The following is a 57,671-nucleotide window of genomic DNA, read 5'->3' as shown; positions in this document are numbered from 1 at the left end:
GCGACCTCTCCAACTCCTACACCCAGATCCCGGCGATCAAGGCGATGGTCGCCTACCGCCACGGCGCAGCACTCTGGACCCGGACGCGCCCGCCGCTGGTGGGCCTGACCCCCGCCGAACTGGACGATCTGAAACACCGGTTGACCGCCATCGGTGCCAGCGTGAAGGACTTTGCCGCATGACCGACCTCTTTCGCCCCTTGCGTATCCATCAGCCCCGCCGGGTGGAGTTCGGCACCGGCACGGCGGCCGAAGTCGGGGCCTGGGCCAGGGCCGAAGGCTTCCAGCGCGTCCTTGTGCTGACGCAGCGCTCGATGGCCGGGCGCGTGGCAGCGCTTGACCTGCCAGGGGCGGTGTCGGTGTTCGACGGAGTGCAGCCGGAACCCGATACCGACAATCTGGCGCTGGCGCTGGAGGCTGCGAAAGCCGCCGCGCCCGATCTTGTGGTCGGCTTCGGTGGCGGGTCGGTGATGGATCTGGCAAAGCTGGTGACGGTCTTGCGCGGTCCGCAGGTGCTGGCCGAGATCATCGGCCCGAACAGGGTGGCCAGGCGGCAGAACGCACTGGCGCTGGTGCCGACAACCGCCGGAACCGGGTCCGAGGCGGGTATTCGGGCGCTGGTGACAGACGCCGCGACCGGCATGAAGGTGGCGGTCGAAAGCCCGCACCTTCTGGCCGACATGGTGGCGATGGACCCCGGGCTGACCAAGACCCTGCCGCCCGCCGTGACCGCCGCCACCGGCATCGACGCGATGGCGCATTGCGTGGAGGCTTTCACAAACCGCAAGTCGCACCCCCTGATCGACAGCTATGCCGTGATGGGGATCGAGCTTGTCGCCCGCCATCTTCCCCGGGCCGTCGCCGATGGCGCGGATGCCGAGGCACGGGCCGGGCTGTTGCTGGCGGCCTATTACGGCGGCATCTGCCTTGGGCCGGTCAATACCGCCGCAGGGCATGCGCTGGCCTATCCCCTTGGCACGCGGCTGAAGCTGCCGCATGGGCTGGCAAATGCGATCATCTTTCCGCATGTGCTGGCCTTCAACGCCCCGGTTGTGCCGGAAAAGACCGCCCGGATCGCAGGGATGCTGGGTTTGCAGGGTGACCTGCTGACGGCCGCAAGCGCCTGGTGTGCGCGGCTTGGCGTGACGATGCGGCTGCGCGACAATGGCGCCACCGAAGCGCAGCTTGCAGGGTGGGCGGTCGAGGCCCATGCCATCCGCCGCCTGATGGACAACAACCCGCGCGACATGTCGGTCACAGAGGTCGAGGCGATCTATCGCGCGGCTTTCTAGCGCCCCGGATCAGCGCGCCGAAAGATCGAGAAGCCGACCCTCGAACAGGCGATCGCGTGAGCCTGTGACATGGCTCAGCATCGTCTCGCGCGCGGCTTCGGCCTGCCCGGTGCGGATCGCGTCGAAGATGGCGTTATGTTCGTCCAGCACATGATCCAGACCGCCGCGCACCGATTGCAGCGACAGGCCATGGAACTTCATCCCGACAGCGATGTGGTCCTTCAGCGCCCGCATCGACGTTTCAAAATACTGATTGTTCGACGCCGAGGTGATGGCAAGGTGAAATCCGAAATCCGCATCCTCGCGGTGGCTGCGACGTTGGGTGGCATCCCGCAAGAAGCCCAGAAACTTGGCGATCTCGGCCAGTTGCCCCTCGCTGTGGCGGGTGGCGGCCAGGGCAGCGGCGGCAGGCTCGATGGTCAGGCGGAATTCATAGCAGCGTTGCAGGTCGGCAATGGTTTCAACAGGCTGAAAAGCCAGGGACTTCGGCTCGCCCGGAGCGGCGACATAGCTGCCCGACCCCTGACGCGAGATCACCAGCCCCTCGCCACGCAGGCGCTTGAGCGCGGCGCGGATCACCGGGCGCGAGACGTCGAACTGCCGGGCAAGGTCGTTTTCTCCCGGAAGGCGCGCGCCGTCCGGATACTGGCCGTCGATGATGGCCCGGCGCACGCGGTCATGCACGACATCGGCCAGCAACATCGAGCGCGGGGCCGATACAAGGGGCGGGTCGCTGGGGTCAAGCGATGAGGAACCTGTCAGAGGCATGGTTGTCCTTCCTTGCGGTGCGCTGCTTGCCACAACGCCAGAAGCGTGTCTGGCGGCCCGAAGCCACCCGATTTCGTAATAAGCGCAGGAAACCCGGGGCAGTCGAGCGCCTCGCACAGCGGCAGTCCGGGCAGCACCTCACCACGGACGCGCAGCACTCCGACGCCAGCCGCCCGAAGCAGCGCGGCCGCAGTCTCGCCGCCGCATGCAACCAGCGTCGTCAGGCCCCCGACAAGGTCAAGGACACCCTCGGCAAGTCGGGACGACACCTGCGAGGACGCAGCGCCCTGCCCCTGTGTCGCAACGACAAGCAAGTCGGAAAACCCAAGTCGGTCAGGAACGACACCATCGGGGGCCGAAAGGCACAAAAGGTCGCCCTTTCTTGCCAGCAAGTCCACCTGGGCAAGCGTGATCGGGTCGCGCGAGCCGATACAGTAGCCGACCGGTCCCGCAGGCATCGCAGCCACGCCCCCCCCTCGCCCGGGGAAAGACTGGCGGGCCAAGGCCCCCGCAAGGCCACGCGCCCCGACAAGAAGCGTACCCGGCACTGCGGCCTGAACCATGGCATCCAGATCGGCCCCGGTGCGGGCATCCGGCCGGATGACACTTATGTCGCCCGGCAGATCCAGATCAACCGGAATGGGCGCGCCGACACCCTCGCCCTGAAGGCAACCATCAATCACGATCCGGCCAAGATCGGGGATGGCAGGGCAGACCAGAACCCGGGTCGCGCCCGTTACCCCGATCACGCCCAGAACCTCGGCCGAGATCTGCCCTTTCATGCGGGAGTCGATCTTTTTCATCCAGACCGTGTTCGGGCCAGCGTGCGGCTCCAGAGCGCGGGTTGCGGCCTCAGCACGGTTGTGCGCGGTCTCCGGGTCAAGCTCCCGGGTACCAATGTTGACTGACAAGACCTGAGGTTGCTGCGCAAGGGCTTGTGACAGGCTGCCAGCCGAGGTTGCGACCAGGCAATCCATGCCAAGACCCGCAAACGGCGCCACAGAATCCAGGGCTCCGGTCAGGTCGTCCGCGATGATAAAGGTCGCCAGACGAGGCATGATTCCTCCTTGGGCCAAGCTATATGCAGGACATGTAAAGCTGCAATGCATTTGTTACTTGAAGCCAATGGTGTCCCGCCTTGGTCTTGCGGCTCCGCCAGCGGCACCGGCCTTGCGAAAGCGTCGCTTCTGACAGTTCTGGGGGGGCAGCTTCCCCTTGCCCCCTGATACACCATTCGCTTGCCCTCCAGGGATTGACATGATTTGGATCGTTCCATAACAGTATTTGGAACGATCTAAATCGGGGGAATCATGCGCTGGGCATTGGTAGGGGCAAGCACGATCGCGGCGGAACATGTGATTGGCGCGCTTCGGGCTGCGGGCGAAGATGTGGCCCTTGTGCAAAGCTCTACGGTCGCCCGCGCAAGCGAGTTTGCCAAGGCACAGGGGATTGCGGGATATGCCACCGACCTTGGCGCCATCCTTTCCGATGAAGGGATCGGCGCGGTCTACATCTCGTCTACCAATGAAAAGCACCACGCCCAGGCTTTGGCAGCGATCGCGGCAGGCAAGCACGTCTTGTGCGAAAAACCCTTGGCGATGACGGTCGCCGAAGCCAGCGAAATGGTCGCTGCGGCCAAGGCAAGGGGCCTGGTCTTTGCCACCAACCACCACCTGCGCTGTTCGGGCAGCCACCGTGCCGTGCGAGGGCTGATCGCCAGCGGGCAGATCGGGCGGGTCTTGTCGCTGCGACTTTTCCACGCGGTGCATCTGCCGGGCCATTTGCAGGGCTGGCGGATCGACAATCCGGGCGCGGGGGGCGGGGTGATCCCCGACATCACCGTGCACGACGCCGACGTGGCACGGTTCCTGCTGGGCGAAGACCCGGTGTCGGTGGTGGCCGAGATGGTATCTTCCGGCATGGGTCAGGGGGTGGAAGACAGCGTGATGTCGGTCTGGACCATGCCGTCAGGCGCGATGGTGATGGCGCATGAAAGTTTCACGCATCCTTTCGCCGGGTCGGGGCTGGAGGTGCATGGCACCGAAGGCTCGATCTTCGCGACAGGTGTGATGACGCAGCGGCCGGTGGGCGAGATTGTCTTGATGGGAGACAAGGGGCGTGAGGTTGTCCCCTACCCCACCCACAATCTTTACGCCCAGGCGGTGACGGATTTCCTGTCAGCGGTCGCGGGCAAGGGCCGACCGGCGGCGGATGGGCGCGATGGGGTGGCCTCTCTGGCCGTGGCCTTGGCCGTGCGGACGGCGGCGCGGACAGGCGTTCGGCAAGCGGTGGATTACGGGGTGGCGGCATGACCAAGCTGGTTTCCCCTGCCGAGGCTGTGGCGCGCATCACGGATGGGGCGGTGGTCACAGTGTCCTCATCCTCGGCGCTTGGCTGCCCGGATCTGGTGCTGAAGGCGCTGGGGGAACGCTTCCGGGACACTGGCCATCCGCGCGGGCTGACCACGCTGCACCCGATTGCGGCGGGCGACATGTACGGGGTCAAGGGCATCGACTGGATTGCTCAGGACGGTCTTCTGGCGCGGGTGCTGGCGGGGTCTTATCCGTCGGGCAGTTCCAACCTGCCGATGCCGGAAATCTGGAAGATGGTGGTCGAGGACCGGGTGGCCGCCTATAACGTGCCATCGGGCATCATGTTCGACATGCACCGCGAGGCGGCGGCGCGGCGGCCGGGGGTCTTGACCAGGATCGGCCTCCAGACCTTTGTCGATCCGGTCCGCGAGGGTTGCGCGATGAACGATCGGGCCGCCGCTGACCCCATCGTATCACGGGTGGAATTTGGCGGCGAGACATGGCTGCATTTTCCCAACATCTGCCCCGATGTCTGCATCCTGCGCGCCACCACGGCCGATGAACGCGGCAACCTGACCTATGAGCATGAGGGCGCCTATCTGGGTGGCCTCGAGCAGGCGATTGCCACGCGCAATAACGGCGGGGTGGTGATTGCGCAGGTATCGCGCGTGACGGCCAAGGGGTCTTTGCGCCCGCATGATGTGCGGGTGCCGGGGCATCTGGTTGACCTGATCGTTCTGGACCCCGACCAGAAGCAGACCTGCGAGACGGTTTATGATCCGGCAATCTCGGGCCAGATCATGCGGCCTTGGTCAAGCTTTCATCTGGCTGAACATGGGGTCGAAAAGGTCATCGCACGCCGCGCCGCGATGGAGCTGCGGGCCGGGATGACGGCGAACCTTGGCTTCGGGATTTCGGCAATGGTGCCTCGCATCCTGCTGGAAGAAGGCCACCCCGAGGCCGTGACATGGGCCATCGAACAGGGGGCCGTGGGCGGCATGCCGCTGACCGGCTTTGCCTTTGGCTGTGCGTCCAATGCCGATGCCTTCGTGCCAAGCCCGCAGCAGTTTATCTATTTTCAGGGCGCAGGCTTTGACATGGCTTTCCTGTCCTTCATGGAGGTCGATGTTGAAGGCAACGTCAATGTCTCCAAGCTGGGAAAGAAGCCTTATCTGACAGCGGGTTGCGGCGGGTTTGTCGATATCACCGCCCATGCGCGCAAGATCGTGTTTTCTGGCTGGTTCGAGGCGGGGGCAGCGGTCGAATTGACCGCAGGCGGCTTGCGGGTGGCAAGCCCCGGCAAGTTCGCCAAGATGGTTGAGGCGGTGGAGCATGTCACCTTTTCCGGCGCCCGCGCGCGCGAACAGGGGCAAGAGGTGCTTTATGTGACGGAGCGCTGCGTGATCCGGCTGACGGAAAAGGGCCTTGTGGCGACCGAAATCATGCCGGGGATTGATCCGGGTCGTGATATCGTGGCGGCCTCGGGCGGGCGGGTGTCGGTGGCGGAAAACGCTGTAGTCATGCCGCTATCCTTGCTGTCGGAAGGCCCGATGGGGTGGCAGCCATGAGCGGGGTTCGTCTGCATATTGCTGGGGGCGTGGCCGAAATCAGGCTCGACAATCCGGCCAAGCTGAACTGCTTCACGGTGGAGATGCTGGCGCAGATGGCCGGGCATCTGGACCTTGTCGAGGGGCGCACAGAGGTGCGGGCGGTGGTGGTGACGGGCGAAGGCGACCGTGCCTTCTGTTCGGGTGCCGATATCAACGCCTGGGGCGATCTGCCCCCGGTGGAGTTCGCCCGCAATTGGGTGCGGGGCGGGCATCGGCTGTTCGACCGGCTGGCGCGGTTGGGCAAGCCGACGATTGCGGCGTTGAATGGCCATGCCTTCGGGGGCGGGCTGGAACTGGCAGCGGCCTGCGACATCCGGGTGATGGCGCCGGGGGCGACGCTTGCCCTGCCCGAGGCTGGCGTGGGCATCGTGCCGGGCTGGTCGGGAACGCAGCGGCTGGCGCGGTTGCTGCCCGAAGGGGTGGTCAAGGAGATGGCCCTTTTCGGGCGGCGGATCGGGGCCGACCGGGCGCTGGCCTGCGGCTTTGTGGCCGAGGTGGCGGTGGATGCCCGCACGGCGGCCCATGCGATTGCGGGCGGCGTGGCAGTGCTTTCGCCTCGGGCTGTGGAGGTCACCAAGGCAATGATCCATGCCGGGCTGGACGAGGACAGTGCCGCGATGATCGAGGCGCTGGGGTCGGCGGCGATTGCCGCAAGCCCGGACAAGGCCGAGGGTGTCGCCGCCTTCCGCGCCAAGCGCAAACCAGAATTTCCGGGAAACTGATGATGACTGACATGACGGTAATCCCCTCTATCGGTGCGGCGCTTCCTGCGGCGCCGTTCCACGCCCGCCACCTGATCGGCGGCGTCTGGATGGACAGCGCCGATGGAGCGGTCAGCGAGCGGATTTCGCCCTCGCACGGCGTGGTGGTCAGCCGCGCGGCGAAGGGTGGCGCGCCCGAGGCCGAGGCCGCGATTGCGGCGGCGCGGGCGGCCTTTGACGACGGGCGTTGGAGCGGACTGCCGGGCAAGGCGCGGGCGGCGGTGCTGCTTCGTGTGGCCGATCTGATCGAGGCCAATGTGGAGCGGATGGCGCTGCTGGAAACTCTGGAAAGTGGCAAGCCGATCAGCCAATCGCGCGGTGAGGTTGGCGGGGCGGCGGACCTTTGGCGCTATGCGGCCAGCCTTGCGCGGGGGGTGACGGGGGAAAGCCACAACGCGCTTGGGGGCGATATTCTGGCGGTCACTCTCAAAGAACCGATTGGCGTGGTCTCGATCATCACGCCGTGGAATTTTCCGTTCTGGATCCTGAGCCAGAAGCTGCCCTTTGCCCTTGCGGCGGGGTGCTGTTGCGTTGTGAAGCCGTCGGAGCTGACACCCTCGACCACCGTCATTCTGGGCGAGTTGCTGGCCAAGGCCGGGATGCCGGATGGCGTGGTCAACATCGTTCTCGGCTATGGCCAGCCGGTCGGTGCGGTTCTGGCGGCTGACCCAAGGGTGGATATGGTGACCTTCACCGGGTCAACCGGCGTAGGTCGGGCGATTGCGGCGGCGGCAAGCGGCACGCTGAAGAAGGTAGCGCTGGAACTGGGGGGCAAGAACCCTCAGGTCATTTTCCCCGATGCCGATCTGGAGAGTGCGGCGGATGCGGTGGTGTTCGGCGTCTATTTCAACGTCGGCCAGTGCTGCAACTCCAGCAGCCGGATCATCGTGCATGCGGACATTGCCGAGGCATTTACCGCCAAGGTGGTCGCGCTGTCGCGCAAGGTGGGTTTTGGCGATCCCTTGGACCCGGAAACACAGGTGGGCGCGATTGTTACGCCCGAGCATGGGGCGAAGATTGACGGTTATGTTACTGCGGCAAAGGCCGCAGGCGCAAAGGTCGTGCTGGGCGGTGCTGCGCTAAGCGTCCCCGGCCTTGGGGCGCAGTTCTATCAACCGACCGTGGTGACGGGGGTGACCCCCGACATGGCAATTGCGCGGGACGAGGTGTTTGGCCCGGTCCTGACGGTGCTGACCTTCCGCACGCTGGAGGAGGCTCTGGGGCTGGTCAATGACGCCGACTATGGCCTGAGCGCAGGGGTGTGGAGCGAGAATGTCCATACCTGCCTTGCCTTTGCGCGCGGGGCGCAGGCCGGGACGGTCTGGACGAATACCTGGATGGACGGCTTCCCCGAGGTGACCTTCGGGGGCGTCAAGCAATCGGGCCTTGGCCGCGAAATCGGGCGGCAGGGGCTGGAGGAGTTTCTGGAAACCAAATCGCTGGTGATGCGGATCGGCCGCACGCGGGCGATGTGGGTGAAGACGGCCTGACCCCTGACCGGGGCGGGAATGAATGACGACGCAAACCTTAGGGAGGATCTCATGCGTGGTATTGTAGGACGGAAGATGACGATGGTCGCGGCGCTGATGGCCACGACCGGAATGGCCGCCGCTGAAGACGTGGAAGTGCTGCACTGGTGGACCTCGGGCGGCGAGGCTGCTGCCCTGAACGTGCTGAAGGACGACCTTGGCACCAAGTCGATCGGCTGGGTCGACATGCCGGTGGCCGGTGGCGGCGGTGAGGCGGCAATGACCGCTCTGCGCGCCCGGGTCACCGCTGGCAACCCGCCGACGGCCGTGCAGATGCTGGGTTTCGACATCCTTGACTGGGCCGGCGAAGGTGCCTTGGGCGACCTGACCGACGTGGCGGCCGCCGAAGGCTGGGATGCCGTGGTGCCGGTGGCATTGCAGGGCTTCTCGAAATACGACGGCAAGTGGATTGCGGCGCCGGTGAATGTCCACTCCACCAACTGGGTCTGGATCAACAAGGCCGCGCTGGATGCAACCGGCCTTGGCGAGCCGACGACCTGGGAAGAACTGGTCGCCATCCTCGATGCAATGCAGGCCGCCGGGATCACCCCCTTGGCGCATGGCGGGCAGGCCTGGCAGGACGCGACGGTGTTTGATGCGGTTGTCCTCGGCCTTGGCACCGACTTCTACAAGGCCGCCTTCATCGACCTCGACCCTGAGGCGCTTGGCGGCGCGCAGATGGCCGAGGCCTTCGACCGGCTGATCAAGCTCAGCTCTTATGTCGACGAGAACTTCTCGGGCCGCGACTGGAACCTGGCCTCGTCCATGGTGATCAATGGCGAGGCGGGCATGCAGATGATGGGCGACTGGGCCAAGGGTGAGTTCGTGAATGCCGGCAAGGTTCCGGGCGCGGATTTCGTCTGCATCCGCTTCCCCGGCACGCAGGGTGCGGTCACCTTCAACTCCGACCAGTTCGCGATGTTCGGTGTGTCGGGTGAAGGCGCGGTTGCGGCGCAGGGGGCGATGGCCTCGGCGATCATGAACCCGGTGTTCCAGTCGGCGTTCAACGTGGTCAAGGGCTCGGCCCCGGCGCGGACGGACGTGCCGAACGATGCCTTTGACGATTGCGGCAAGAAGGCCATGGCCGACCTTGCGGCGGCCAACGACAGCGGCACGCTCTTCGGGTCGATGGCGCATGGCCATGCCGCCCCGGCCTCGGTCAAGAACGCGACCTATGACGTGATCACGGCGGCCTTCAACGGCGAATATGCCGATGGGACGGCAGCAGCAGCGGCTTTGGCCGACGCGGTTGCAGCTGCGCAGTAACCGTCAACTGGGGGGGCGGCCACGGTCGCCCCTCGCACCAAATTCCTTGAGTAAGGAATTTGTCAAAATCCTTGCTCAAGGATTTTGGCCGCCTGGACCCACGGGAGAACAAACATGGCCACTGACGCCGATTTCCGCACGCGCCTGCAAGACTGGCTGCCGCGCCTTGTGCTTGCACCGTCCTTCGCGGTGACGTTGCTTTTTGTCTACGGCTTCATCCTGTTCACCATCGTGCTGTCCTTCACCGGGTCAAAGATGCTGCCCCGCTTCACCTGGGTGGGGTTCGAGAACTACGAAAAGCTCTTTGCCCTGCCCGCCTGGAACACCGCGATCACCAATATCGCGATCTTTGCCAGCCTTTACATCGTCATATGCACCGTGATCGGCCTGATGCTGGCGATCTTCCTTGACCAGAAGATCCGGGGCGAGGGGATGCTGCGGCCGATCTACCTTTACCCGATGGCGCTGTCGTTCATTGTCACCGGGACGGCGTGGAAGTGGTTCCTTGACCCCGGCATCGGCTTGCAGAACATCATGCGGCAATGGGGGTGGGAAAGTTTCAGCTTCACCTGGATCAAGGACAGCGACATGGCGATCTATACGATCGTGCTGGCGGCTGTCTGGCAGACATCCGGTTTCGTGATGGCGATGTTTCTGGCGGGCCTGCGCGGGATCGACAACGAAATCCTGAAGGCGGCCCAGATCGACGGCGCGTCGAACTGGCAGCTTTACCGGCGGATCGTGATCCCGCTTCTGCGCCCCGCGTTCCTGTCGGCCTTCGTCATCCTGAGCCACCTTGCCATCAAGTCCTATGACCTTGTGGTTGCCCTGACCGGGGGCGGGCCGGGACGCGCGACGGAAATGCCCGCGACCTTCATGTATTCCTACACGTTCACGCGAAACCAGATGGGCATCGGCGCCTCTAGCGCCGTGATCATGCTGATGACCATCGCCGCCATCATGGTCCCCTACCTTTATGCCGAGCTGAAGGAGAAGAAGGCATGAGCGCCGCTTCGCAAGACACCGCTGTCAGCACGGGCCGCGTGACAAGGGCGTTCCTTTACCTCGTGCTGCTGCTGTTCGCCCTGTTCTATCTGTTGCCGCTTTACGTCATGGGCATCAATTCGGTGAAGCCCCTGGCCGAGATCACCGGCGGCAACATGATGGCCCTGCCCTCCACATGGACGCTGGACCCATGGCGCTCTGCCTGGTCCACCGCGCAGATCGGGGTCGAGCCTACGGGGCTGAAGCCCTACTTCCTCAACTCCATACTCATGGTGGTGCCTGCTGTTGTGATCTCGACCATTGTCGGGGCGCTGAACGGCTATGTGCTGACGAAATGGCGGTTCCGGGGCGATACCTGGGTCTTCGGGCTGATGCTGTTTTCCTGCTTCATCCCGTTCCAGATCGTGCTGATCCCGATGGCGGTGGTCCTGGGCAAGCTGGGGTTGGCGGGGTCGGTCTCGGGGCTGGTGCTGGTGCATGTGGTCTACGGGATCGGGTTCACCACGCTTTATTTCCGCAACTACTATGCCAGCTTTCCGACAGAACTGGTGCGGGCCGCAATGATCGACGGGGCGGGGTTCTTCCGCATCTTCTGGCGCATCCTGTTGCCCGTTTCCGGCCCGATCGCTGTCGTCAGCGTGATCTGGCAGTTCACCAATATCTGGAACGACTTCCTGTTCGGAGTCTCGTTCGGCGGCACCTCGCAGCCGATGACCGTGGCCTTGAACAACCTCGTCCAGTCCTCGACCGGCGTGAAGGAGTACAACGTCCACTTCGCGGGCGCGATCCTTGCCGCCCTTCCCACCCTGATCGTCTACATCGTCGCAGGCCGCTACTTCGTGCGCGGGCTGATGGCGGGCAGCGTGAAGGGCTAAGCCGACTGCCGGGCGGCTGGCACCGCCCGACAGTCTTGTTCAACCCAAAGCCCAGCAAAGCACGACAAAGGGCGAACGACTGGAAGGAACGACGAAATGAGGCGATTGTCCATATCGACAACGATGGCACTGATGCTTTCAACCGGGGCGGTTCTGGCCGAACCCTCGGTTGAGGTGATGCACTTCTGGACCTCGGGAGGCGAGGCTGCGGCCCTTGGCGCGGTGCGCGACAAGGTGGTCGCGGGCGGCGTGGCCTGGGCAGATGCACCCATTGCGGGCGGGGGAGGCGACGCCGCCAAGACCGCCTTGCAGGCCCGGATCGCCAGCGGCAACCCGCCGGCGGCGATGCTGATGCTGGGGCAGAACATCCTTGATTGGGCGGCCGAGGGGATGCTGGGCAATGTCGATGCGCTGGCAGCCCGGGAGGGTTGGGACGCGGCTCTGCCGCAGGCGGTGCAGGACTTCACCAAAGTCGATGGCCACTATGTCAGCGTGCCGACCAACGTTCACCGGACCGACATGATCTGGGCGTCCAAAGCCGCCTTTGACAAGATCGGCGCCCCCTATCCGACAACGTGGGAAGACCTGAACGCGCTGGCGCCAAGGTTCCTTGAGGCCGGGATCATCCCGCTGGCCCATGGCGGGCAGGCCTGGCAAGAGGCCTACATGTTCGAGGCCGTGGCGCTGGGGGTCGGCGGGGCCGAGCTCTACCGCAAGGCCTTGATCGAGCTGGACGATGCCACCCTGCGCGGGCCGGACATGGTCAAGGTCTTCGACCAGATGGCCGCCCTGCGCGGCATGGTGGATGACAACTTCTCCGGTCGTGACTGGAACCTTGCCAGCGCCATGGTGATCAACGGCGAGGCCGCGATGCAGATCATGGGCGACTGGGCGAAGGGCGAATTCACCAATGCCGGAAAGAGCCCCGGCGACGATTACGCCTGCATCCCGGTGCCAAAGTCGGCGGGGGATGGCTTCGTCTATCTCGTCAACTCGCTGTCGCTCTTCACGCAGGAAGACCCCGACATGATCAAGGGCCAGGAGGTACTGGCCAGTGCGATCATGGACCCTGAAGTTCAAGTGGCGTTCAACCTTGCCAAGGGCGCGATCCCGGCGCGGACGGACATAGACCTTGCGGCGATGGATGCCTGCGCTCAGGCCACCAGTGCAGCGCTTGCCACCAACGATGCGGGCGGGACGGCGGTGCCGACTTTTGCCGGCACCCACGCCGCAAATGCCTCGGTAGTGGGGGCGGCCACCGACGCGGTCACCACCTTCTTCAACTCGGACATGAGCGCCTCGGATGGTGCGACGGCCTTGGCTGACGCCATCGCGGCGGCCAAGTGATGCACCGGCCCCGCGCGACACACCTCCCGCCGCGCGGGGCCACATTGACCAAACCAAAAGACCGGAGCTGACCGATGGGCTTTCTCGATATCCGCAACGTCACCAAATCCTACGGGTCCGTGCAGGTCTTGCACCGCGTCGATGTGGCGGTGGAGGAAGGCGAGTTCCTTGTTCTTGTCGGCCCGTCCGGCTGCGGGAAATCCACGCTTCTCAACATGATCGCCGGGCTGGAGGTGATAACGGGTGGAGAGATCGCCATCAAGGGCCGGGTGATCAACGGGGTGCATCCGTCAAAGCGCAATATCGCGATGGTGTTCCAGTCTTACGCCTTGTATCCCAACATGACCGTTGGCCAGAACATGACCTTTGGCCTTGAAATGCACGGCGTGCCAAAGCCGGAACGCGATGTGGCGCTGGCGCGGGTGGCCAAGCTTTTGCAGATCGACCACCTTCTCGACCGCAAGCCCGGGCAGCTTTCGGGCGGCCAGCGGCAGCGGGTGGCGATGGGGCGGGCCTTGGTCAGGAACCCCGATGTGTTCCTGTTTGACGAGCCCCTGTCGAACCTTGACGCCAAGCTGCGCGTCGACATGCGCACGGAAATCAAGAAGCTGCACCAGACGCTGAAGACCACCATCGTCTATGTGACCCATGACCAGATCGAGGCGATGACCCTGTCCACCCGGATCGCGGTGATGAACAAGGGCCATGTCCAGCAGCTTGGCACTCCGAAGGAAATCTACGACACCCCGGCCAATGTCTTCGTGGCGACCTTCATGGGCAGCCCGGCGATGAACATCGTGCCGGCAACGGTGGTGATGGCAGGCGGTGTCCCCCATGCCGCCGTAGCCGATGCCGATGGCGCGGTGCGGCATCTGCGGTTCAGTCAGGCAAACCTTGGCGCTTGGGCGGGCATGCCGATCCTGCTGGGTATCCGGCCCGAAGCGATGACAGACCCCGAAGGCGCGGACCGCAAGTCGGGCAACATCGTCGCCTTTCCAAACCGGGTCGGCGTGACCGAGCCTGCGGGATCGGATACCTTCGTGACAATGCAGCTTTGCGGCAAGGATATTGTCGCGCGGATGCGGGCGGATGCAGAGGTCGCCCCCGGGCAGGTCTTTGACTTCGCGGTGAACATGGAAAAGGCTGTCGCCTTCGACCCCGCTACCGAGGAACGGATCGCGCCCTGATGCAGCCTGATGTTCTCATTATCGGGTCGGGCATGGGCGGGGCCACCCTCGCTGCGGCCCTTGCGCCCTCGGGTCGGCGGATCGTGATCCTTGAACGGGGTGAGCATTTGCCGGACACCGCCGAGGCGCGCGACCCCGATGCCATCTTCCGGCGCGGGCATTTCAGGCCGCCCGAGATGTGGCATGACGGTGAAGGCCGCCCGTTCAACCCCGGCAACTATGCTTTTGTCGGCGGCAATACCAAGTTCTACGGTGCGGTCCTTTTGCGCTACCGGGCCGAGGATTTCGCGCCCTTGCGCCACATTGGCGGGGTCACTCCGGGCTGGCCCATCGGATATGACACGCTGGAGCCGTGGTATAGCCGCGCCGAACAGCTTTACCGCGTGCGGGGTGATGTGGCGGGCGACCCGTCAGAGCCGCCCCACTCTGCCCCCTACCCGTTCCCGCCTGTGCCGGATGAGCCCGATATCGGCGCCCTGCGCCGGGCCTTCGCGGCGCAAGGGCTTCATGCCAGCGCCCTGCCCCTGGGCGTGGACCTTGACGCATGGCTGGCCCGCGCGCCCACCACATGGGACGCCTTTCCCGATACGACCGGTGCCAAGTCCGACGCCGAAAGCTGTGGGCTGGCCGAAGCCTTGCGCCATCCCAATGTCACGCTGCTGACCGGAACCAGGGTCGTGCGCCTTTTGTCCGAAGGCCGCCGGGTCACGGGGGTGGAGGTTGAACGAGCCGGCCAGCGCGAGGTGATGACCGCGCCCGTGGTCTGCCTTTGTGCCGGGGCGGTGATGTCGGCGGCGCTTTTGCTGGCGTCGGCCAATGGCGACCATCCAGGGGGGCTGGCCAACCGGTCCGATCAGGTGGGGCGGAACTTCATGAACCACAACCTGACGGGGATGGTGGCATGGAACCCCTTGCGCCGGAACCGGACGGTTTACGAAAAGACCATACAGGTCAATGATTTCTACCTGACCGGCGGGCCGCAAGGCGAACCCTTGGGCAATATCCAGATGCTGGGCCGGATCACCGGGCCGATCCTGGCCGGAGAGGCCGGGCTGCCCCTGTGGCTGGCGCGGCATGTGGCGGACCACTCGATACACATCATGGCCATGTCGGAAGACCTGCCCGACCCGGATAGTCGGGTGATGTGGAAAAACGGCGGGGTGGTGCTGGACTGGCGCAAGACCAACGTCAAGGCGCATGAGTTGCTGGTCAAACGGCTGACCCGCGCAATGCGCAAGGCAGGCTGGCCGATCGTAATGTCGCGGGGGTTTCCGAAGTCAAAGCCCAGCCACCAATGCGGCACCAACCGGATGGGCGCGGACCCCGCGGTCTCGGTGGTGGATGCAAACCTGCGCGCGCATGATCTGGATAACCTCTACATCATCGATGCCTCCGTCCTGCCGACCTCTGCCGCCGTGAACCCCTCGCTGACCATTGCCGCCCTTGCGCTGCGGGCGGGCGACCATATCGCAAAGGCCATGCCATGACTGCCCCCCTTGCCACCACCCCACTTGCCCTGATCACCGGAGGCCAGCAGGGCATCGGCCTTGGCATCGCCCGAACGCTTGCGGCGGCTGGCTGGCGGCTGGCACTGGTGTCACGATCGGCGCCTGAGGATGGCAGCGTCGCGGCGGCATTGGCCGAGCTTGGACCGGGCGCGCGCTATTTCCGGCACGATCTGGCGGATGTCGGGCGGATTCCCATACTGCTCGATACCGTCGAAAAGGCGATGGGGCCGATTACCGCCCTGGTGCAGAACGCGGGCGTCGCGGCCCGGGTGCGCGGCGACATGCTGGAGATCAGTCCTGAGAATTTCGACTGGATCATGGGCATCAACCTGCGCGGTGCGTTCTTTCTGGCGCAGGCGGTGGCCAAGGCCATGCTTGACGCCCCCGCTGATCACTACCGGTCGATCACCTTCATCACCTCGGTTTCGGCGCAGATGGCCAGCCCGGAACGGGCGGACTACTGCATATCGAAGGCCGCCGCCGCAATGGCTGCGCAGACGCTGGCCTTGCGGCTGGCACCGCACGGGATCGGCGTGTTCGAACTGCGCCCCGGCATCATCGAGACCGGCATGACGGCGGGCGTGAAGGACAAATACACCGCCCGGATCGAGGGCGGGCTGGTGCCTGCCGGGCGCTGGGGACAACCCGAAGATATCGGTCGTGCAGTCCTGCCACTGGTCACGGGGCAGATGAGCTTTGCCACCGGGGCGGTGATCCCCGTCGATGGCGGGCTGTCGATTGAAAGGCTTTGACGAAATGACCGAGGGTTATGATTTCATCATCATCGGCGGCGGCTCGGCGGGTTGCGTGCTGGCGGCGCGGCTGTCGGAAGACCCCACCGCCCGTGTCCTGCTGCTGGAGGCCGGGGGGCGCGACCGCCACCCGTTCTATCACCTGCCCGCCGGTTTCGCGAAGATGACCAAGGGCATCGGCAGCTGGGGCTGGCAGACCGTGCCGCAGCGCCACATGAACGGGATGGTGATCCGTTATACCCAAGCCAAGGTCATCGGCGGCGGGTCATCCATCAACGCGCAGATCTACACGCGCGGCAACGCGCAGGACTATGACGAATGGCGGCAACTGGGCTGTCCCGGCTGGTCCTATGAGGATGTCCTGCCCTGGTTCCGCAAGGCTGAAGATAACGACACCTTTGACAACCGCTACCACGGCAAGGGCGGCCCCTTGGGCGTCAGCCAGCCCCGCGCGCCCCTGCCGATCTGCGAGGCCTGGTTTGCCGCCGCCGCCGAAATGGGCATCCCCCGCAACATGGACATGACGGGCGAGGTGCAGGACGGCGTCGGCTACTACCAGTTGACCCAGCGGAACTACCGCCGCTCCTCCACCTCGATCGCCTACCTTGGGCAGGCGCGGGGGCGGGCGAACCTCACGGTGCGGACCGGGGCGCAGGTCTTGCGGATCGTGGTGGAACAGGGCCGCGCCGTCGGGGTCGAAACGCCCGATGGCGTGATCCGGGCGGGCGAGGTGATCCTGTCGTCCGGCGCCATCGGCTCCCCCCGCCTCTTGCAACTCTCCGGCATCGGCCCGGCGGATCATCTGCGTAGCCTCGGCATCCCGGTGGTGCTGGACCAGCCCGGCGTGGGGTCAAACCTGCAAGACCATCTGGACCTGTTCGTGATCGCCGAATGCACCGGCCCGCATACCTATGACCGCTTCGCCAAGCCGCATCTCTCGGCCCTCGCCGGGCTGCAATACCTGCTGACGCGGCGTGGCCCCGTCGCCTCCTCGCTCTTTGAAACCGGTGGCTTCTGGTACGCCGACCCTGATGCCCGCAGCCCGGATATCCAGTTCCACCTTGGACTCGGGTCCGGGATCGAGGCTGGGGTGGCCGCCATGCCGCAAGGCGGGGTCACGCTAAACTCCGCCTACCTCCGCCCAAGGTCGCGGGGGACGGTGCGGCTGGCAAGTGCCGACCCGAAGGCCGCCCCCCTGATCGACCCGAACTACTGGGCAGACCCGCATGACCGGGACATGTCGATCCGCGGGCTGAAACTCGCACGGGAAATGATGCGCCAAGCGGCCTTGAAACCCTATGTTCTCGCCGAACGGTTGCCGGGGCCGGATGTGCGGACGGATCAGGACTATTTCGACTACGCCTGCAAGCATTCGAAAACCGACCACCACCCGGCAGGCACCTGCCGGATGGGCAGCGACGCCGCCGCCGTGGTGGACCCGCAGCTTCGCTTCAACGGGATCGCTGGTCTGCGGGTGGCCGATGCCTCGATCATGCCGCGCGTGGTGTCGTCGAACACCAACGCGGCCACCATCATGATTGCCGAAAAAGCCGCTGACATGATCCGCAAAGGAACCGCCACATGATCCGCCATATCGTCCTTATGAAAGCCCGCCCCGGCGTGACCGAGGCCGAGATTGCCGCGATCTTCGCCGATCTGGCGGCGATCAAGGCCAAACTGCCCGGCATCCTCGCCATCCACGCCGGCCGCAGCGAAAGCCCCGAACAGATGGAGCGCGGCTACATGCACGGCTTCACCGTGGACTTTGCCGATTGGGCATCACTGGCCGCCTATCAGGACCACCCCGACCACAAACGCGTCGGCGCAGCACTGGTGGCGGCAGCCGAAGGCGGACTTGACGGCCTTCTGGTCTTCGATCTGCCAACCGGATCCCCCCGATGATCGCCGCCTCCCGTCCCTTGCTCTTTTCGCAAATACTCTCTGGGGGTTTGGGGGGCGAAGCGCCCCCATTACCCGAGCCGATTGCGCGCCTTTCGCGCGCAGAGGCGAGACAAAAGGCTTGCGCGCCAGCGCTCCATTCCACACCTGCGCCAACAACCGGACATCGCCCATGCTGATCCTGCCCACCGAAGACGCCCGCCTTGAACCCTACCGCCTGACCGGCACGCCGCTTCAGCCCCGCGCACCGCGCATCCCCCTAACCCGCACCGCCTTTGCCGCCGCCCATGTGGTCAGTGACCCCTTGCGCGAACGCAGCCCATGGGACGGCCGCCCGGCGGTGGATTGGGACGCGACCCTGGCCTTCCGGACCCAGCTCTGGGATCAAGGGCTCCACCTTGCCGAAGCGATGGACACCGCCCAGCGCGGGATGGGGGTGGATTGGGCCACCGCGCTTGAACTGATTCAGCGCACCATGGTTGCCGCCAAGACCCACCCGATGCGCCCGCGCGTGGCTTGCGGGGCGGGGACGGATCATGTGGCATTGGGTGATCTGACCGGCGCCGACGCCATCGCCGCCGCCTATCAGACGCAGGCCGAGGCAATCGAGGCGGCAGGCGGACAGTTGATCCTGATGGCCTCGCGCGCCTTCACAGCAATTGGCGCGGGGCCGGACGTCTACCGCACCGTTTATCGGCGCCTGATCGACGGGGCGGCGGAACCGGTGATCCTGCACTGGCTGGGCGACATGTTCGACCCGATGCTTGCCGGTTACTGGGGATCGGCAGATGTGGCCAAGGCCTCGGACTTCGTGCTGTCGCTGATTGAGGAAAATCCTGGCAAGGTGGACGGGATCAAGATTTCCCTTCTGGATCAGGCACATGAAGAATCCTTCCGCGCGCGGCTACCTGCGGGGGTGCGGCTTTATACCGGCGATGACTTCAACTATGCGCCCCTGATCGAAGGCGACAGCACGCATCATTCCCACGCGCTTCTGGGCATCTTCGCCGCCATCGCCCCAGCTGCCTCGCAAGCACTGGAGGCTTTGGCCATGGGCGACAGCGCTACCTATCACCGCCTTCTGGCCCCCACCGTGCCGCTTTCCCGCGAGATCTTCCGCGCGCCCACAAGGTTCTACAAGGCCGGGATCGCCTTTCTTGCGTGGCTGAACGGCCACCAGAGGCATTTCATCATGCCCGCAGGGTTCCAATCGTCCCGCGACATCACGCATTATGCAACGGTGTTCCGGCTGGCGGATGTGGCGGGCCTTCTGGCCCGGCCTGATCTGGCCGAAGCGCGCATGGCGCAGCTTCTGGCGCTGCACGGGGTAGAACAACGTTAGGGCGCGATGGACCGCAGGCCAACGATCATTGATGTCGCAAGCCGGGCGGGCGTCTCGAAATCGACCGTCAGCCTCGTCTTGCAGAACAGCCCCCTTGTAAAGACCGAGACCCGCGAGGATGTGCGCCGCGCGATGGCCGACCTTGGCTATGTCTACAACCGGTCTGCGGCGCAATTGCGCCAGTCGAATACCGGGCTGATCGGGCTGGTGATCAACGACCTCAGGAATCCGTTCTTCACCGAATTTGCGACGTCGGTGCAGATGGCCTTGTCGGCCAAGGGCTTTGCCTGCGTGCTGGCCAATACCGATGAAGACCCCGCCTTGCAGGCGCAGGTGGTAGCGGCGATGCTGGAGCATGGCGTGGCCGCACTGATCCTGTCGCCGGCCTATGGTGAAGTGGAAGCGACATTTGACGCCATCGCCCGGGCCAATGTGCCGACAATGCAGGTCTTGCGCCGGGCGGTGCCGGATGTGGCGCGCTTTCCGTTTGCTGTGCCGGATTACCGGGCGGGCAGCCGGATGGCGACGGATCATCTGCTGGCCACCGGCGCGCGGCGGATTGCGTTCCTTGGCGGGCTGGAAGGGCGCGAGGTGACCGAACAGCGCATGTCGGGCTATCTGGCGGCTTTGTCCGCGGCGGGCATGGCCCCCTTGCACCTGCCCGGCCGCCCGGGACGCGCCTTCGGGCGCGAGGCGGCCTTGCGGCTGGCCTCCGAACACCCGGAAGTGGATGCGGTCCTGTGCTTCAACGATCTGGTGGCATTGGGGATTCTGTCCGGTTGCGCCCAGATCGGGCGGCGGGTGGGCCACGACCTGAAGGTTGTCGGCTTTGACGACATCGAGGAATGTGCGCAAGTTTGGCCGGGGCTGACCTCGGTCCGCTGCGATATCGCGGGGTTCGGGCGCGGGGTGGCCGAAACCGTGCTGGGCTGGCTGGAAACCGGCACGCAGCCCCGGCCGGAAACCGTAACCCCGGTTGATCTGATCCTTCGCGCCTCAAGCATGGGCTGACACGCATGACCATCTCCAACCCCAAGACCTTTCTGCGCAGCCTTTTTGACCGGGCGGTCGAGGTGGCAGACCCGATGCGGTCACTGGCCCGCTTCCTGCCGGCAAAGCCACCGGGCCGGGTGGTGGTGATCGGTGCCGGCAAGGCCAGCGCCCGGATGGCCGAAGCCGTGGAGGCGGTCTGGGGGCCGTGTGACGGGCTGGTCATCACCCGCTACGGCTACGCGCGCCCCTGCCGGGGGATCGAGATTGTCGAGGCGGCGCACCCGGTGCCGGATGCGGCAGGGGCGGATGCAACCGCGCGGATGCTGGCGCTGTTGCAGGGCCTTAGTGAAGGGGATTTCGTGCTGGCGCTCATTTCCGGCGGGGCCTCGGCCTTGCTATGCGCGCCGGTGGATGGGGTAACTCTGGCCGAAAAACAGTTGGTGAACGCAAGCTTGCTGGCGTCAGGTGCGCCGATCTCGGCGATGAACACGGTCAGAAAACACCTGAGCCGGGTGAAGGGCGGGCAGTTGGCGGCGGCGGCCTACCCGGCACGGATGCTGGCCTTGCTGATCTCGGATGTGCCGGGGGATGACCCGGCCTTCATCGGCTCTGGCCCCACGGTGGGTGACGCGACAACCCCGGCTGACGCGGCCGAGGTGCTGGCGCGCTGGTCGGTGCCGGTGCCGGCTTCGGTGCATTTGGCGTTGGCACGGTCGGGCGTGATTGCGCCGGGCGATGCGCGGCTGGCGCGGGTGGAGAACGTGATCTACGCCGCCCCCGCGCAATCCCTTGCGGCGGCGGCAGAAGTGGCGCGGGCGGCGGGCCTTGACGTGCGGCTTCTGGGTGACAGCCTTGAAGGCGAAGCGCGCGAGGTGGCGGCGGCACAGGCCGCGATGGCGCTGGACATCGCCAAGGCCATGCAACCCGGCGCACGGCCCGTGCTGCTTTTGTCGGGTGGTGAGCTGACCGTTACCCGGCGCGGTAGCGGGATCGGCGGGCCGAATGCGGAATTCTGTCTGGCCATGGCACTGGCCCTGAACGGTGCCGCAAACATCCACGCCATCGCCTGCGATACCGACGGGGTGGATGGCGCAGCCGAAGTGGCGGGGGCGGTGATCGGGCCGGATACGCTGGCGCAAGCCCGGGCGGCGGGCGTAGATGCAGGCGACGCCTTGGCGCGCAACGATGCCCACAGCTTTTTCGGCATGATCGGGGCGCAGGTGGTCACTGGCCCGACCCTGACCAATGTGAACGACTTCCGCGCGGTCTTGATCCTGCCGGGTTAAGGCCGGGTTCCGGGCAAGCCTTCCACGATCACCACATGCGCCACGCAAGCGCCGTCACGGCAGGCCCGCGCGGTCTCGTAGGCGTCGGAGTGGTAGCAGGCCCGGGCCGCCTGCATCGACGGAAACTCGATCACGACATGGCGGTCCAGAAGCGGGCCTTCCAGCGTTTCCGCCTCTCCTCCCCGCGCAAGGAACCGCGCGCCATGGGCGGCGAAGGCGGCAGGGGCCAGCGCCTGATAGCCTTTGTAAGCCTCCGGGTCGGTCACGGTGACATGGGCGATCCAGTAGGCGGTCATCCCTGCCCCTCAAGCAGCAGGCGGGCGATTTCGGCGGCTTCGTCGAGATGGGCGCGGACCGCCGTGGCAGCGGCTTCGGGGTCATTCGCACCAATCGCGGCGGCAATGCGGGCCATATGGGCCGGGCCGGACAGTTTGCGGTCCGTCGTCCCAAGCGTAAGCGCCCGCAGCCGCGAAATCCGGCCATTCAGGCGCTGGACGATTTCCCAGGCGATGTGATGGCCTGCCGAAGTAAAGATCACGCGGTAAAAGGCGGTGGTTGCGGCGTAAAGGTCGCGGTTGTCGGGGGTTGCAAAAGCCGCCTCGATCCCGGCCAGCGCGCTGGCAACATCAGCCTTGACCGCCGGGCTTGCGACACGGGCGCAGGCGGCGGCAGCGTCCGCTTCCAGCAGGCGGCGGATGGCATAGACCTGCCGGGCCTGATCCCAGTCAAGCCGCGCCACGATCGGCCCGGCGCGGGGGGCGGTTTCGACCAGCCCTTCCGCCTCCAGGTAGCGGATCGCCTCACGCACGACAGACCGTGACACGCCAAGCTGATCGCACAGTGTGCGTTCGACCAAACGGTCACCGCCCTGAAACCGGCCCGCGATGATGGCGCTGCGCAACCGGTCCACCGCAAGCGCGCGAAGCGTCAGGGGCGCGTGGTCGATGCGAAGGTCGTCGGTCTGGTCCATGCGCCAAAGTTAGGCTGGGCCAAGGGGCAAGGCAAGAAGAACTTGACATGTCGTATGATGGTATACCAAGATTTTCCCAACAACCCGGAGACACCCATGCCCGCTCAGATTCGCAAGACCCTGACCTATGTCGAAACGATCCTGATCGAAGGCGGTCGCGCCGCCCCGCGCCCGTTGAAGCTGATCGCGGTGGCGGCGGTGCTGAAGAACCCATGGGCCGGGCGCGGCTTTGTTCAGGATCTGAAGCCTGAGATAAACGATGTGGCCCCCGAACTTGGCGCGCTTCTGACCGCGATGATGCTTGAGGCTGCTGGCGGACCGGATGCGGTAGAAGGCTATGGCAAGGCCGCCGTCGTGGGTCTGGACGGTGAACTGGAACATGCAAACGCGTTGATCCACACCCTGCGCTTTGGCAACCATTACCGGCAGGCGGTGGGGGCCAAGACCTACCTTGCCTTCACCAACGTCCGGGGCGGGGCGAATACGCCGGTAATGATCCCCTTGATGGACAAGCATGACGAAGGTCGGCGGTCACATTACCAGACGGTGCATTTTGCCATCCCCGACGCCCCGGCCGCCGATGAGTTGGTCGTGGCGCTTGGCGCATCGACCGGGGGGCGTCCGCATCACCGGATCGGCGACCGCTATCAGGACTTGAAGGATCTGGGCCATGATGTCGCTAACCCTGCGGCTGTCTGACGGGCAAGCCGTCCATGTGATTGACGAAGGTGCCGGGCCGCCGGTCCTGCTTTTGCACGGCGTCGGTCTGCGGGCCGAGGTGTGGGAGCCGCAGATCGCCGCCCTTGGCGCCAGCCACCGGGTGATTGCCGCCGATCTGCCGGGGCATGGCACAAGCGCGCCCTTGCCCGGAACCCCGGCCCTGCCCGATTACGTTGGCTGGGCGGCCCGGCTGATCACGGCGCTGGACCTTGGCCCTGTCGCCGTGGCGGGCCACTCGATGGGCGCGTTGATTGCCCTTGGGCTGGCGGTGGAGCGGCCTGACCTGATCACCCGCGCGGCGCTGATCTGCCCGGTCTACCGCCGCTCACCCGAGGCTCGGACGGCGGTGCTGACCCGGGCCGAGGAAATCTCGGTCGGGCGGGGCGGGATCGACGGCCCGCTGTCGCGCTGGTTCGGGGATGAGACCGGCCGCCTTCGGGTGCAGGTGGCGGGTTGGCTGCGGTCTGTGCCGCAAGCGGGCTATGCCGCCGCCTACCGCGCCTTTGCGACGGGCGACATGGTCTATGCCGACGGGGTCAAGACGATCAACCGGCCACTTTTGGTGCTGACGGCCGACGGCGACACCAATTCAAGCGCCGCCATGGCGCGCGAGATGGCGGCCTTGGCACCACAAGGCCGGGCCGTTGTGATCCCCGGGCATCGCCACATGGTGCCTTTGACCGCCCCTGATACGGTCAATGCCGTCTTGCGGGACTGGCTGGCCGATGCACGGCGCGAGGCGGCAGAATGACCGACACCGTCCGGAACGCCACCCACAGCGCCCCCGACCCGCGCGCCCTGCGCGATGCCTTTGGCTGCTTCATGACCGGTGTGACGGTGATCACCACCGTTGCGGATGGCAGGCCACTGGGCTTTACCGCCAACTCCTTTTCCTCGGTCTCGCTCGACCCGCCGCTGTTGCTGGTGTCCATTGCCAACCGATCGGGCAATCTGGCGGCCTTCACCCAAGGCCGGGGCTTTGCCGTCAATATCCTGAGCGAAGGGCAAAAGGACATGTCGGCCCGTTTTGCAAAGCCGGTTGAAGACCGGTTTGCCGGTCTTTACTGGCGCGCGGGGCCGGTGGGTTCGCCGCTTTTGGCCGGGGTTTCGGCATGGTTCGACTGTGCGCTGGAACAGGCCATTCCCGCCGGGGACCACACCCTTCTGATCGGCAGGATCGGCGCGTTCGAGGCTGGCTCCGCCCCCGGGCTTGGCTATTACAGGGGGGCCTATGTCACCCCGGCGGCAACGGCGGCGGCAATGCCCGCAGGGCCGGATGTCATCGTCTCGGCGGTGATCGAAGCAGAGGGCCGAGTGCTTCTCGTCGATGACGGGCGCGGCGGTCTTTCGGTGCCGATGGCGCGGGTGGGCCGTGAAGGCGTGCAGGCGGCGCTGGCCGGGTTGATCGCCAGACACGGGCTGAAGGCAGGGGCCGGGTCGATCTACGCGGTCTATGAAGACGCCCGGCTTGGCACCCAGCACATCGCCTTGCGCTGCCCGGCCGAACCAGGGCAGCCCGTCGGCGGCACCTATGTGGACCTGTCGCGCGACGGCGTGGCCGATGTGACCGATCCGGCCTTGCGCATCATGCTGGAACGCCTGGCCGAAGAGGCGCGCGTCGGGGCCTATGGCATCTATTTCGGCACACAGGACTCTGGCCGCGTGCAGCGGCTGAGCGAAGGACCAAACCCATGAAATTTTCGCTTTTCGTGCATATGGAACGGGTCAACCCGGCCGAGGATGAGCGCCAGCTTTACGAGGAAATGCTGGAACTTTGCCGCATTGCCGACGAAGGCGGGATGCATGCGATCTGGACCGGCGAACACCACGGGATGAGCTTTACCATCGCGCCCAATCCCTTGCTCAATCTGGTGGACCTTGCGCGCCGGACCAAGACCGTGCGGCTTGGCACCGGCACTGTGATTGCGCCCTTCTGGCACCCGATCCGGCTGGCGGGTGAGGCGGCAATGGCCGATATCATCATGGACGGGCGGCTTGATCTGGGCATTGCGCGCGGGGCCTACAGCTTTGAATACGAACGCCTTATGCCGGGCCTTGATGCCTGGAATGCAGGCGGGCGGATGCGCGAGCTGATCCCGGCGCTGAAGGGGCTTTGGGCGGGCGACTACACGCATGACGGCGAATACTGGCAGTTTCCCAAGACTACTTCGGCCCCGAAACCGCTGCAAAGCCCCGGCGTGCCGATCTGGGTTGCCGCGCGTGACCCGAACAGCCACGACTTTGCCGTGGCCAATGGGTGCAACGTGCAGGTGACGCCCCTGCACAACCCGCATGACGAAGTGGTCAGCCTGATGGCCCGTTTCAACACCGCCTGCGAAGCGCACCCCGAAGTGCCGCGCCCGAAGATCCTGATCCTGCAACATGGCTATGTCGCGGCGGATGCAGCCGATGCCGATCTGGCGGCAGAGGAGCTTCACGCTTTCTACTGCTATTTCGGCGCGTGGTTCCTGAACAAGCGGCCGATCACCCAAGGCCTGATCGAGCCCCTGACCGCCGAGGAGATGGCCGCGCACCCGTTCTATTCCCCGCAAGCCATTCGGGACAACCTGCTGATTGGCGAGGTTCCCGAAGTGATCGAAAAACTGCGCCGGATCGAGGCTTTGGGCTATGACGAATTCTCGCTCTGGATCGATTCAGGCATGAGTTTCGAGCGCAAGAAAGCCTCGCTTGAACGGCTGATCAATGATGTGATGCCAGCCTTTGCCTGAGGGGTCAGCGATGGAGCGTTTCCAGCACTATATCGACGGCGGGTTTCATGACGGGGACGCAGGGTTTGACAGCCTTGACCCGGCAACCGGCAGCCCTTGGGCGCGGATGCCGATGGCCAGTGCGGCGGATGTGGACCGGGCGGTGCGCGCGGCCCATCTTGCGTTTCACGCGCCGGCATGGGCCGGGCTGACGGCGACGGCGCGGGGGAGGCTGCTGTATCGGCTGGCCGATCTGGTGCAGGCGTCGGCCCCGCGCCTTGCCGCGCTGGAAACCCGCGATACCGGCAAGATCATCCGCGAAACCAGCGCCCAGATCGCCTATGTGGCGGACTACTACCGCTATTACGCGGGGCTTGCCGACAAGATCGAAGGCGCGCATCTGCCGATCGACAAGCCCGACATGGAGGTGTGGCTGCGCCGTGAACCGGTGGGTGTGGTTGCCGCCATCGTGCCGTGGAACAGCCAGCTGTTCCTGACCGCCGTGAAACTTGGCCCGGCGCTGGCCGCCGGTTGCACGGTGGTGCTGAAGGCCAGCGAAGACGGCCCCGCGCCCTTGCTGGATTTCGCGCGGCTGGTGCATGAGGCGGGGTTTCCCCCCGGCGTGGTCAATATCCTGACCGGGGGACCAGAGGCGGGCCAGGCGCTGACCTCACACCCGATGGTGGCCCATATCGCCTTTACCGGCGGGCCGGAAACCGCGCGGCATATCCTGCGGGCCAGCGCCGAGAACCTTGCCTCCACCTCGCTTGAGCTGGGGGGAAAGTCCCCCTTCATCGTCTTTGACGACGCCGACCTTGACAGTGCGGCCAATGCGCAGATCTCGGGCATCTTCGCCGCCACCGGGCAAAGCTGCGTCGCGGGGTCACGCCTTTTGGTGCAAGCCAGCGTCAAGGATGCCTTCCTTGCCCGTCTGAAAACCAAGGCCGATGCTATTGCCATCGGCGTGCCAGACCGGATGGAAACCGAGGTTGGCCCGCTTTGCACCTCCCGCCAGCGGGAACGGATCGCGGCGTTGATCGCCCGGTCCGTTACGGCCGGGGCCAAGGTGGTGACGGGCGGCGCGGTGCCGCAGGGCGCGGGATTCTTCTTCCCGCCGACGATCCTTGACTGCACCGATGCCCCGGACGCCCCTGCCCTGCAGGAAGAATTCTTCGGCCCGGTCCTTGCCGTGCAGTCGTTTGAAACCGAGGATCAGGCGCTGGCGCTGGCCAATGGCACGGCGTTCGGGTTGGCCTCGGGGGTGTTCACCAACAGTCTGACGCGGGCGCACCGGATGATCCGTGGGCTACGCGCGGGAATCGTCTGGGTGAACACTTACCGGGCCGTATCACCCATCGCGCCCTTTGGTGGCCACGGGCTTTCCGGTCACGGGCGCGAAGGCGGAATGGCGGCAGCGCTGGATTACACCACGGTCAAGACGGTCTGGCTGCGCACATCGGATGCGCCGATCCCTGACCCCTTCGTGATGCGATAGGTGGAAGGCCGGGCCAGATCGGCTGCTGTCCCTGCCGTTGATCAGCCCTTGTAGCAGACCGAAGTCCGGCCCGACCCTGCGGGAGAGCAGACCCAGCTTGCCCCGGCGCCAAGCGCCCTTGCCTGACGGATCGCAGTCTTGGTGCGCGCGACTGCTTCGGCATCAACCGCACCGGCCTTTGCCTTGCCATTGGCAAACCAGTCAAATGCGGGCTGCGGCAGGCTTCGCACCGACTTTGCAACGCGGGTCGGAAACTTGCCTTGCGTTTCGGCCCAGGAAGGCACGCCGGACATTGCCAGAACCGCCCCAAGAACAAGCGGGAGCATCTGCCCCTTTGCCAGCTTGCGCATTTGCAACCCCCGTCGCTGCCGCGGCAAGAGCGCCACGGATCAGCAACGAGGATGCCCAGCCATTTAAGGCGTAATTGGGTCGATGTGCAGGCGATTCAGCGAAGGGTTGTGACAATCTTAAGGCAACACGCGCTGGTCGATCCGCCAATCCGGCAGGCCAAATCCATCCGGCCACTCATAGACCTCAGGCTGGTTGAAGTAGGCCGCCCCCACCAGAAGCGGCATTTCCGGACGCTGTTTGCGGACCTGCCCTTCCCAGAGATCGACGTAATCGGCCTTGCCGGAGTAGCCAAGTTCGGCCACCAGAACCGGCTTGCCATGGACCTTGACGCGGTTGTAGCGCTCTTCAAGGATCTCGTCGAAACTGAGCGCGCCGCCAAGGATCTCGATCTCCCAGGCCTCCAGCCCGAAAATCGACAGGCCGACCAGATCGACATAATCGTCGCCGGGGTAATAGTCGTTCGCGTTCTCCAGGCCGATGGGCGACCAGACCACATTGATATCCGGCGCCGCGGCACGGCAGACGTCAATCATCCTGCGATAGGCGCGGATGTAGTCTGCGGGGTTCCAGGCCGACCAGATGAACTGGCCATCGTCAGTTTCCATCTCATGCCCCCAACGCACCGACACCGGGCTTTGCAGGGTGGCAATGACATTGCAGATGCTGCGCATGTTGGCGTCATAGTAGCCGGCATCAATGCCACGGCGCAGGAAATTGGCCGTGTTGCGTTCATCACGGGTCCAGGTCCAGGGCTCGACGGTGATCAACAGGGCGCGGTTGCGTTCCAGCGCATAGAGGTCTGCCTCCAGCAGCGAGGACAGGCTTACGTCCTCCCAAGGCATGAAGACATGTTCGATGCTGACTTCGGGATCGGAAATGAAGTCACCTTGCGGATCATAGACACCAAAGGGCAGCGGCCCCGGAGGCGCGGCAGTCAAGGGCGGCGGGATCAGGGCCAGGATCGGGGCAAGCAGGGCGACCTGCGCAAGGCGCAGTCGCGCGGCGGTCTTGATCGTTGGAACAGTGGGAAGCATGGTACACCTTCTTCCTTTCAATTGAGAGGCGGATCGAGATCAAGGAACGCAGGCCGGCTGTTCCAGCCCGGATCCCAGACGAAGTTGACAGTGTCTGCGGCAGACCGGCCTGCGCCGGCGACGTTGTATTCGGCACGGACCAGCCGCAGCGGCTCCAGCCCGTGTGCCAGGGCATGCAGGCTTTCGACCCCGCGCCAGGAAAACCCTGTGGCGACTGTTGCGATCACCGCCACTGATGCCACCAATTGCGCAGCCGACGCAAACGCCGGCTGGTGACGAAGCGCCCCGGTGTCGGCGAGGTGACGCCAGACGATGATCACCACAAGGGCAGTGTACAGGACCGCGTTCAGCAAGGCGAGCAACAGGAACCCGCGGGCATTGGCCAGCTCGGTGGAAAACAGCACCGGCAGCGTCGCCCCAAGCGCGAGCACTGTATAGACGGCCAGAACCCGCATCGGCAGAACCTGCGCCGCCGCCGAGCCCTTGGGAGTGATGCGGAAATCGACAAAGGTGCCGGTCAGCTTGTCGCGCAAGGCCATCAGGCAGCCCCACATGACCCAAGGCCATTGCAGGGCCAGAAACAGCGCCTTTTCCCAGCTGAGTACCGGCGCATCGATCGGGCGGAAGAAGCCGTCCCGGCGGACCTTCATGGCGATCAGCGTCAAGGCGATCACCGACGGCGCGGCGTGCAGCACGAAGGCGGGATAGGTCACATTCGCATAGCGCAGGTCAAACCCAAGGGCCATGATCGGCGCGAAATACAGCATCGCCGAGGTGGCGGCGAACAACGGATACCAAAGCTGGCAAAAGACGAACAGGAAGCGCAGCCGGGGCGGCAAGGTGGCCAGATACCGGCCAGTATGCTGAAGCAGAAGCGTCAGAAGGCTGCGCGACCACTGGAATTCCTGCGTCACCATATCGGCCACGCTGGCAGGACCGTCACCGACAGCGATGGCGTCAATCGCATGCACGCCGCGCCAGCCCCCCGCGCTCAGCAAAAGGGAGGTCGAGTGGTCTTCGGCCAGTTCCGGCCCAAGCCCACCCACCGCATGCAGGGCCTGCGTGCGCACGGCATAATGCGAGCCGATGCACATCGGCGTGAAGATCCCGCTGTAGCCGGTCTGGAACAGGCCATGAAACCCGGCCTCGGTATGCAGACGGGTGCGCGCGGCCCAGCTTTCTTCGGCATTCGCCGCGCAGATCGACGGGGCGCTGACATAGCCTACCGACGGATCGGCAAAGGGACGCAACATCTCGCGCAGGTAGCCGGGTTGCGGCACATGGTCGGCATCAAGCTGGCAGACGACATCATAGTCCCGGTACCCATAATGATCGTAGAAATAGGCCAGATTGCCTTCCTTGCAGCGCGCCCGGCGGGGCCATTCCGGGCGATGGTATTCGTCCACACCCTTGCGGGTCGATATCCGCACCCAGTGCCTTTCGCACCAGTCCCGGGTTTCGCGTGAAGGGTTTTCGTCGGCAAGCCAGGTGTCATGAGGATAGTCCTGCGCCAGCATTGCCAACAGCGTCTTCTCCACCACCTCGAAGGGTTCGGACGGCGTCTTGGTCACGATCATCGCCACCCGCCAGCGCCCCGGCGCCGGATCAGGCGCGGCACTTCTGGATGCGTTCAGCAGCACCACCACGAAGAACAGTTGCAGCGCCGTGATCCATGAAAACGGGATGGTGACGAACAGAAACTCGGTCCAGCCGACGAAATGCGACGGGTCAAGCCACCAGGCCCAGAAATAGATGGATGCGATCACCCATATCGCCGACAGCGTCCAGTAGATGCGGCGCTGGCGTGGCGTGAACACGGATTTCAGACCGCTGTCTTCCACTTTGGCCTCGCGCCACCGATGCGTGGCCGCTGCCTTGGCAACGTTGGTATTGGGCTGGCCGCGGCTGGTCACAGTTGCCTCCTATGCCTCGGCCGGGACAAGGCCGAACCACGGAGCGGCATCGGCCAGCAGGCTTTTCAGATCGGACCGCACGGCGGTGAAGCCAAGACGGGCGTGCGCCTCGGACGGATCAGCGATCAGCGCGGGCGGGTCGCCGGGGCGACGCGGCCCCCAGACCACCGGAACCGGCCGGCCCGTCAGCGCCTCGATCCCGGCAAGGATCTGGCGGATCGACAGGCCGCGGCCGGTGCCAAGATTGACCGCCAGACTGTCGCCGCCGCCCAGAAGATGCTGAAGCGCAAGCAGATGCGCCTGCGCCAGATCGGTGACGTGGATATAGTCACGGATGCAGGTGCCGTCTGGCGTCGGATAATCCGTTCCGAAGACCTGAAGCGGGTCACCCTGCCCCGAGGCCGCCCGCAGCGCCAATGGCAGAAGATGCGTCTCGGGATTGTGCCGTTCGCCGATCTCACCTTCAGGGTCGGCGCCGGCTGCATTGAAGTAGCGCAGCGCGGCATAGCGCAGCCCATGCGCGGCAGCGTGGTCGGCCAGCATCCATTCACAGACCAGCTTCGTGCGGCCATAGGGGTTGATCGGGCGTTGCGGCGAGGTTTCGGAGATCGGCAAAACGTCCGGAACGCCATAGGTGGCGCAACTGGACGAAAAGACCACCCGGTCCACCCCGGCCCTGCGGCACCCTTTCAACAGGCCGGTCATCCCGGCAAGATTGTTGTCATAATAGCGGCCCGGGTCGGCCATGCTTTCCCCGACATAGGCCGAGGCGGCAAAATGGATCACCGCCTGCACCTTGTGGCTGGCCAGAGCTGCCGCCACTGCGCCCGCATCACGCACATCGCCACGCACCAAAGGTCCGTAGCGGACAGCATCTGCACGACCCGTCGACATATTGTCAAACGTCACCGGCACAAAGCCCGCCAAGCGCAAGGCCTTGCAGGTATGGGATCCGATGAATCCCGCCCCGCCCGTGACCAGAATTGCCCCGGCGTCGTTCACGAAACCAAGGCCCCTTTGCGCCGCTCGGCCGAAAGACGTTCGGCAAACCACGGGATCGTCAGGTCAAGCCCACGATCAAGGCTCACCCGAGGCTCCCAACCCAGAATCCGTTTGGCCCGCGAGATGTCGGGACAGCGTTGGCGTGGGTCGTCCTTGGGCAGCGGGCGGAAGCAGACCGGCAGGTCCGACCCGATTTTTGCAAGCACCTTGTCGGCAAGCTCCAGCATGGTGAATTCACCTGGATTGCCCAGATTGACCGGCATTTTTTCATCACTTGCCATCAGCCGGACAAGGCCTTCGACCAGATCATCGACAAAACAGAAGCTGCGGGTTTGCGAGCCGTCGCCGTAGACCGTCAAAGCCTCGCCACGCAGGGCCTGAACAATGAAGTTGGACACCACGCGCCCGTCCTCGGGGTGCATCCGCGGCCCGTAGGTATTGAAGATCCGCGCAATCCGCGTTTCCAGCCCACGATGCGCCCCGTATTCCCAGAACAGCGTTTCCGAAGCGCGCTTGCCTTCGTCATAGCAAGCGCGGGGGCCAACCGTGTTGACGTTGCCGCGATAGGATTCGACCTGAAGCGAGATTTCGGGGTCGCCATAGACCTCGGATGTCGACGACTGAAGGATGCGGGCCTGCTTTTCCTCTGCAAGGTTCAGAAGGTTCAACGACCCTTCGACGCAGGTTCGGAACGTATGGATCGGATCGGTCTGATAGCGTGGCGGCGAAGCCGGGCAGGCCATGTTGTAGATCTCGTCCACCGGCCCGGCGAGGCGCAGCGGTGCGATGATGTCATGCCGGATGAACCGGAACTGCGGGTTCGTGGCCAGATGCGCGACATTGGCGAAATCGCCGGTCAGCAGGTTGTCGACGCAAACAATAGAATGGCCTGCATTGAGCAGTCGCGCGCAAAGCGCAGACCCAAGAAACCCCGCACCACCGGCAACAATTATGACTTTTTTGTGTCCGGCACCCATCGGCTCCGGGGCATCAACAAGATCCCGCATGATCACTCCACCTATCTAGTCCAGCGCCGGGCCTGCCATGCAAACGAACCATGGTCAGCAATCACCCGAGCCAGACGCACCCTGTAACCCACGCTTTCACAAAAACTATATTGCGAAAGCGGCCGCAGCAAAACTTGAAGGCAACTGCGTACCAAAGGCTGCAAGACGCTTCACACCCATGAACGACGATTAACTCGCCCTCAATAAGTGTCAATATTTTACCTCAATTGGACTTCCATTTGCCACATTCACGCCTCAAAACGACTGATCTTGCGGCCTGCGGAAAAAGCAACAGCATTAACTCTCAACCCAGAGTTTTGTGCGACTTCAGAATGCGCCCAAGGCGTGCATTCAGGGCCGCCGCAATGCGAATCGATTCTGCAAGAATGGGCTTCCGGCAAGATTGGACAGGGCCGGACGTCAGGCGGTTCCGAGCCAAAGCCATGTGCCTGTTGCTGGCCGGAAATCCTTAACGCCGGGGCAGACTTGGGCTTGGCGGCAACAAGACTGGCCCAATGATCCGATGCCCGGCAAGACCGTCAGTTGCCGCCTGCGGGCCTGCGCCTGGCTGAACAGCCGGGGCCGCCCACCCTGCGAAGCAAAGACCTGCGTCAGCGTCAATCGGCAGCGCCTCAGACAGCCGTTCTGAATTGAGCCGGGGCATAGGGGCAGGCTGCCATCGGCACGGCAAGCCCGGTGCGCGCGCTTTCCTGTGCGGCCATTCCCATTGCCACCGCCCACCAGCCATCTTCCAGTGTCACTTCTGGCAATTGCTGACCCGATGCCGCGCGAACAAAACCCTGATGCTGGAAAAAGGTTGACCCGTTATGGTCCCCCGCGGCAAGCAGGGCTGGATCTACCGGGATGTCCAGTTCCACCGGCCCCGCCGGTTGGCGCGGGCTTACGATTACCTTCGGCAATGGCGCTGGCCCCAGATGTTCGGGCCAGAACCGGCCCGGCCCCGGCACAAGGCATTCGATCTTGCCCTTTGGCCCGACAGCCGAGATTTCCTCTTGATAGCGGCTGCCTTCGGCAAACATGCACAGTTCCAGCATCGCCCGCATGCCGGACTCAAAGTCGACGATGACATAGGCATTGTCCCAGATATCCGGGGTCTGGCCGTCATAGACCTCGTTCAGATGGTTCACCGCCTGCCCGCCCGAGGCCATCACCCGCACCGGGTTGCAGCCTGCAATCAGGCGCATCAGGTCGAAGAAATGGCAGCATTTTTCGACCAGCGTGCCGCCGGAATTGCGGTTGAAGCGGTTCCAGTCGCCGACCTTGGGCAAGAAGGGAAAGCGATGTTCGCGGATCGTAAGCATCTTGATCCCACCTGTTGCGGCATCGGCCTCACTGACCAGATGGGAGACTGGGGGCATGTAGCGGTATTCCATCGCCACCCAGATCGGCGCCGGATAGGCGGCGCGCAAGGCGGCAAGGCGAGGGGCATCGGCGGGATCGGTGAACAAGGGCTTTTCGCAAAGGACCGGCAGGGGGCGGATGAGCGCGATTTCTTCAAGCTGCTCGAGATGCAGGAAATTCGGGCTGGCGATCAAGAGGCAGTTGACCGCCTCCACCGCCAGCACCTCGGCCACCGACCCGACCATCCGCGCGCCCGGCACCAATGCCGCAGCCGCCGCGCGCATCGCGGGATCAGGCTCGAATATCGCGGCGACGGATGCGCCGTCCAGAAGGGCGATGTTGCGCAGGTGTTCCTGCCCCATCATCCCGCAACCGATGATCCCGTAATGCAGCATCGACGTAATCCTATTTCAGGCGCGCGACATAGCGCGTGGTTTCGGGGTCATACCAGGTGAACGAGGCTTCGACCGACTGCCCCTCTTGCGCCCAGCTGACCCGGGTGATCAGAGGCAGGGGCGTGCCGGGGGCATGGGGGAATTCGGGTGGGGTCCAGTCGGGCAATGGCCCCTGTCCGATGCTGTCCTCAGCCCGGGAAATCCACAGTCCAAGGCGCTGGCGGTAGTATAGATAAAGCGATTCCGACAGGTCGCTCGCCGACAGCCGTTCGCCATGTGCGCCGTCCAGCCAGATCTCCTCGACCGCCGCGACCTGCCCAGACAAAAAGCGCAGGCGGCGGATGCGGTGGCCTTCGGGATGGGTGCCAAAGGCAGGCAGGCTGGGGTCTTTGACACAGCGGTCCACCGACAGGATGCGCGCGGTAGGCAGACCGCCGCCCTCCACCCGCTCCAGCCGGAACAAGGCGTAGACCGAGGCCGCATCCGCCTTGGCGCGGACATAGTTGCCCGACCCCTGCACCCGGTCCAGAAGCCCCTTTTCTGTCAATGACTTGAGTGCCTGGCGCAGCGTCCCGACCGCGATGCCAAGGTCAGCCGCCATGTCACGTTCCGGCGGCAGCCGTTCGCCTTCGATAAGGCGGCCAGCAGCAATGTCGCGGATCAGAAGTTCCGCGATCTGCTGGTAAAGCGGCAAAGAGCCGGGGGCGTTCATCGGGGTGTTCCGATAAAATTGATCCAGTATTGATCTACATCAAAGCGAATGCTACGCAAGAGGGAATTCGCGTCGGAGAGGACAGAGAATCATGACGGTCGTGCCGATCACTTCGCCCGATCTTGAGGCCAGCGAGGTCAGCTGGTTCGCGGCGCTCTGTTCCGACGATTACCGTTTCCTTGGCGTGCCGGAAGGCGACCTGCGATCCAGTTGGGAGCATTGTTCCGGCATCGTCAAGCGGGCCGAAGCGCGGGGCTTTCGCAACATCCTTTGCCCGTCCTCCTATCAGGTTGGGCAAGACACGCTGTCCTTTGTCGCCGGATGCGCGCCGATCACCGACAAGATCAACTTTCTGGCCGCCATCCGCTGCGGCGAAATGCAGCCGGTGATGCTGGCCCGCACGGTGGCCACGCTGGACCACATGCTGCAAGGGCGGCTGACACTGAATGTGATTTCCTCGGATTTCCCGGGTGAGGTGGCCGACAGCGCCTACCGCTACAAGCGCAGTCATGAGGTGGTGGAGATCCTGCGTCAGGCCTGGACGCGCGATCACATCGAATATTCCGGCGACGTCTACCAGATTTCCAAGGTCACCACCGACCCCGCCCGCCCCTATCAGCAGAACGGCGGCCCGCTGCTTTATTTTGGCGGCTATTCCCCTGACGCGCTGGAACTGTGCGGCGCGCAATGCGACGTCTACCTGATGTGGCCGGAACCGATGGACATGCTGGCCAAGCGGATGCGCGACGTGCATGCCCGGGCCGAGGCGCATGGCCGGACCCTCGACTACGGCCTGCGCGTCCACATGATCGTGCGCGACACCGAAGCCGAGGCCCGCGACTACGCCGATCATCTGGTGTCCAAACTGGACGACGAATACGGCAAACTGATCCGCGACCGGGCGCATGACAGTATAAGCCTTGGTGTGGCGCATCAGGCCCGCGCGCGGGAACTGGCCGACCAGTTCGGCTATATCGAGCCGAACCTCTGGACCGGGATCGGCAGGGCGCGGTCGGGATGTGGGGCCGCACTCGTGGGCAGCACCGATCAGGTGCTGTCGAAAATCGAGGACTATCGGAAAATGGGCATCCGCGCCTTCATCTTCTCGGGCTATCCGCATCTGGACGAATGTGATCATTTCGGCTCCCGCGTCCTGCCGGAACTGAAGACCTGTTCGCTGCCCCATGCCTATGGCCGGGTTCCGGCCAGCACCCCGGCAACCCCTCTTGGCAATGGAGTGCGCCGTTGATGGACCGTCTGACCCTTGGCCCCGTCTCGGTGTCGCGCATCGTCTATGGCATGTGGCGGCTTGGCGATGATCCCGACACATCGCCGGCCCATGTGCAGGCCAAGGTCGAGGCCTGCCTGGCCCAGGGCATCACCACGATGGATCAGGCCGACATCTACGGCGGCTACGTCGCCGAGGCGATTTTCGGGGCGGCACTGAAGGCAGCACCGGGCCTGCGCGACCAGATCGAGATCGTGACGAAATGCGATATCGTCGCCCCGGTCGGTCGGCATGCAGCGGCGCGGGTGAAGTATTACGACACCTCTGCCGCCCACATCACCGCCTCGGTCGAGGCGTCGTTGCGTGACATGGCCACCGACCGGATCGACCTCCTGCTGATCCACCGCCCCGACCCGCTGATGGATCATAACGAGACCGGCCGCACACTGGATGCGCTGGTGGCATCCGGCAAGGTGCGGGCGGTGGGCGTGTCGAACTTCCGCCCGTGGGATTTCACGCTGCTGCAATCGGCGATGGCGACTCCGCTGGTTACCAACCAGATCGAACTGTCGCTGAACTGCCGCGCGCCCTTCACCAACGGCGACATCGCCTTTTTGCAGGAACGTGGCATCGTCCCTATGGCCTGGAGTCCGCTTGCCGGAGGCACCCTTCGGGCCGCAGGGGGTGACGGTCTTGGCGCCCGGTTGGATGTGCTTGCACGAGAGGCTGGCACGGACTGGACCGCCGTCGCCGTCGCATGGCTTCTGCATCACCCGGCGCGGGTGATCCCGGTTCTGGGAACCAACACTGTATCACGGATTGCCACCATCTCGGACGCGTTGCGCGTGCCGATGGACCGTCAGACCTGGTATGAGCTTTACACGCTTGCCCAAGGCCATGAGGTGCCATGATGGCCGATGGTGGGATCATTCCAGACGCCAGCAACGCGCGGCAGTTTCGTGATGCGCTGGGGCGCTACGCGACAGGGGTGACCGTGATCACGATCATGGGACCGGACGGCCCGATGGGCTTTACCGCCAACAGCTTTTCCAGCCTGTCGCTGGACCCGGCGCTGGTGTTGTGGTCGCTCGCCCGGTCGTCACAGCGTTACGCGCCCTATGCGGCCGCGGAAACCTATGCGATTCATGTGCTTGGTCAGGATCAGGCCGATTGGCCCGCCCGGTTTTCCCGGGGCGGAGCGGGATTTGACGGCCTTCAATCGGCGCTGAACGCCGAAGGCGTGCCGGTTCTGCCCGGCGCCCTGGCGCGGTTCGATTGCCGCCGCCACGCCACGCATGACGGCGGCGATCATCTTATCATCGTCGGACAAGTCCTGCGGCTTACCCTGGAGGAGGGCGCGCCGCTGGTTTTCGCACAAGGCAGGTTCGGAGGCTTCAACGGCTGACATCACCCCCTTGGGAGAGGGGGGTATAAGGGGGAGGAGGACATTTGACCGCAGTTCTGGCATTCTGTCACGGCTTGGGCCGGATCAACGGCGCGCTTCTGGCGCTTGGCCGCTGGATCGGGGCTGGCTGCATGGCGCTGATGGTCATTGCGATCCTGGTGCAGGTGTTTTTCCGCTACGTCCTGAACAACGCCCTGCCCTGGCCCGAGGAACTGGCGCGGTTCCTGATGCTTTGGGCGACCGGGTTGATGATCCCCACCGCTTACCGCCGAAGCGGATTTGTGTCGATCGAGGTTCTTTCACGGTTGTTGCCAAGGGTGGTCGGCGCGGTGCTGGCGCTGGTTCTCGGCTTTCTGGCGCTGGTCCTTCTGGTCAAGGGCGCGCAGATCGGCTGGAACGAAGTCACCGGATTTTCCGGCCGGGCTGAAACCGACAGCCTGCGTGTCCCCGCCAGCCTTGCATTCGACCGTTGGGTGAAGCTGCCGAAATGGACGATGATGTTGTCCCTGGTGGTCGGGCTGGTCCTGATGATCGCGGTCAACATCGAACTCATGCTGCGCCAGATCATCGCACTTTCCGGGCATGATGACCGGCTGAAGCCCATTCCCGATACCGTCAGCCTGGGAGCAGAGTGATGCTTAGCCTGTTCCTTCCACTTTTCCTTCTGTTCCTCTTCGCAGGTCTGCCGGTGTTCTTCGGCCTGATCGCGGCCCCCGCCATCCTGTTGTGGCTGAATGGGCAAGAGCGCGACATCGTTCTCTTGTACCGCAACGTCTACAACGGGATGGACAGCTTCCCGCTGATGGCCATCCCCTTCTTCATGATGGCTGGTGAGGTGATGAACCGCTCCAACATCACCCTGCGGCTGGTGGAATTCAGCCAGGCGATGATGGGTCATCTGCGCGGCGGCCTTGCGCATGTGAACGTGCTGTCGTCGATGCTCTTTGCCGGGCTGTCGGGGTCGGCTGTGGCGGATGTGTCGGCCTTGGGTTCGATGATGATCCCGGCGATGGAAAAGCAGGGCTACACCCGCCGTTTCGCCGCCGCGATCACCGCTGCGTCCTCGATCATCGGGCCGATCATCCCGCCGTCGGGCATCATGATCATCTACGCCTATGTGATGGGCGAAAGCGTTGCGGCGCTGTTTCTTGCGGGCATCGTTCCGGGGGTGATGATCGGTCTGGGGCTGATGCTGGTCATCCACTTCATGGCCGACCACTACGACCTGCCTGCCGCCACCAAACGCGCCAGCTGGGGGCAGCGCGGCAATGCGTCCCTGCGCGCGGTCTGGCCGCTCTTGACCCCAGTGATCATCCTTGGCGGCATCCTTGGCGGCATCTTCACACCAACCGAAGCGGCGGCAGTTGCAGTGGGCTATTCCTTCTTCATCGGCTTTTTCGTCCTGCGCACGCTGAAGCCGCGCGACCTGCCGGATATCCTGATCCGCGCCGGGCTGACCTCGGCTGTGGTGCTGCTGCTGGTCGGCGCGGCCATGGCGTTCAAGACCGTCGCCTCTTTGGCCCATACGCCCGAGATCATGGCCGACTTCATCCTGTCCTTGTCGAACAATCCGTTGATCCTTCTGTTCCTGATCAACATCCTCTTGTTCGTCGTCGGAATGTTTCTGGACGCAGGCCCCGCGATCATCATCCTTGGGCCGATCCTTGGGCCGATCTTCGTCGCCCTTGGGGTGGACCCGGTGCATTTCGCCATCATCATGGCGGTGAACCTGACCGTCGGCCTTCTGACCCCACCGATGGGACTGGTGCTGTTCGTCACTTCAACCGTTTCCGGCCTGCGGGTCGAGACGGTGGCCAAGGCCACCCTGCCTTTCCTTGCGGTGGAGGTGTTCGTGATCTTCCTGATCACCTACATCCCCGCGATAAGCCTTACGGTCCCGCGCTTCTTCGGGTTCGTGAACTGATCTTCAGAACAACAAACGGGAGGATACCATGCTGAAGAAGACCCTGAAGTCGCTGACACTGGCGGCACTGCTGGCTGGCACTGCCAGCGTGGCGCTGGCACAGGACATCATGCTGCGCGCCACCGCCAACTCCAACGAAAACGACGAGGATTATGACGGTCTTGTCGTCTTCAAGAACTATGTCGAGAACGCCTCGAACGGCGCAATCGGGGTTGAGATATTCATGGGAACCCAGCTTTGCGGCAAGGGTGACGAATGCCTTGCCGGCGTGGCCGATGGCACCATCGACATCTATATCTCCACCTCGGGCGGGGCTGCGGGGCTGTTCCCCTATATCCAGGTTCTCGACCTGCCTTACCTGATGTCGGATGACCGCGTGGCCGAAGAAGTGCTGACCGGCACCGATTTCACCGCCGCCCTGCGCGCCAAGGCCTTGGCTGACAGCGACGACAAGATCCGCCTGATGACCATCGGCAACACCGGCGGCTGGAGGAACTACGCCAACACCAAGCGGCGCGTGGCCGCACCGGCTGACCTTGCCGGTCTGAAGATGCGCACCGTCCCGGCTGACCTGCCGCAGACGCTGGCCACCACCCTTGGTGCGGCACCCACGCCTATTCCGTGGCCGGAACTCTTCACCTCGCTGCAAACCGGCGTGGTTGAGGGCACCGCGAACGGCATCACCGACATCATGTCGATGAAGTTCACCGATGCCGGCATCAAGTATCTGACGCTGGACGGCCACAGCTACATGGGCGCCTTCTGGTGGATGGGCAACGACCGCTTCAAGTCGATGACCCCGGCACAGCAGCAGGTTGTGGTTGATGGCTTTGCCGCCCTGCAACAGGCCACCTTCGCCAGCCCCAAGCGCAAGGAAATCCAGGCCTATGCCGATTTCCGCGCAGCGGGCGGTGAGATCTATGTGCCGACCGCCGAGGAAAAGGCCGCCTTCAAGGCAGCCGTTGACCCGGTGTTCGACTGGTTCCGCGCCAATGTGACCGGCGGGCCGGAAGTGCTGGATGCCTTCACCGCCGCCGTGGCCGAGGCCGAGGCTGCCGTCAGCGCCGAGCGTGCGTCCGAACTGAACTGACCTTCGGCACGAAAACACGACCCCGGGCAGACGCTGCCCGGGGTTTTTTCATGCTCACGTCCGGGGAAGTCCCTGCCAGCGCCTGCCCGATATGCAGCAGATGTCGCGCGGGTTGCCAGTTTTGCGGGCATTTCACCCGGCCAGACCCCGGCAAGGAACCATCCCTTGTGCCGAATCGCGAAATTCTTTTACCTGTTGGTAAAAAGACGGCGCACTCCAGCAACAGGGACATAGAAGACAATGGCCAACATGACATTCACGGTTTCCAGACGCGGCCTGCTTCTGGGCGGGGCAGCGGCAGTAGCGGCGGCGAACCTGCCCCGCGCGGCGCTGGCTCAGGAACCGATCCGCATGGCGGGCATCTATACGGTGCCGGTCGAACAGCAATGGGTCAGCCGGATCCACATCGCCGCCGAGGCCGCCAAGGCTGCCGGCGCGGTGGACTACACCTACACCGAAAACGTCGCCAACACCGATTATCCCCGCGTCATGCGCGAATATTGCGAGGCGGGCATCAAGCTGATCGTGGGCGAGATCTTCGGGGCCGAGGCCGAAGCGCGCGAGGTTTGCGCCGAATATCCCGACGTGGCCTTCCTGATGGGCTCTTCCTTCAAGCCCGACCCGGTGGCGAACACGAACCTGTCGGTGTTCGACAACTACATCCAGGACGCGGCCTATCTCTCCGGCATCGTCGCGGGCGGCATGACGGCGGGCAATATCGGCATGGTCGGCGGTTTCCCGATCCCCGAGGTCAACCGCCTGATGCATGCCTTCATGGCCGGCGTGCGCGAGGTGAAGCCAGACGCCAAGTTCCAGGTCAGCTTCATCGGCTCGTGGTTCGACCCGCCGAAAGCCAAGGAAACCGCCTTTGCGATGATCGACGGCGGCGCCGACCTGCTTTACGCGGAACGCTTCGGGGTTTCGGACGCGGCCAAGGAACGCGGCGTGCTGGCGATCGGCAACGTGATCGACACGCAAGCCGATTACCCCGACACCGTGGTCACTTCGGCGCTGTGGAACTTTGCACCGACGCTTGACCGCGCCATTGCCGCCGTGCGTGACGACGCCTTCCTGGCCGAGGATTACGGGGTCTATTCCCAGATGATCCACGGCGGCTGCACGCTTGCCCCGCTTGGCACCTTCGAGGGCAAGGTTCCGGAAGAGGTGATGGCCCTTGTGCGCCAGCGCGAGACCGAGATCATCGGCGGGGCCTTTGTCGTCGAGATCAACGACGATGAACCGACGTCCTCGTAAATGACCGCCGAAGAAAAGGCGCAGGTGGTCCTGCGCCTTGACGGGATCACCAAGCGGTTCGGCGCGCTGACGGCGAATGACACAATCAACCTCACCCTGCGTCAGGGTGAGGTGGTCGCCCTTCTGGGCGAAAACGGCGCGGGCAAGACCACGCTGATGAACATCCTGTTCGGCCATTATGTGGCCGACGCAGGCGGGGTCGAGGTCTTTGGCCACCCCCTGCCCCCCGGCAACCCGCGCGCGGCACTGGCTGCCGGTGTGGGCATGGTGCATCAGCATTTCACGCTGGCGGGTAACCTGTCGGTGCTGGACAATATAACCCTTGGCACAAAGGGGTTGTGGTCACTCGGGTCTGGCAAATCCGCAGCACGGGCGAAGGTCAAGGCCCTGTCGCGCGATTTCGGGCTGGTGGTGGACCCCGGGGCCAAGGTCGGACGGCTGAGCGTAGGCGAACGCCAGCGGGTCGAGATCCTGAAGGCGCTTTACCGCGATGCCCGCATCCTGATCCTGGATGAACCCACCGCCGTCCTGACCCCGCAAGAGGCCGAGGCGCTGTTCGCCACGCTGCGCCGCGCCACCGCCCTTGGGCTTTCGGTGATCTTCATCAGCCACAAGCTGCATGAGGTGATGTCGATAGCCGACCGCTGTGTCGTCTTGCGCCATGGCCGGGTGGTGGGCGAGGTTGACACCCACACCACCGACAAGACGCAGCTTGCCGCCCTGATGGTCGGGGGCGAGCTGACCCTGCCCCGCGCCGAGGCCCGCACGCCGGGCGCGCCGCTCTTGTCGCTTGAACGGGTCAGCACCCCCGACCGGGGCGCGGTGCCGGGGCTGAAGGATGTCAGCCTGTCGCTTTGTGCCGGGCAGATCACCGGGCTGGCCGGCGTCTCTGGCAACGGGCAGGCGGCACTGGCCGACCTCATTGCCGGGCTCGCACTACCGGCCTCCGGGCAGTTGGCGCTGCGCGGGTCCGCCGTGGTCGGTTGGTCGCCGCGCGTGGCTCTCGCCATGGGCGTGGGGCGCATCCCCGAAGACCGCCACCATACCGGCAGCATCGCCGATTTCGACCTGACCGAAAATGCCGTTCTGGAAGCCTACCGCACCCCGCGCTTTTCCCGGCGCGGCTGGATGGACTGGCGCGCCGCGCGCCGCTTTGCCGAAGAGCTGATCAAGGGCTATGACGTGCGCTGTCCCGGCCCGGACACCCGCATCCGGCTTTTGTCGGGCGGCAACATGCAAAAGCTGATCCTTGGCCGCGCGATGGCCCCGGACCCGGCAATCCTCCTCGCCAACCAGCCGGTGCGGGGCCTTGACGTGGGTGCCATCGCCTATGTCCAAAGCCAGTTGATCTCGGCGCGCGACCGGGGGGCGGCGATCCTGCTTATTTCGGAAGACCTTGATGAAATCATGGGGTTGTCAGACGTAATTCATGTCGTGTCTCAAGGCCGTTTAAGCCCCGCCTTCCCGCGTGGCAGCGTGGCGGTGGCGGACCTCGGCCTCTGGATGGCCGGACAGGGATTCGAAGGGGGGCGCCATGCGGCTTGAGCCGATCGCAAATCCCACAACGGCCCGCCGGCTGGGCTATCCGGCACTGGCCATCCTTGCCACGCTTGCGGTGGCAGCCCTTCTCGCCCGGATCGCGGGGGCCGATCCGCTCGCCGCGCTGGGCCAGATCGCCACCGGCGCGCTCGGATCAAAACTGGCCATCCTGGAGACGCTGAACCGCGCGACACCGCTGATCTTCACCGGACTTGCCGTCGCCGTCGCCTTCCGGGCAAAGCTGTGGAACATCGGGGCCGAGGCGCAGCTTTACGCGGGTGCAATCATGGCGGTGGTGCTGGGAACCGGGGCTTTGGGCAGCCCGCTGGTGCTGCCGGTTTCGGCGCTGGCGGCGTTGCTGGCGGGGGCGATGCTGCTGCTTGGCCCCGTGCTGCTGAAGACAAGGCTCGGGGTGGATGAGGTGGTCACGACGCTACTGCTCAACTTCATCATGCTGCTGTTCGTAAGCTACCTTCTGGAAGGCCCAATGAAGGATCCGATGGGCATGGGCTGGCCGAAATCCGCCGCCCTGACACCCGAGGCGCGCCTGCCCCGGATCGTCGATGGTCTGCGCCTGCACTGGGGCTTCGGGCTTGCCCTGATCGCCGCGGTCCTCGTCTGGCTGATCCAGATCCGCACCACGCTGGGCTTCGAGATCCGGGCCGTGGGGCAAAGCCCCGAAGCCGCCCGCTTTGCCGGGATGCCGGTCAACGCGGTGCTGGTGAAGACAGCACTTCTGTCGGGCGGGCTTGCCGCACTGGCCGGTTGGTCCGAGGTCGCGGGGCTCAAGGGTCACCTGTCGCAAGACCTCTCGCCCGGTTTTGGCTACACGGGCATCATCGTGGCCATGCTGGCGCTGCTTCACCCGCTTGGCGTCGTGCTGTCGGCCCTGTTCGTTGCCGGGATCTTCGTCGGGTCGGACGCGATGAGCCGGGCCGCAGGCGTGCCGACCTATATCGCCGACATGCTTCTGGCCACCGCCCTTCTGTTCATGGTTCTGGCGATCCTTCTGACCAGGGTCCGGGTGGTGCGGGGATGAGCGAGGTCATCGACATCCTGATCTCGGCAAGTTTCTGGGCCGCCGTGATCCGCATCGCCACGCCCCTGATCCTTGCCACGATGGGCGAGCTGATCTGCGAACGTGCCGGCGTGCTGAACCTTGGCATAGAAGGCATCATGGTCATCGGCGCTTTTGCCGGCTGGATGGCGGTCTATCAGGGCCTGCCGCTTTGGGGCGGGGTGGCCGTTGCGATGGGCGCGGGAATGCTCTTCGGGCTTCTCCATTCCACACTCACCGTCCCGTTCGGCCTGTCCCAGCATGTCGTGGGGCTTGGGATCACGCTCCTTGCCACCGCCTCGGCCAGCTTTGCCTACCGGCTGATGCTGCCCGAGGTCACCAGCCCCCCCAAGATCGAGCCCTTCCAGCCGCTGGACATTCCCGTCCTGTCCGACCTGCCCTTCCTTGGGCAGGCGATCTTTTCCCAGACCGCACTGACCTGGGCCGCCTTCGCGATGGCCGGAGCGGTGGCGCTGGTCCTTTACCGCACGCCCCTTGGGCTTGCCGTCCGCGCGGCGGGGGAAAATCCGGCCGCGGTCGAGGCGCAGGGGCTTTCCGTCACCGGTCTGCGGATGGGGGCGGTGATGGTCGGCTCGGGCCTGATGGCGGTCGGTGGGGCGTTCCTGACCCTGTCCGCCTTCTCGTCGTTCTTTTTCGAGATGGTGAACGGGCGCGGCTGGGTCTGCATCGCGCTGGTGGTCTTCGGGGCGTGGAAACCCGGCAAGGCAGTCTTGGGCGCGATCCTTTTCGCCGCCTTTGACGCCCTTCAGATCCGGCTGCAACAGACACCGATCGGGGCGGTCCTGCCCTATCAGCTTTTCCTGGCGGCGCCCTATATCCTGTCGATCCTGGCGCTGGTGCTGATGTCACGCCGGGCCGAGGTGCCAGCCGCGTTGATGGTGCCTTACAACAAGGGGGAACGGTAGATGTTCGATCTTCTGGTCAAGGGCGGCACGCTGCCCGATGGCACGGTGGCCGATATCGGCATCAAGGGCGACCGGATTGCGGCGGTGGGCCGGCTGGAGGCCGAGGCCGGGCGGGTGATCGACGCAACCGGCGATCTTGTCTCCCCGCCCTTTGTCGATCCGCATTTCCACATGGACGCCACGCTGTCCTACGGCCTGCCACGGGTGAATGCCTCGGGTACGCTTCTGGAAGGCATCAGCCTTTGGGGAGAGCTGCGCGACATCGCCACGGTCGATGAGATGGTCGAGCGCGCCCTGCTCTACTGCGACTGGGCCGTCAGCATGGGCCTTCTGGCCATCCGCACCCATGTCGACACAACCCCCGACCATTTGCGCGGCGTCGAGGCGATGCTGGAGGTCAGGCGCCGCGTGGCCCCCTATCTTGACCTGCAACTGGTGGCCTTCCCCCAGGACGGGCTTTACCGCACCCCCACCGGGCGCGAGAACCTTCTGCGCGCGCTTGACATGGGCGTCGACGTGGTCGGCGGCATCCCGCATTTCGAACGCACGATGGAGGAAGGCGCGGAAAGCCTGCGCGACCTTGGCCGGATCGCCGCCGACCGCGGGCTGATGTGGGATGTCCATTGCGACGAGACCGATGACCCGATGTCGCGCCATGTGGAAACCATGGCGCGCGAGGTGACACGCCACGGCCTCGGCGGGCGCGCGGCGGGCAGCCACCTGACCTCGATGCATTCGATGGACAACTACTATGTGTCCAAGCTGCTGCCTCTGATCGCCGAAAGCTGCATGGCCGCCATCCCGAACCCGCTGATCAACATCACCCTGCAAGGCCGCCATGACACATATCCCAAGCGCCGGGGTCTGACGCGGGTGAAAGAGATGCAGGCGATGGGCATCCCCGTCGGCTGGGGCCAGGATTGCGTGCTGGATCCGTGGTATTCGCTTGGCACCGCCGACATGCTGGACGTGGCCTTCATGGGGCTGCATGTCGCCCAGATGACCCACCCGGCCGAAATGGCGCGCTGTTTCACCATGGTCACCGAGACCAATGCCCGGATCATGAACCTGCAAGGCTACGGGATGACGCCTGGATCACTGGCCAGCCTTGTGGTGCTGGACGCCGGCCACCCGGTGGAGGCACTGAGGCTGCGGCCGGACCGCCTTGCCGTCGTGTCGCGCGGGAAAGTGGTGGCTGAAAAGGCGCGCAACAACTCTCGTCTGTCACTTGCGGGACGGCCCGTCACCGTGCGCCGCAGGCATGGATAAGGCGCCAGATCGAAACAATGCGCAGCAGGTTTCGGGCTGCGTTCCCTGAAATGCGACTCAAATGCCATGCTGGGGGGCGTGGCTGGGAAGGCCGGTCGGACCATCGGATCCGGGGGGTTCGGTTGGCCGTACTGAAAGGCAAATCGCCTTAGGATTGCAGGGCCTATCCTTCAATATTCCATCCAAGCGCCCCATTTTCGCCGTCATCGACAACCATGCATCGTACAGTTGATTGGTGCGTACACGTGGACGATGCCTGTTTGATGACGGCAATACGGCTGGCAAAGCGCCCGCAGTCCGGGATCAAAGGGTCAGGGATCACAGGCTCTGTGCGGCGCATGGTTCTTGCGGGGAAGGATGGGCGAGATGGCACAGCAAAAGGCTGTCGAGGTTCCGGTTGAGGAAATTGAGACCCTTGAAGATCTGGTCGATGAGCTTCAGCCCGGCACGAAGCTGCTCAAGGGCCAGTACACCATCGTGCGCTATCTCAACAGCGGCGGCTTCGGGATCACCTATCTTGCGAAAGACAGTCTCGACCGCAATGTCGTGATCAAGGAATGTTTTCCAAGCTCTTTCTGCCGTCGCAGCAAGACCATGGTGGCAGCCCGATCTCGCGCCCATACGGCCGAATTGCGGTCCGTGGTGCAGCTTTTCGTGCGCGAGGCGCGGCACCTGTCGAAGATCGTCCATCCAAATATCGTGGCCGTGCATCAGGTCTTTGAAGACAACGGCACCGCCTACATGGCGATCGACTATATCGACGGGCTCGATTTGCAACAGATCATCGAAGGCCAGACCAGCATCCCCAAACCCGCGCAGATCGTGGCGATTACGGAAAAGCTGCTGGCGGCTGTCGGCTTCATCCATTCAAACGACATGCTGCACCGGGACATATCGCCCGACAACATTCTGATCGACCAGAAGGGCCAGCCGATCCTGATCGATTTCGGTGCCGCCCGCGAACAGGCATCGCAAAAAAGCCGCGCCATGTCGGCGCTGCGCGTGGTCAAGGATGGCTATTCACCGCAGGAATTCTATATCGCCGGGTCCGAACAGGGGCCGTGGAGCGACCTTTATGCGCTTGGCGCCACGCTTTACCATCTGATCACTGGTGAGGCGCCGGTGAACGGTCAGGCCAGACTTTCGGCACTGGCCGAAGACCGGCAGGATCCCTATACCCCACTGGCTGGCCGGTTCGAAGGGTATCCGCCGGGCTTTCTGGAAGCGATCGACCATGCCTTGCAGACGCTGCCGAGGCAGCGTGTCCAGTCAGCGCAGGAATGGTTGGCGCTGTTCAACTCATCTATCGTTCTGTCCGGGTCCAAATTGGACCAGATCGACGCAGCGGTACATGCGATGGTGGTGGACTCGCAGGTCGAGACCATCGTGCAATCCGCGCCCGGTGCGAACGCAGTCGAGAAGTCTGATTTCGGCGCTCCGCCACAGCTTGCGAGAAAGATCTCGCAGCAACAGCCCGCGGCAAAGTCGAAACGCGGGGCGGGCCCGGTACAGGTGATTGGCGGCGTTGCAGCAGCCCTGGCCCTTGTCGGTATCGGATTTGTGCTGATGGGGGGCAAGGATACCCCTCCGCCGGCAGCATCGGCGGTGCAATCGGCTGCCACGGAAGCCGCTGCGGCGCCTACGCCGGTTGAACCGGCACCGGCTGTTGCCGAAACCGCCACAGCCAGTGCCGCGGCTGCACCTGCAGCAGCAGAGCCAGCGCCAGAGCCGGTAACCGAAGTGGCATCTGCACCAGAGCCGACACCCGAAGCAATCGTCACTCCGACGCCAGCACCAGAGCCGGTCGCCGAGACGGTGGCAGTAACAGCCGAAACTGCGACGGTCGCCCCTGCCCTGCCAGCCCCGACCGGCAACCTGCGTGCAAACCAGATCGGCTTTGCCGCCTGGGACGCGACCATGCCTTTCATGGAAGAAAACCGGATCATCGGCGGCCAGCGCGTTGCCATCGTCTCGCGCATACTGCCGACCAGCAACCTTGCCGAAGCCGGCAACTGGCTTGCCCCGGGGCTTTTGCTCTACACCGTCAATGGCGTGGACGTGCAGCAGTCCGGCAACTTTACAACCGCCGTGTTGAACGCCATGCGGGTGGACCCGGACGGCAAGGCAAGGGTCGTCGTCGAGTATGCCGGCTCGTCGCTGGAACGCCAGACCGGCCTGATGACCGTCCCTGCGACGCGCCTTGTCAGTCTGGCAAACGGGGTGAACGTTCGCATCAGCACCATCGAAGGCGAATGGAAGGCCGTCGTGATGGGCGTCACTGCGCCAAATGCAACCCAGTTGCGGCAAGGCGATATCCTGTTCCGCGACAAGACCACCGGTCTGGCGCTGAGCGGTCCGGAAACGCTTGAGACCATCATGAAGGCCCTTGTCGAAACCGGCACGACCGTGACCGAGTTCTCGATCATCCGGGACAACAAGTTGGCGACGGCGGCAATGCAACTGGCCGTTGAAGCCGGACAGTGAGGCGTAGCGTGCATAAGGCAATCAACGGGATGACGAAGGCCGAGCGCGCCGCAAGCACAGCTGCGGCCTCCCCGCAGCCAGCGGCATCCGGCGCTTTGGCCCATGTCCTTCCAGCCCGGTTGGACCCGCTGATCGACGCGCTGGGCAAGGCTGTTGCCCGGCAGACGGGGCGTGATGCGCGTCCGTCCCAGCCGAGACAATGAAACCAGCATGAAAACGAAACCGAGGATAGGGCATCAAGGCCAGCGCACCGGTCGCGCGCCGGGCATGATGCGCATGACTGCGGCATACAGGAGCATAGCTATGATGACTTCGGCGAGGGCACTCTGCATTGGCTGCACGGCCACTTTGCTTGCAGGGACCGGTGCGCAAGCACAAGAGGCCTGCACAACCTATGTCGTCGCAGCCGGAGACAACCTGCGCTACATCGCCCGAAGCGCCTACGGCGATTCCGACATGTTCCGGGTGATCTATCAGGCCAACGTCGCGACTATCGGTGCCAAGGCGGACCTGATCGAGATTGGTGCCTCGCTGGTCATTCCATGCGATCCGCGCAACACCGAGGCTAGTGCGGCCCCTGTTGCAGCCATCCAACCGGGCGTCGAACTTGCAACCGGAGTTATTGATCCTGCAAAGCAGCCGGTCGAAGTGGTGCCGGACCTGCCGGTTGTCGCGGCTGGTCAGGCATCTGCCACCGGGACAGACGCAACGGTGGTCGAGGCAGCTGCCGAAGCGCCCGTCGCTGCATCGGCTCCAGAACCCGTCGCAGCTCAGGCTGCTCCCGTCCGAATGCTGACCGGCAACGGTTACGCGCCTTTTGTCGACGAGATGCTGCCAGGCGGCGGCATGTTCACCCAGATCGTCGAGATGGCGATCTTTCGGGCCGATCCCGCCATTCCCTACAACCTGACCTTCATCAGCGATTGGCAAGCCCATATCGATGCGCTGCTTCCCGCACAGGCCTATGATCTCAGCTTTCCCTGGGTGCGCCCTGATTGCGATGTCCCTGCCACCTTGTCGGCAGGCGATCTGACCCGCTGCGAGAACTTCGAGTTCTCGGCCCCCTATTATGAGATCGTCGACGGCTTTTTCGCGCGCGCCGACAGCGAACTGGTGTCAGCCACCAACTTCGCGCTGTTTGAGGGCAAGCGCATCTGCCGTCCGGAAGGCTATACGACAGGCGTCCTTGATGCGGTCGGCCTAAGCGTTCCGCGCATCGAACTTCTGCGCCCTCTGGAGACGACGGACTGCTTCGAAGCGCTGGCGACCGGGAAGGTGGATCTGGTGTCGATCGATGCCGAGGTCGGGGATTCAGCCATCGCCTCGCTGGGGATGACTGGCGATTTTCTGCAAAATCCTCATCTTACGACGCTGCTAAGCCTGCATGTCATCGCCCACAAGTCGAACCCGCGCGCGGTCGAGATGATTCAGCAACTCGACGGCGGCTTGGTCGAGATGTACGAGTCCGGCGAATGGTATGAAATCGTTTCTACCGCGCTTTCACAGACCAACAAGCGACAGTAACCTATTGCAATTCCATGATGCGGGACCGGCTGGCAGCCGGTCCTTTTTCATTTGCCGGGACACCTGCCGGGCAGAGCCGCCGGTGCCAGCTTTCGGTTCTGCGGCGCATGGGACATGCAGTTCGCAGGGGTACGACGGCCAAGCAAATGGCATTCTGGCGGCTGAGCGCGACAAGACGAACAGCACGCATCTTAGTTACTTCATGACCGCCGAAAGCAACCTGCACGGGAAGGATTATTGCGGAACAGTAAACAAGGTGTCGCCAGAATGCCCGGATCCGGCGCAGCGCAGAAAACACTGCCCATCCGCCGTTGCAGGGCCAGAAGCAAGGCCAGGCAGACCAAAAATGGCGCGCCGCATGGCCTGACCCACTCCAATTCGCCAGGTCAGCGCCAATTCAGGCCGGAAATTTTCGGACGATGCATTTCCGATCTGCGGTCGCTGGAAAAAACCCCAGGACAAGATGCCAGTGTTTGTTTCCACAATGCGTTCACATTTCCACTCAAAGGCGATTTGCAACGGAGAATCCTTCGAATTGCCTTATTCGTGCCACTTCCGACCGTCTTCTTGTGTCCAGAAGGCACATTGTTTCGGAAACGTAATCATGACTGCCGGTAGAAACAGTCGTCAGAAGGACATGACATACATGAAGATTATATCTGACAAATACCGCTCGACAGCCCTGTCGGCGATGCTTGTTGCCCTGCCGGCCATTGCGTCTGCGCAGGAAGCCTGCACCACCTATACCGTGAAGTCAGGCGACACGCTTGGCACGATCGCGCAGGCAGCTTACGGGTCATACGACTACCAGATGATCTTCAACGCCAACCGCGATGCGCTGGCCGCGAACCCGAACAACCTGCCGGCGGGTCTGCAACTGGTCCTGCCCTGCGAAGACGGTCGTCTGACCGCAGACTCGGAACTCAACTCGATCATCGAGCAAGAGACCCAGCGTCAAGCCGCCGCGCGGACGACGAACAACTCCTACGAACCACCGCTGAAGTTCGTGACCTCAAACGACTGGGCGCCCTTCACGGATGAGACGCTGACAGGCGGTGGCATCTTCGTGCGGATGGCCGGAACGGCGATGCAGCGCGGCGGCAACGACCGGGGATACAACGTGTCCTATGTTGACGACTGGATGTCGCATATCGAAGTTCTGCTGCCCACCGGCGCTTTCGACGTGTCGATCGCCTGGGAAGCCCCCGACTGCACCAAGCTGGACCTCCTCGGCGAGTTCTCGGTCCGTATGTGTACCGAATTCGACTTCTCGCTGCCAATCTATGAAACTGCCTATTCGTTCAATACGCTGGCCGACAGCAAGTATGCCAACGCCCGCGCTTTCAGCGACTATGCCGGTGCCAAGGTTTGCCGCCCCGAAGCCTGGCCGATCAGCGACCTTGAAGTGCAGGGTCTGGTGGAGCCGCTGGTGTCCTACGTCCACCCGAAGGCACCGCTTGATTGCGCGGAAATGCTGCTGAAAGGTGAAGTTGACCTTTACTCGATCGAAGCCGAAACCTCGGCGTCGAACTTCAAGGAGCTGAACGCGAACGATCAGGTTTCGGCAAACCCTGCGCTTGCGACCTTCATCAGCTACCACTTCATCACCGCGAAAAGCAATCCGCGTGGCCGGGTCTACATCGCCATGCTGAACCGCGGCATCACCGAGATGCGCGAGTCCGGCGAATGGTATGACATCCTTGCCACCGGCCTTGCCGAGTACAACAAGCTCAGCCAGTAACCTTTCCGCTGGTCGGGCCATCAGGAACCCCGCGTCGCAGGACGCGGGGTTTCTTCATGTTCCGGGCCTGCCCGATGATGCTGGACCGATGTTGACCCGATTGAACTGCCAGGACGCGATGCCCGGAATGGCTCCAGCGGCCAGCGGCATCATTGCGGATCTGAAAAAGGTTATGGAATTTTCATTCCGCTTGATGGAAGGTGGCATCGAACAACAGCGAGCCATCATGACCAGACACCCTTTGCCAGATGCCACACCCCCTCCGGCCACGGTTGAAGCATTCCGCGCCCGACTGGCTGATCTTTCGGGCAGCCTGCCCCGCCGCCTCCAACAATGCGCGGACCACCTGTCAGCGCATCTGGACAGTATCGCGGTATCCACCGTGGCCGAAATTGCCGCCGGGGCCGGGGTGCCGCCCTCTGCGGTCATGCGCTTTTGCCAGATCCTAGGCTTTTCAGGCTATTCCGAAATGCAGCGCCTGTTTCGCAACGCCTTGTCGCTGGGCCTGCCCGACTATGGTACCCGGCTTGCGAACCTGAAATCCGGTCCTGCGGACCGCCCGGCGGCACTGGTGGCAGAATTCGTGGAGGCAGGAAGGCTTTCTCTGGAGAAACTGACGCAAGACCTTGATGAAACCGCTCTGAATCAGGCGGTTGATACGTTGTCCCGGGCCTCGGTGATCCATCTGGCTGGCTATCGTCGGGCGCTTCCGGTGGCGGCCTATCTGGCCTATGTCTTCGAAAAGATGGCGATTCCGGCCATGCTGCATGCCGGGATTGGCGGGCTGGATCAACGCAATGCGATGCGATCGGGGGATGCGCTGCTGGCGGTCACCTTTGCCCCCTATTCCAGCGAAACCCTGTCCCTTGCCGCCGAGGCGCGGGCGCGTGGCCTGCCAGTTGTCGTGCTGACCGATCCCCCCGCAACCCCGATACTGCGGCAGGCTGATCTGGTCCTGACCGTGGCCGAAGTGGACTTTGGCGCCTTCCGGTCCCTGTCGGCCACCACCGCACTTGCCCTTAGCCTTGCCGTGGCCGTCGCCACCCGGCGGCAAGGTTAGGGCTTTGCAGCGGGCTCAAAATGGAATATTTGTTCCAAATCAGGATCGACTCGCCTGATCGCGCAGCCGGAGGACAAGATGACAGCACCAGCCAGCACCACAGCCACAAAGCGGCTGGACGTGATCACGATCGGCCGCGCGTCGGTTGATCTTTATGGCGCGCAGGTTGGCGGTCGGCTGGAAGACATGGGGTCGTTCCAGAAATACATCGGCGGCTCGCCCACCAACATGGCGGCAGGCACCGCGCGGCTGGGGCTGAAGTCCGGCCTGATCACCCGGGTCGGTGACGAACACATGGGCCGGTTCATCCGCGAAGAACTGGCGCGCGAAGGTGTGGACGTGCGCGGCGTCAAGACCGATCCCGAACGTCTGACCGCGCTGGTCTTGCTGGGCATCCGCGATGAAAAGCAATTCCCGCTGATCTTTTACCGCGAAAACTGCGCCGACATGGCGCTGTGCGAAGATGACATCGACGAAAGCCTGATCGCGGACAGCCGCGCGGTTGTGGCCACCGGCACCCATCTTTCCCATCCCCGGACCGAGGCGGCGGTGCTGAAGGCCCTGACCCTTGCCCGCAAGCACGGCGCGCAGACCGCGCTGGATATCGACTACCGGCCCAACCTCTGGGGCCTTGCCGGGCATGGCGACGGCGAAAGCCGTTTCATCGAAAGTGCCGCCGTCACCGCCAAGCTCTTGGCGACGCTGCACCTGTTCGACCTGATCGTCGGCACCGAAGAAGAATTCCACATCGCCGGTGGCACCACCGACACCATCGCCGCCCTGCGCGCCGTGCGCGCCGTGTCGAAAGCCACCCTTGTGTGCAAGCGCGGCCCGATGGGGGCCGCCGCCTTTACCGGCGCCATCCCCGACAGCCTTGACGACGGCCAGACCGGCCCGGGCTTCCCGATCGAGGTGTTCAACGTCCTTGGCGCGGGCGACGGCTTCATGTCGGGCCTCTTGAAAGGCTGGCTTGACGGCGAACCCTGGCCCACCGCGCTGACATACGCCAACGCCTGCGGTGCCTTTGCCGTCAGCCGCCACGGTTGCACCCCCGCCTATCCCAGTTGGGAGGAGTTGCAGTTCTTCCTCAAGCGCGGCGTCGTGACCCCGGCCTTGCGCAAGGATCAGGCGCTGGAGCAGGTCCACTGGGCCACCAACCGCCACAAGGACTGGTCAACGATGCGCGTCTTTGCCTTCGACCACCGGATGCAGCTTGAAGCGATGGAAGGAGCAACCCCGCAGAAGATCGGCACGTTCAAGGGGCTTTGCCTTGACGCGGCGATTCAGGTTGCGGGCGGCAAGCCCGGCTATGGCATCCTGTGTGACAGCCGACTTGGCCGCGACGCGCTTTACCGCGCTGCTGGCACCGGGCTGTGGATCGGCCGACCCGTCGAATGGCCCGGCTCGCGCCCCTTGACGCTGGAGCCAGAGATCGGCCCGGATTTCGGCGGCCTGTCGGAATGGCCGTTGGAACATGTGGTCAAGGTTCTGTGCTTCTACCACCCCGAAGATGATGCGGACACCAAGGCAAAGCAGGAAGATACCGTCTTGCGGCTGTTCCACGCCTGCCGCCGCAACCGGCTTGAGATGCTGCTGGAGATCATCCCCTCCAAGGTTGGCCCCACCGACGACCAGACCAGCGCCGCCATCATCCAGCGCTTTTATGACCTTGGCATCTACCCCGATTGGTGGAAGCTGGAACCCTTTGCCACCGAAGTTGCATGGGAAAACACCTGCGCCGCGATCAGCGGCAATGACCCCCATGTGCGCGGGATCGTCGTTCTTGGCCTTGACGCCAGCGAAGCCGACCTTGCCGCCTCGCTGCAACTGGCGGCCCGGCATGATCTGGTCAAGGGCTTCGCCATCGGCCGCACGATCTTTGCCGACGCGGCACGCGAATGGATGCAGGGCAAGATCACCGGTGATGCGGCCATTGCGATGATGGCCGACCGCTACGCCCGGCTTTGCGCGGTCTGGGACAAGGCGCGTGCGACAGGAGACGACAAATGACCACGATCCGGCTGACAGCGGCGCAAGCCATGGTGCGCTGGCTTTCCGTGCAACAGGCTGAAGATGGCAGCCGCTTCATCGAAGGCATCTGGGCGATCTTCGGCCACGGCAACGTGGCGGGCCTTGGTGAGGCGCTGCACGCCCACCGTGACGTCATCCCCACATGGCGCGGCCAGAATGAACAGACCATGGCCCACGCAGCCATCGCCTATGCCAAGGCGAACGGGCGGCGGAAGGCGATGGCCGTCACCTCCTCCATCGGTCCCGGCGCGACCAACATGGTCACCGCCGCCGCCCTGGCCCATGTCAACCGCCTGCCGGTTCTCTTCATTCCCGGCGATGTCTTCGCCAGCCGCGCGCCTGACCCGGTCTTGCAACAGATCGAGGATTTTGACGACGCGACCGTTTCGGCCAATGACTGCTTTCGCCCCGTTGTGCGCTATTTCGACCGGATCAGCCGACCCGAACATATCCTGACCGCCCTGCCCCGCGCCTTGCGGGTGATGACCGACCCGGCAAACTGCGGCCCGGTCTGCCTTGCATTCTGTCAGGACACTCAGGCCGAGGCTTACGACTACCCGGTCGAGTTCTTCGAGCCCCGCGTCTGGCACATCCGCCGCCCCGAACCCGACCAGCGCGAGCTGGAAGCCGCCATTGCCGCGATCCGCGCCGCGAAACGCCCGCTGATCGTGGCGGGTGGCGGGGTGCTTTACGCGGGCGCCGAACAGACGCTGCTGACCTTTGCCAAGGCCCACAACATCCCCTTGGTCGAAACCCAGGCCGGCAAGGGCGCTGTGGATTGGGAAGAGCGGCTTCACTTCGGCTCGCCCGGCGTTACCGGCACGGCTTGCGGCAACAGGCTGGCGGCGGAAGCGGACCTTGTGATCGGGGTCGGCACAAGGTTTCAGGATTTTACCACCGGGTCATGGACAGTGTTTTCTGCCCCCGGCCGCAGGCTTCTGTCGATCAACATCCACGGCTTTGACGCCCATAAACGCGCGGCGCAACCGCTTGTTGCCGATGCGAAAGTCGCGTTGGAAAAACTTGGTGCGGCGCTTGGCGCGCACCGCTTTGCCGACCCAGACTTCGCGGCCCGTGATGCGTGGTTTGCCACCACCGACAGCCTGTTCGCAGCCCCCGGATCGAACGAACTGCCGACCGACGCGCAGGTGATCGGCGCGGTCCAGCGCAACGCGGGCAAGCAAAGCCTGATCATGTCCGCCGCCGGCACCATGCCGGGCGCGCTGCATGTCCTGTGGCGCGCGGCGCAGGGCGGCTATCACATGGAATACGGCTTTTCCTGCATGGGATACGAGATTGCCGGGGCGATGGGCATCAAGATGGCCCAGCCCGGCCGCGACGTGATCTGCATGGTCGGTGATGGCAGCTACATGATGGCCAACAGCGAATTGGCGACGGCGGTGATGATGGCCATCCCCTTCACCGTCATTCTGACCGACAACCGGGGCTACGGCTGCATCAACCGGCTGCAACAGGCAACCGGCGGCGCGCCCTTCAACAACCTTCTGGACGACAGCTATCACGTCAACCCGGCCAACATCGACTTTGTGGCCCATGCCCGGTCGATGGGCTCGCATGTGGTGAAAGCCGCCGGGATCGCGGAACTGGAGGCCGCCGTGCAAGCTGCCAAGACCGCCACGATCCCGACCGTGATCGTCATCGACACCGATCCCGCGCCCGGCACTGGCGCTGGTGGGCATTGGTGGGAAGTGGCGGTGCCGGAAGTATCGACCCGCGCC

At 64.3% G+C, this 57,671-nt stretch carries 51 protein-coding genes (2 of these 51 cut by a window edge); 40 read left to right on the top strand and 11 right to left on the bottom strand.

All coding sequences use genetic code 11. The features are described 5' to 3' along the window. Both QUV21_RS00560 and QUV21_RS00555 read left to right on the top strand, forming a co-directional pair. Positions 1-182, top strand: partial view of a dihydrodipicolinate synthase family protein gene (locus QUV21_RS00560; RefSeq protein WP_300852380.1) — the end only. Its footprint begins 733 nt before the window's first position; 182 of the gene's 915 nt are visible here — the last part of the coding sequence; its start codon lies beyond the left edge, outside the window; the stop codon is at positions 180-182. After that, positions 179-1,291 (top strand): iron-containing alcohol dehydrogenase, encoded by a 1,113-nt coding sequence (locus QUV21_RS00555; protein WP_300852379.1) that lies wholly within the window; start codon positions 179-181, stop codon positions 1,289-1,291. Before QUV21_RS00560 ends, QUV21_RS00555 begins: the two co-directional genes overlap by 4 nt. Positions 1,292-1,300: 9 nt before the next feature. Here the strand turns inward: QUV21_RS00555 and QUV21_RS00550 are convergent, their stop codons facing one another. Next, positions 1,301-2,059, bottom strand: a complete 759-nt coding sequence (locus tag QUV21_RS00550; protein WP_300852377.1) for a FadR/GntR family transcriptional regulator — start codon at positions 2,057-2,059, stop codon at positions 1,301-1,303. Continuing rightward, positions 2,050-3,117 carry a four-carbon acid sugar kinase family protein gene (locus QUV21_RS00545; protein WP_300852376.1) on the bottom strand — a complete coding sequence of 356 codons (1,068 nt, stop codon included), beginning with the start codon at positions 3,115-3,117 and terminating at the stop codon, positions 2,050-2,052. The genes QUV21_RS00550 and QUV21_RS00545 overlap by 10 nt, the downstream gene beginning before the upstream one ends. Before the next feature lie 252 nt (positions 3,118-3,369). On the opposite strand from QUV21_RS00545, the gene QUV21_RS00540 reads away from it, so the two are divergent. The 16 genes from QUV21_RS00540 (at position 3,370) to QUV21_RS00465 (ending at position 21,731) form a co-directional block, all read left to right on the top strand. Continuing rightward, positions 3,370-4,371 carry a Gfo/Idh/MocA family oxidoreductase gene (locus QUV21_RS00540; RefSeq protein ID WP_300852375.1) on the top strand — a complete coding sequence of 334 codons (1,002 nt, stop codon included), beginning with the start codon at positions 3,370-3,372 and terminating at the stop codon, positions 4,369-4,371. Continuing rightward, the gene (locus QUV21_RS00535; RefSeq protein WP_300852374.1) at positions 4,368-5,939 is read left to right on the top strand and encodes a CoA-transferase; all 1,572 of its coding nucleotides are present in this window, start codon (positions 4,368-4,370) and stop codon (positions 5,937-5,939) included. Before QUV21_RS00540 ends, QUV21_RS00535 begins: the two co-directional genes overlap by 4 nt. Beyond that, positions 5,936-6,703: an enoyl-CoA hydratase/isomerase family protein gene (locus QUV21_RS00530; RefSeq protein ID WP_300852372.1), complete on the top strand. Its 768-nt coding sequence runs from the start codon at positions 5,936-5,938 to the stop codon at positions 6,701-6,703. Before QUV21_RS00535 ends, QUV21_RS00530 begins: the two co-directional genes overlap by 4 nt. After that, positions 6,703-8,232, top strand: coding sequence for an aldehyde dehydrogenase family protein (locus tag QUV21_RS00525; RefSeq protein WP_300852371.1), 1,530 nt, complete (start codon positions 6,703-6,705; stop codon positions 8,230-8,232). Before QUV21_RS00530 ends, QUV21_RS00525 begins: the two co-directional genes overlap by 1 nt. 51 nt (positions 8,233-8,283) lie before the next feature. Further along, the gene (locus tag QUV21_RS00520) at positions 8,284-9,537 is read left to right on the top strand and encodes an ABC transporter substrate-binding protein (RefSeq protein ID WP_300852369.1); all 1,254 of its coding nucleotides are present in this window, start codon (positions 8,284-8,286) and stop codon (positions 9,535-9,537) included. A 114-nt stretch (positions 9,538-9,651) separates the two neighbouring features. Continuing rightward, positions 9,652-10,542: a sugar ABC transporter permease gene (locus QUV21_RS00515; protein WP_300852367.1), complete on the top strand. Its 891-nt coding sequence runs from the start codon at positions 9,652-9,654 to the stop codon at positions 10,540-10,542. Beyond that, positions 10,539-11,417: a carbohydrate ABC transporter permease gene (locus tag QUV21_RS00510; protein ID WP_300852366.1), complete on the top strand. Its 879-nt coding sequence runs from the start codon at positions 10,539-10,541 to the stop codon at positions 11,415-11,417. The genes QUV21_RS00515 and QUV21_RS00510 overlap by 4 nt, the downstream gene beginning before the upstream one ends. A 96-nt stretch (positions 11,418-11,513) precedes the next feature. Next, positions 11,514-12,764, top strand: coding sequence for an ABC transporter substrate-binding protein (locus tag QUV21_RS00505; protein ID WP_300852364.1), 1,251 nt, complete (start codon positions 11,514-11,516; stop codon positions 12,762-12,764). A gap of 74 nt (positions 12,765-12,838) precedes the next feature. Then, entirely contained in the window at positions 12,839-13,951 is a 1,113-nt protein-coding gene (ugpC, locus tag QUV21_RS00500) for a sn-glycerol-3-phosphate ABC transporter ATP-binding protein UgpC (protein ID WP_300852362.1), read from the top strand. Further along, on the top strand, positions 13,951-15,438 hold the full coding sequence (locus QUV21_RS00495; RefSeq protein WP_300852361.1) for a GMC family oxidoreductase: 1,488 nt from the start codon (positions 13,951-13,953) through the stop codon (positions 15,436-15,438). Before ugpC ends, QUV21_RS00495 begins: the two co-directional genes overlap by 1 nt. After that, positions 15,435-16,211, top strand: a complete 777-nt coding sequence (locus tag QUV21_RS00490; RefSeq protein WP_300852359.1) for a 3-ketoacyl-ACP reductase — start codon at positions 15,435-15,437, stop codon at positions 16,209-16,211. The genes QUV21_RS00495 and QUV21_RS00490 overlap by 4 nt, the downstream gene beginning before the upstream one ends. Positions 16,212-16,215: 4 nt before the next feature. Then, entirely contained in the window at positions 16,216-17,796 is a 1,581-nt protein-coding gene (locus QUV21_RS00485; RefSeq protein ID WP_300852357.1) for a GMC family oxidoreductase N-terminal domain-containing protein, read from the top strand. Further along, entirely contained in the window at positions 17,793-18,113 is a 321-nt protein-coding gene (locus QUV21_RS00480; protein ID WP_300852355.1) for a Dabb family protein, read from the top strand. The genes QUV21_RS00485 and QUV21_RS00480 overlap by 4 nt, the downstream gene beginning before the upstream one ends. A gap of 169 nt (positions 18,114-18,282) precedes the next feature. After that, positions 18,283-19,452 carry a dihydrodipicolinate synthase family protein gene (locus QUV21_RS00475; protein ID WP_300852353.1) on the top strand — a complete coding sequence of 390 codons (1,170 nt, stop codon included), beginning with the start codon at positions 18,283-18,285 and terminating at the stop codon, positions 19,450-19,452. A gap of 6 nt (positions 19,453-19,458) precedes the next feature. Further along, complete coding sequence (locus QUV21_RS00470) at positions 19,459-20,463, top strand: LacI family DNA-binding transcriptional regulator (protein ID WP_300852351.1); 1,005 nt, start codon at positions 19,459-19,461, stop codon at positions 20,461-20,463. A 5-nt stretch (positions 20,464-20,468) separates the two neighbouring features. Beyond that, positions 20,469-21,731, top strand: a complete 1,263-nt coding sequence (locus QUV21_RS00465) for a glycerate kinase (protein WP_300852349.1) — start codon at positions 20,469-20,471, stop codon at positions 21,729-21,731. Here QUV21_RS00465 and QUV21_RS00460 read toward each other — a convergent pair. After that, the gene (locus QUV21_RS00460) at positions 21,728-22,027 is read right to left on the bottom strand and encodes a DUF1330 domain-containing protein (RefSeq protein WP_300852347.1); all 300 of its coding nucleotides are present in this window, start codon (positions 22,025-22,027) and stop codon (positions 21,728-21,730) included. The genes QUV21_RS00465 and QUV21_RS00460 overlap by 4 nt on opposite strands. Next, entirely contained in the window at positions 22,024-22,701 is a 678-nt protein-coding gene (locus QUV21_RS00455) for a GntR family transcriptional regulator (RefSeq protein WP_300852345.1), read from the bottom strand. The genes QUV21_RS00460 and QUV21_RS00455 overlap by 4 nt, the downstream gene beginning before the upstream one ends. 96 nt (positions 22,702-22,797) lie before the next feature. Here QUV21_RS00455 and QUV21_RS00450 point away from each other — a divergent pair, with 96 nt between their 5' ends. From QUV21_RS00450 to QUV21_RS00430, 5 genes are read left to right on the top strand one after another with little or no spacing between them, the layout of a single operon-like run. Continuing rightward, a complete protein-coding gene (locus tag QUV21_RS00450) occupies positions 22,798-23,400 on the top strand; it encodes an amino acid synthesis family protein (protein WP_300852343.1) in 603 nt (200 codons plus the stop codon). Continuing rightward, entirely contained in the window at positions 23,372-24,172 is an 801-nt protein-coding gene (locus QUV21_RS00445; RefSeq protein WP_300852342.1) for an alpha/beta fold hydrolase, read from the top strand. Before QUV21_RS00450 ends, QUV21_RS00445 begins: the two co-directional genes overlap by 29 nt. Continuing rightward, a complete protein-coding gene (locus tag QUV21_RS00440) occupies positions 24,169-25,116 on the top strand; it encodes a flavin reductase family protein (RefSeq protein ID WP_300852340.1) in 948 nt (315 codons plus the stop codon). The genes QUV21_RS00445 and QUV21_RS00440 overlap by 4 nt, the downstream gene beginning before the upstream one ends. Continuing rightward, positions 25,113-26,150: an LLM class flavin-dependent oxidoreductase gene (locus QUV21_RS00435; RefSeq protein WP_300852338.1), complete on the top strand. Its 1,038-nt coding sequence runs from the start codon at positions 25,113-25,115 to the stop codon at positions 26,148-26,150. The genes QUV21_RS00440 and QUV21_RS00435 overlap by 4 nt, the downstream gene beginning before the upstream one ends. 10 nt (positions 26,151-26,160) lie before the next feature. Continuing rightward, entirely contained in the window at positions 26,161-27,624 is a 1,464-nt protein-coding gene (locus QUV21_RS00430; protein ID WP_300852336.1) for an aldehyde dehydrogenase, read from the top strand. A 41-nt stretch (positions 27,625-27,665) separates the two neighbouring features. On the opposite strand, the gene QUV21_RS00425 is transcribed toward QUV21_RS00430, so the two are convergent. From QUV21_RS00425 to QUV21_RS00395, 7 genes are all read right to left on the bottom strand, one after another. After that, entirely contained in the window at positions 27,666-27,950 is a 285-nt protein-coding gene (locus tag QUV21_RS00425; protein WP_300852335.1) for a hypothetical protein, read from the bottom strand. A gap of 141 nt (positions 27,951-28,091) precedes the next feature. After that, a complete protein-coding gene (locus QUV21_RS00420) occupies positions 28,092-29,009 on the bottom strand; it encodes a glycosyl hydrolase (RefSeq protein WP_300852334.1) in 918 nt (305 codons plus the stop codon). 17 nt (positions 29,010-29,026) lie between these two features. Next, on the bottom strand, positions 29,027-30,802 hold the full coding sequence (locus QUV21_RS00415; protein WP_366907512.1) for a glycosyltransferase family 2 protein: 1,776 nt from the start codon (positions 30,800-30,802) through the stop codon (positions 29,027-29,029). A 129-nt stretch (positions 30,803-30,931) separates the two neighbouring features. Further along, positions 30,932-31,924 carry a UDP-glucose 4-epimerase GalE gene (gene galE / locus QUV21_RS00410; protein ID WP_300852332.1) on the bottom strand — a complete coding sequence of 331 codons (993 nt, stop codon included), beginning with the start codon at positions 31,922-31,924 and terminating at the stop codon, positions 30,932-30,934. Continuing rightward, entirely contained in the window at positions 31,921-32,901 is a 981-nt protein-coding gene (locus tag QUV21_RS00405) for a UDP-glucuronic acid decarboxylase family protein (protein ID WP_300853445.1), read from the bottom strand. The genes galE and QUV21_RS00405 overlap by 4 nt, the downstream gene beginning before the upstream one ends. A gap of 662 nt (positions 32,902-33,563) precedes the next feature. Further along, positions 33,564-34,688: a Gfo/Idh/MocA family oxidoreductase gene (locus QUV21_RS00400; RefSeq protein WP_300852331.1), complete on the bottom strand. Its 1,125-nt coding sequence runs from the start codon at positions 34,686-34,688 to the stop codon at positions 33,564-33,566. Positions 34,689-34,698: 10 nt separating this feature from the next. Continuing rightward, complete coding sequence (locus QUV21_RS00395) at positions 34,699-35,400, bottom strand: GntR family transcriptional regulator (protein ID WP_300852330.1); 702 nt, start codon at positions 35,398-35,400, stop codon at positions 34,699-34,701. 91 nt (positions 35,401-35,491) lie between these two features. Here QUV21_RS00395 and QUV21_RS00390 point away from each other — a divergent pair, with 91 nt between their 5' ends. From QUV21_RS00390 to iolD, 17 genes are all read left to right on the top strand, one after another. After that, entirely contained in the window at positions 35,492-36,649 is a 1,158-nt protein-coding gene (locus tag QUV21_RS00390; RefSeq protein WP_300852329.1) for an LLM class flavin-dependent oxidoreductase, read from the top strand. Next, a complete protein-coding gene (locus QUV21_RS00385) occupies positions 36,649-37,539 on the top strand; it encodes an aldo/keto reductase family oxidoreductase (protein ID WP_300852328.1) in 891 nt (296 codons plus the stop codon). Before QUV21_RS00390 ends, QUV21_RS00385 begins: the two co-directional genes overlap by 1 nt. Further along, positions 37,539-38,033 (top strand): flavin reductase family protein, encoded by a 495-nt coding sequence (locus tag QUV21_RS00380; RefSeq protein ID WP_300853444.1) that lies wholly within the window; start codon positions 37,539-37,541, stop codon positions 38,031-38,033. Before QUV21_RS00385 ends, QUV21_RS00380 begins: the two co-directional genes overlap by 1 nt. Before the next feature lie 44 nt (positions 38,034-38,077). Beyond that, positions 38,078-38,668, top strand: a complete 591-nt coding sequence (locus QUV21_RS00375; protein ID WP_300852327.1) for a TRAP transporter small permease subunit — start codon at positions 38,078-38,080, stop codon at positions 38,666-38,668. Further along, a complete protein-coding gene (locus tag QUV21_RS00370) occupies positions 38,668-39,957 on the top strand; it encodes a TRAP transporter large permease (RefSeq protein ID WP_300852325.1) in 1,290 nt (429 codons plus the stop codon). The genes QUV21_RS00375 and QUV21_RS00370 overlap by 1 nt, the downstream gene beginning before the upstream one ends. Positions 39,958-39,985: 28 nt before the next feature. Continuing rightward, a complete protein-coding gene (gene dctP, locus QUV21_RS00365; RefSeq protein WP_300852323.1) occupies positions 39,986-41,047 on the top strand; it encodes a TRAP transporter substrate-binding protein DctP in 1,062 nt (353 codons plus the stop codon). Between the two features lie 249 nt (positions 41,048-41,296). Continuing rightward, positions 41,297-42,301 carry a BMP family protein gene (locus QUV21_RS00360; RefSeq protein ID WP_300852322.1) on the top strand — a complete coding sequence of 335 codons (1,005 nt, stop codon included), beginning with the start codon at positions 41,297-41,299 and terminating at the stop codon, positions 42,299-42,301. Continuing rightward, a complete protein-coding gene (locus QUV21_RS00355) occupies positions 42,302-43,846 on the top strand; it encodes an ABC transporter ATP-binding protein (protein WP_300852321.1) in 1,545 nt (514 codons plus the stop codon). Beyond that, the gene (locus QUV21_RS00350; protein WP_300852320.1) at positions 43,836-44,879 is read left to right on the top strand and encodes an ABC transporter permease; all 1,044 of its coding nucleotides are present in this window, start codon (positions 43,836-43,838) and stop codon (positions 44,877-44,879) included. Before QUV21_RS00355 ends, QUV21_RS00350 begins: the two co-directional genes overlap by 11 nt. Then, complete coding sequence (locus tag QUV21_RS00345; protein ID WP_300852319.1) at positions 44,876-45,823, top strand: ABC transporter permease; 948 nt, start codon at positions 44,876-44,878, stop codon at positions 45,821-45,823. Before QUV21_RS00350 ends, QUV21_RS00345 begins: the two co-directional genes overlap by 4 nt. Then, on the top strand, positions 45,824-47,092 hold the full coding sequence (locus tag QUV21_RS00340; protein WP_300852318.1) for an amidohydrolase family protein: 1,269 nt from the start codon (positions 45,824-45,826) through the stop codon (positions 47,090-47,092). It abuts the gene before it with no gap. 366 nt (positions 47,093-47,458) lie between these two features. Continuing rightward, positions 47,459-49,576, top strand: a complete 2,118-nt coding sequence (locus tag QUV21_RS00335; protein ID WP_300852317.1) for a serine/threonine-protein kinase — start codon at positions 47,459-47,461, stop codon at positions 49,574-49,576. 303 nt (positions 49,577-49,879) lie between these two features. Further along, positions 49,880-51,100, top strand: coding sequence for a transporter substrate-binding domain-containing protein (locus QUV21_RS00330; RefSeq protein ID WP_300852316.1), 1,221 nt, complete (start codon positions 49,880-49,882; stop codon positions 51,098-51,100). Positions 51,101-51,746: 646 nt separating this feature from the next. Beyond that, the gene (locus QUV21_RS00325; RefSeq protein WP_300852314.1) at positions 51,747-52,841 is read left to right on the top strand and encodes a LysM peptidoglycan-binding domain-containing protein; all 1,095 of its coding nucleotides are present in this window, start codon (positions 51,747-51,749) and stop codon (positions 52,839-52,841) included. A 226-nt stretch (positions 52,842-53,067) separates the two neighbouring features. Continuing rightward, a complete protein-coding gene (locus tag QUV21_RS00320; protein WP_300852313.1) occupies positions 53,068-53,901 on the top strand; it encodes a MurR/RpiR family transcriptional regulator in 834 nt (277 codons plus the stop codon). Between the two features lie 78 nt (positions 53,902-53,979). Further along, positions 53,980-55,911 carry a 5-dehydro-2-deoxygluconokinase gene (gene iolC, locus QUV21_RS00315; protein ID WP_300852311.1) on the top strand — a complete coding sequence of 644 codons (1,932 nt, stop codon included), beginning with the start codon at positions 53,980-53,982 and terminating at the stop codon, positions 55,909-55,911. Next, positions 55,908-57,671: the 5' portion of a 3D-(3,5/4)-trihydroxycyclohexane-1,2-dione acylhydrolase (decyclizing) gene (iolD, locus tag QUV21_RS00310; protein ID WP_300852309.1), read on the top strand. 63 nt of this gene lie beyond the right edge of the window; 1,764 of the gene's 1,827 nt are visible here — the first part of the coding sequence; it begins with the start codon at positions 55,908-55,910; its stop codon lies beyond the right edge, outside the window. The genes iolC and iolD overlap by 4 nt, the downstream gene beginning before the upstream one ends.

The organism is Tabrizicola sp. (genome assembly GCF_030373185.1).
Classification (GTDB): domain Bacteria; phylum Pseudomonadota; class Alphaproteobacteria; order Rhodobacterales; family Rhodobacteraceae; genus Tabrizicola.
Note: the sequence above shows the minus strand (reverse complement) of the source record. Positions and strands in the feature narration are given on the sequence as shown.

Excerpts from the sequence above, each read along its gene's own strand:
- QUV21_RS00550 (WP_300852377.1), bottom strand. The coding sequence starts at position 2,059 with ATGCCTCTGACAGGTTCCTCATCGCTTGACCCCAGCGACCCGCCCCTT.
- QUV21_RS00430 (WP_300852336.1), top strand. The coding sequence starts at position 26,161 with ATGGAGCGTTTCCAGCACTATATCGACGGCGGGTTTCATGACGGGGAC.
- QUV21_RS00490 (WP_300852359.1), top strand. The coding sequence starts at position 15,435 with ATGACTGCCCCCCTTGCCACCACCCCACTTGCCCTGATCACCGGAGGC.
- QUV21_RS00480 (WP_300852355.1), top strand. The coding sequence starts at position 17,793 with ATGATCCGCCATATCGTCCTTATGAAAGCCCGCCCCGGCGTGACCGAG.
- QUV21_RS00545 (WP_300852376.1), bottom strand. The coding sequence starts at position 3,117 with ATGCCTCGTCTGGCGACCTTTATCATCGCGGACGACCTGACCGGAGCC.
- QUV21_RS00515 (WP_300852367.1), top strand. The coding sequence starts at position 9,652 with ATGGCCACTGACGCCGATTTCCGCACGCGCCTGCAAGACTGGCTGCCG.
- QUV21_RS00530 (WP_300852372.1), top strand. The coding sequence starts at position 5,936 with ATGAGCGGGGTTCGTCTGCATATTGCTGGGGGCGTGGCCGAAATCAGG.
- QUV21_RS00360 (WP_300852322.1), top strand. The coding sequence starts at position 41,297 with ATGACATTCACGGTTTCCAGACGCGGCCTGCTTCTGGGCGGGGCAGCG.
- QUV21_RS00400 (WP_300852331.1), bottom strand. The coding sequence starts at position 34,688 with ATGCTGCATTACGGGATCATCGGTTGCGGGATGATGGGGCAGGAACAC.
- QUV21_RS00485 (WP_300852357.1), top strand. The coding sequence starts at position 16,216 with ATGACCGAGGGTTATGATTTCATCATCATCGGCGGCGGCTCGGCGGGT.
- QUV21_RS00495 (WP_300852361.1), top strand. The coding sequence starts at position 13,951 with ATGCAGCCTGATGTTCTCATTATCGGGTCGGGCATGGGCGGGGCCACC.
- QUV21_RS00445 (WP_300852342.1), top strand. The coding sequence starts at position 23,372 with ATGATGTCGCTAACCCTGCGGCTGTCTGACGGGCAAGCCGTCCATGTG.
- QUV21_RS00355 (WP_300852321.1), top strand. The coding sequence starts at position 42,302 with ATGACCGCCGAAGAAAAGGCGCAGGTGGTCCTGCGCCTTGACGGGATC.
- iolC (WP_300852311.1), top strand. The coding sequence starts at position 53,980 with ATGACAGCACCAGCCAGCACCACAGCCACAAAGCGGCTGGACGTGATC.
- QUV21_RS00435 (WP_300852338.1), top strand. The coding sequence starts at position 25,113 with ATGAAATTTTCGCTTTTCGTGCATATGGAACGGGTCAACCCGGCCGAG.
- QUV21_RS00330 (WP_300852316.1), top strand. The coding sequence starts at position 49,880 with ATGATGACTTCGGCGAGGGCACTCTGCATTGGCTGCACGGCCACTTTG.
- QUV21_RS00395 (WP_300852330.1), bottom strand. The coding sequence starts at position 35,400 with ATGAACGCCCCCGGCTCTTTGCCGCTTTACCAGCAGATCGCGGAACTT.
- QUV21_RS00460 (WP_300852347.1), bottom strand. The coding sequence starts at position 22,027 with ATGACCGCCTACTGGATCGCCCATGTCACCGTGACCGACCCGGAGGCT.
- QUV21_RS00380 (WP_300853444.1), top strand. The coding sequence starts at position 37,539 with ATGGCCGATGGTGGGATCATTCCAGACGCCAGCAACGCGCGGCAGTTT.
- QUV21_RS00390 (WP_300852329.1), top strand. The coding sequence starts at position 35,492 with ATGACGGTCGTGCCGATCACTTCGCCCGATCTTGAGGCCAGCGAGGTC.
- QUV21_RS00440 (WP_300852340.1), top strand. The coding sequence starts at position 24,169 with ATGACCGACACCGTCCGGAACGCCACCCACAGCGCCCCCGACCCGCGC.
- QUV21_RS00345 (WP_300852319.1), top strand. The coding sequence starts at position 44,876 with ATGAGCGAGGTCATCGACATCCTGATCTCGGCAAGTTTCTGGGCCGCC.
- QUV21_RS00520 (WP_300852369.1), top strand. The coding sequence starts at position 8,284 with ATGCGTGGTATTGTAGGACGGAAGATGACGATGGTCGCGGCGCTGATG.
- QUV21_RS00340 (WP_300852318.1), top strand. The coding sequence starts at position 45,824 with ATGTTCGATCTTCTGGTCAAGGGCGGCACGCTGCCCGATGGCACGGTG.
- QUV21_RS00385 (WP_300852328.1), top strand. The coding sequence starts at position 36,649 with ATGGACCGTCTGACCCTTGGCCCCGTCTCGGTGTCGCGCATCGTCTAT.
- QUV21_RS00335 (WP_300852317.1), top strand. The coding sequence starts at position 47,459 with ATGGCACAGCAAAAGGCTGTCGAGGTTCCGGTTGAGGAAATTGAGACC.
- QUV21_RS00505 (WP_300852364.1), top strand. The coding sequence starts at position 11,514 with ATGAGGCGATTGTCCATATCGACAACGATGGCACTGATGCTTTCAACC.
- QUV21_RS00525 (WP_300852371.1), top strand. The coding sequence starts at position 6,703 with ATGATGACTGACATGACGGTAATCCCCTCTATCGGTGCGGCGCTTCCT.
- ugpC (WP_300852362.1), top strand. The coding sequence starts at position 12,839 with ATGGGCTTTCTCGATATCCGCAACGTCACCAAATCCTACGGGTCCGTG.
- QUV21_RS00540 (WP_300852375.1), top strand. The coding sequence starts at position 3,370 with ATGCGCTGGGCATTGGTAGGGGCAAGCACGATCGCGGCGGAACATGTG.
- QUV21_RS00465 (WP_300852349.1), top strand. The coding sequence starts at position 20,469 with ATGACCATCTCCAACCCCAAGACCTTTCTGCGCAGCCTTTTTGACCGG.
- QUV21_RS00470 (WP_300852351.1), top strand. The coding sequence starts at position 19,459 with ATGGACCGCAGGCCAACGATCATTGATGTCGCAAGCCGGGCGGGCGTC.
- QUV21_RS00425 (WP_300852335.1), bottom strand. The coding sequence starts at position 27,950 with ATGCTCCCGCTTGTTCTTGGGGCGGTTCTGGCAATGTCCGGCGTGCCT.
- QUV21_RS00405 (WP_300853445.1), bottom strand. The coding sequence starts at position 32,901 with ATGGGTGCCGGACACAAAAAAGTCATAATTGTTGCCGGTGGTGCGGGG.
- QUV21_RS00325 (WP_300852314.1), top strand. The coding sequence starts at position 51,747 with ATGAAGATTATATCTGACAAATACCGCTCGACAGCCCTGTCGGCGATG.
- QUV21_RS00555 (WP_300852379.1), top strand. The coding sequence starts at position 179 with ATGACCGACCTCTTTCGCCCCTTGCGTATCCATCAGCCCCGCCGGGTG.
- QUV21_RS00320 (WP_300852313.1), top strand. The coding sequence starts at position 53,068 with ATGACCAGACACCCTTTGCCAGATGCCACACCCCCTCCGGCCACGGTT.
- QUV21_RS00455 (WP_300852345.1), bottom strand. The coding sequence starts at position 22,701 with ATGGACCAGACCGACGACCTTCGCATCGACCACGCGCCCCTGACGCTT.
- QUV21_RS00420 (WP_300852334.1), bottom strand. The coding sequence starts at position 29,009 with ATGCTTCCCACTGTTCCAACGATCAAGACCGCCGCGCGACTGCGCCTT.
- QUV21_RS00535 (WP_300852374.1), top strand. The coding sequence starts at position 4,368 with ATGACCAAGCTGGTTTCCCCTGCCGAGGCTGTGGCGCGCATCACGGAT.
- QUV21_RS00510 (WP_300852366.1), top strand. The coding sequence starts at position 10,539 with ATGAGCGCCGCTTCGCAAGACACCGCTGTCAGCACGGGCCGCGTGACA.
- dctP (WP_300852323.1), top strand. The coding sequence starts at position 39,986 with ATGCTGAAGAAGACCCTGAAGTCGCTGACACTGGCGGCACTGCTGGCT.
- QUV21_RS00350 (WP_300852320.1), top strand. The coding sequence starts at position 43,836 with ATGCGGCTTGAGCCGATCGCAAATCCCACAACGGCCCGCCGGCTGGGC.
- QUV21_RS00475 (WP_300852353.1), top strand. The coding sequence starts at position 18,283 with ATGCTGATCCTGCCCACCGAAGACGCCCGCCTTGAACCCTACCGCCTG.
- QUV21_RS00450 (WP_300852343.1), top strand. The coding sequence starts at position 22,798 with ATGCCCGCTCAGATTCGCAAGACCCTGACCTATGTCGAAACGATCCTG.
- QUV21_RS00370 (WP_300852325.1), top strand. The coding sequence starts at position 38,668 with ATGCTTAGCCTGTTCCTTCCACTTTTCCTTCTGTTCCTCTTCGCAGGT.